Origin of the sequence: Minwuia thermotolerans, from assembly GCF_002924445.1 — a bacterium.
In the GTDB taxonomy this organism is placed as follows: domain Bacteria; phylum Pseudomonadota; class Alphaproteobacteria; order Minwuiales; family Minwuiaceae; genus Minwuia; species Minwuia thermotolerans.
On the sequence record NZ_PIGG01000053.1, the window covers coordinates 1 to 56,400 of the forward strand.

At 66.8% G+C, this 56,400-nt stretch carries 53 protein-coding genes, 1 tRNA gene and 1 pseudogene (1 of these 55 only partly in view); 21 read left to right on the plus strand and 34 right to left on the minus strand.

Features of this window, described 5'->3' with window-relative positions:
* Window positions 1-665 (plus strand): annotated as a pseudogene (locus tag CWC60_RS23690) (hypothetical protein); the annotation flags it as partial.
* Window positions 666-861: 196 nt separating this feature from the next.
* Here CWC60_RS23690 and CWC60_RS16065 read toward each other — a convergent pair.
* Window positions 862-937, minus strand: a tRNA-Val gene (locus CWC60_RS16065).
* A gap of 176 nt (window positions 938-1,113) precedes the next feature.
* On the opposite strand from CWC60_RS16065, the gene fabD reads away from it, so the two are divergent.
* The 8 genes from fabD (at window position 1,114) to gmk (ending at window position 9,903) form a co-directional block, all read left to right on the plus strand.
* On the plus strand, window positions 1,114-2,055 hold the full coding sequence (gene fabD, locus CWC60_RS16070) for an ACP S-malonyltransferase (RefSeq protein ID WP_109794950.1): 942 nt from the start codon (window positions 1,114-1,116) through the stop codon (window positions 2,053-2,055).
* A 25-nt stretch (window positions 2,056-2,080) separates the two neighbouring features.
* Window positions 2,081-2,818 (plus strand): 3-oxoacyl-[acyl-carrier-protein] reductase, encoded by a 738-nt coding sequence (fabG, locus tag CWC60_RS16075; protein ID WP_109794951.1) that lies wholly within the window; start codon window positions 2,081-2,083, stop codon window positions 2,816-2,818.
* Window positions 2,819-3,001: 183 nt separating this feature from the next.
* Window positions 3,002-3,235: an acyl carrier protein gene (locus CWC60_RS16080; RefSeq protein ID WP_109794952.1), complete on the plus strand. Its 234-nt coding sequence runs from the start codon at window positions 3,002-3,004 to the stop codon at window positions 3,233-3,235.
* 25 nt (window positions 3,236-3,260) lie between these two features.
* Window positions 3,261-4,529, plus strand: a complete 1,269-nt coding sequence (fabF, locus tag CWC60_RS16085) for a beta-ketoacyl-ACP synthase II (protein ID WP_109794953.1) — start codon at window positions 3,261-3,263, stop codon at window positions 4,527-4,529.
* Between the two features lie 10 nt (window positions 4,530-4,539).
* Entirely contained in the window at window positions 4,540-5,517 is a 978-nt protein-coding gene (mltG, locus tag CWC60_RS16090) for an endolytic transglycosylase MltG (RefSeq protein WP_206419969.1), read from the plus strand.
* A gap of 38 nt (window positions 5,518-5,555) precedes the next feature.
* Window positions 5,556-8,318: a PAS domain S-box protein gene (locus CWC60_RS16095; RefSeq protein WP_164516590.1), complete on the plus strand. Its 2,763-nt coding sequence runs from the start codon at window positions 5,556-5,558 to the stop codon at window positions 8,316-8,318.
* Between the two features lie 63 nt (window positions 8,319-8,381).
* On the plus strand, window positions 8,382-9,260 hold the full coding sequence (locus CWC60_RS16100; protein ID WP_109794955.1) for a YicC/YloC family endoribonuclease: 879 nt from the start codon (window positions 8,382-8,384) through the stop codon (window positions 9,258-9,260).
* On the plus strand, window positions 9,250-9,903 hold the full coding sequence (gmk, locus tag CWC60_RS16105) for a guanylate kinase (RefSeq protein WP_109794956.1): 654 nt from the start codon (window positions 9,250-9,252) through the stop codon (window positions 9,901-9,903). The genes CWC60_RS16100 and gmk overlap by 11 nt, the downstream gene beginning before the upstream one ends.
* Here the strand turns inward: gmk and rsmA are convergent.
* The 6 genes from rsmA to CWC60_RS16135 form a co-directional block, all read right to left on the minus strand.
* Window positions 9,888-10,721, minus strand: a complete 834-nt coding sequence (gene rsmA, locus CWC60_RS16110) for a 16S rRNA (adenine(1518)-N(6)/adenine(1519)-N(6))-dimethyltransferase RsmA (protein WP_109794957.1) — start codon at window positions 10,719-10,721, stop codon at window positions 9,888-9,890. The two genes, gmk and rsmA, sit on opposite strands and share 16 nt — an antisense overlap.
* Entirely contained in the window at window positions 10,718-11,710 is a 993-nt protein-coding gene (pdxA, locus tag CWC60_RS16115) for a 4-hydroxythreonine-4-phosphate dehydrogenase PdxA (protein ID WP_109794958.1), read from the minus strand. Before pdxA ends, rsmA begins: the two co-directional genes overlap by 4 nt.
* Before the next feature lie 3 nt (window positions 11,711-11,713).
* Window positions 11,714-12,976: a peptidylprolyl isomerase gene (locus tag CWC60_RS16120; RefSeq protein ID WP_109794959.1), complete on the minus strand. Its 1,263-nt coding sequence runs from the start codon at window positions 12,974-12,976 to the stop codon at window positions 11,714-11,716.
* 103 nt (window positions 12,977-13,079) lie between these two features.
* On the minus strand, window positions 13,080-15,215 hold the full coding sequence (locus tag CWC60_RS16125; protein WP_109794960.1) for an LPS-assembly protein LptD: 2,136 nt from the start codon (window positions 15,213-15,215) through the stop codon (window positions 13,080-13,082).
* Window positions 15,216-15,217: 2 nt separating this feature from the next.
* The gene (gene lptG / locus CWC60_RS16130; protein WP_109796379.1) at window positions 15,218-16,321 is read right to left on the minus strand and encodes an LPS export ABC transporter permease LptG; all 1,104 of its coding nucleotides are present in this window, start codon (window positions 16,319-16,321) and stop codon (window positions 15,218-15,220) included.
* Window positions 16,322-16,323: 2 nt separating this feature from the next.
* Window positions 16,324-17,439 (minus strand): LptF/LptG family permease, encoded by a 1,116-nt coding sequence (locus CWC60_RS16135; RefSeq protein ID WP_164516591.1) that lies wholly within the window; start codon window positions 17,437-17,439, stop codon window positions 16,324-16,326.
* A 175-nt stretch (window positions 17,440-17,614) separates the two neighbouring features.
* Here CWC60_RS16135 and CWC60_RS16140 point away from each other — a divergent pair, with 175 nt between their 5' ends.
* The 5 genes from CWC60_RS16140 (at window position 17,615) to CWC60_RS16160 (ending at window position 22,600) form a co-directional block, all read left to right on the plus strand.
* Entirely contained in the window at window positions 17,615-19,120 is a 1,506-nt protein-coding gene (locus tag CWC60_RS16140; RefSeq protein ID WP_109794962.1) for a leucyl aminopeptidase, read from the plus strand.
* Window positions 19,117-19,563: a DNA polymerase III subunit chi gene (locus CWC60_RS16145; RefSeq protein ID WP_109794963.1), complete on the plus strand. Its 447-nt coding sequence runs from the start codon at window positions 19,117-19,119 to the stop codon at window positions 19,561-19,563. The genes CWC60_RS16140 and CWC60_RS16145 overlap by 4 nt, the downstream gene beginning before the upstream one ends.
* Before the next feature lie 113 nt (window positions 19,564-19,676).
* Entirely contained in the window at window positions 19,677-20,702 is a 1,026-nt protein-coding gene (locus CWC60_RS16150; protein WP_109794964.1) for a ParA family protein, read from the plus strand.
* A 63-nt stretch (window positions 20,703-20,765) separates the two neighbouring features.
* The gene (locus CWC60_RS16155; protein ID WP_164516592.1) at window positions 20,766-21,557 is read left to right on the plus strand and encodes an SIR2 family protein; all 792 of its coding nucleotides are present in this window, start codon (window positions 20,766-20,768) and stop codon (window positions 21,555-21,557) included.
* Between the two features lie 119 nt (window positions 21,558-21,676).
* Entirely contained in the window at window positions 21,677-22,600 is a 924-nt protein-coding gene (locus CWC60_RS16160) for a TauD/TfdA dioxygenase family protein (protein WP_109794966.1), read from the plus strand.
* Window positions 22,601-22,681: 81 nt separating this feature from the next.
* On the opposite strand, the gene CWC60_RS16165 is transcribed toward CWC60_RS16160, so the two are convergent.
* The 6 genes from CWC60_RS16165 to CWC60_RS16190 all read right to left on the minus strand — a co-directional run bounded on the left by CWC60_RS16165 (window position 22,682) and on the right by CWC60_RS16190 (window position 25,824).
* Entirely contained in the window at window positions 22,682-23,272 is a 591-nt protein-coding gene (locus tag CWC60_RS16165; protein WP_109794967.1) for a biotin transporter BioY, read from the minus strand.
* A gap of 128 nt (window positions 23,273-23,400) precedes the next feature.
* Complete coding sequence (gene atpF, locus CWC60_RS16170) at window positions 23,401-23,886, minus strand: F0F1 ATP synthase subunit B (protein ID WP_109794968.1); 486 nt, start codon at window positions 23,884-23,886, stop codon at window positions 23,401-23,403.
* Window positions 23,886-24,377, minus strand: coding sequence for a F0F1 ATP synthase subunit B family protein (locus CWC60_RS16175; protein WP_109794969.1), 492 nt, complete (start codon window positions 24,375-24,377; stop codon window positions 23,886-23,888). Before CWC60_RS16175 ends, atpF begins: the two co-directional genes overlap by 1 nt.
* 71 nt (window positions 24,378-24,448) lie before the next feature.
* Window positions 24,449-24,676: a F0F1 ATP synthase subunit C gene (locus tag CWC60_RS16180; protein WP_109794970.1), complete on the minus strand. Its 228-nt coding sequence runs from the start codon at window positions 24,674-24,676 to the stop codon at window positions 24,449-24,451.
* Between the two features lie 70 nt (window positions 24,677-24,746).
* Window positions 24,747-25,484 (minus strand): F0F1 ATP synthase subunit A, encoded by a 738-nt coding sequence (locus CWC60_RS16185; RefSeq protein WP_109794971.1) that lies wholly within the window; start codon window positions 25,482-25,484, stop codon window positions 24,747-24,749.
* A 1-nt stretch (window position 25,485) separates the two neighbouring features.
* Window positions 25,486-25,824 (minus strand): AtpZ/AtpI family protein, encoded by a 339-nt coding sequence (locus CWC60_RS16190; RefSeq protein ID WP_109794972.1) that lies wholly within the window; start codon window positions 25,822-25,824, stop codon window positions 25,486-25,488.
* 238 nt (window positions 25,825-26,062) lie between these two features.
* Here CWC60_RS16190 and CWC60_RS16195 point away from each other — a divergent pair, with 238 nt between their 5' ends.
* Window positions 26,063-26,473, plus strand: a complete 411-nt coding sequence (locus CWC60_RS16195; RefSeq protein ID WP_109794973.1) for a carboxymuconolactone decarboxylase family protein — start codon at window positions 26,063-26,065, stop codon at window positions 26,471-26,473.
* Window positions 26,474-26,481: 8 nt separating this feature from the next.
* On the opposite strand, the gene CWC60_RS16200 is transcribed toward CWC60_RS16195, so the two are convergent.
* The 12 genes from CWC60_RS16200 to CWC60_RS16255 all read right to left on the minus strand — a co-directional run bounded on the left by CWC60_RS16200 (window position 26,482) and on the right by CWC60_RS16255 (window position 36,302).
* Window positions 26,482-26,997, minus strand: coding sequence for a DUF1254 domain-containing protein (locus CWC60_RS16200; protein ID WP_164516593.1), 516 nt, complete (start codon window positions 26,995-26,997; stop codon window positions 26,482-26,484).
* Entirely contained in the window at window positions 26,994-27,584 is a 591-nt protein-coding gene (locus CWC60_RS16205) for a DUF1214 domain-containing protein (RefSeq protein ID WP_164516594.1), read from the minus strand. Before CWC60_RS16205 ends, CWC60_RS16200 begins: the two co-directional genes overlap by 4 nt.
* A gap of 10 nt (window positions 27,585-27,594) precedes the next feature.
* A complete protein-coding gene (locus CWC60_RS16210; RefSeq protein WP_109794976.1) occupies window positions 27,595-28,503 on the minus strand; it encodes an alpha/beta hydrolase in 909 nt (302 codons plus the stop codon).
* 49 nt (window positions 28,504-28,552) lie between these two features.
* Entirely contained in the window at window positions 28,553-29,908 is a 1,356-nt protein-coding gene (locus CWC60_RS16215; protein ID WP_109794977.1) for a peptidoglycan -binding protein, read from the minus strand.
* Between the two features lie 2 nt (window positions 29,909-29,910).
* Window positions 29,911-31,041, minus strand: a complete 1,131-nt coding sequence (locus CWC60_RS16220) for a MotA/TolQ/ExbB proton channel family protein (protein ID WP_109794978.1) — start codon at window positions 31,039-31,041, stop codon at window positions 29,911-29,913.
* Between the two features lie 33 nt (window positions 31,042-31,074).
* On the minus strand, window positions 31,075-32,082 hold the full coding sequence (locus tag CWC60_RS16225) for an OmpA family protein (protein ID WP_125182810.1): 1,008 nt from the start codon (window positions 32,080-32,082) through the stop codon (window positions 31,075-31,077).
* Between the two features lie 62 nt (window positions 32,083-32,144).
* Window positions 32,145-32,945, minus strand: a complete 801-nt coding sequence (locus tag CWC60_RS16230; RefSeq protein ID WP_206419971.1) for an inositol monophosphatase family protein — start codon at window positions 32,943-32,945, stop codon at window positions 32,145-32,147.
* A gap of 11 nt (window positions 32,946-32,956) precedes the next feature.
* Entirely contained in the window at window positions 32,957-33,520 is a 564-nt protein-coding gene (gene efp, locus CWC60_RS16235; RefSeq protein ID WP_109794981.1) for an elongation factor P, read from the minus strand.
* Window positions 33,521-33,599: 79 nt separating this feature from the next.
* A complete protein-coding gene (thiE, locus tag CWC60_RS16240; RefSeq protein ID WP_109794982.1) occupies window positions 33,600-34,244 on the minus strand; it encodes a thiamine phosphate synthase in 645 nt (214 codons plus the stop codon).
* Window positions 34,245-34,293: 49 nt separating this feature from the next.
* On the minus strand, window positions 34,294-35,058 hold the full coding sequence (locus tag CWC60_RS16245; protein WP_109794983.1) for a class II aldolase/adducin family protein: 765 nt from the start codon (window positions 35,056-35,058) through the stop codon (window positions 34,294-34,296).
* 33 nt (window positions 35,059-35,091) lie between these two features.
* Window positions 35,092-35,904 (minus strand): family 1 encapsulin nanocompartment shell protein, encoded by an 813-nt coding sequence (locus CWC60_RS16250; RefSeq protein ID WP_109794984.1) that lies wholly within the window; start codon window positions 35,902-35,904, stop codon window positions 35,092-35,094.
* A gap of 11 nt (window positions 35,905-35,915) precedes the next feature.
* A complete protein-coding gene (locus CWC60_RS16255) occupies window positions 35,916-36,302 on the minus strand; it encodes an encapsulin-associated ferritin-like protein (protein WP_420891164.1) in 387 nt (128 codons plus the stop codon).
* Between the two features lie 131 nt (window positions 36,303-36,433).
* Here CWC60_RS16255 and CWC60_RS16260 point away from each other — a divergent pair, with 131 nt between their 5' ends.
* Complete coding sequence (locus CWC60_RS16260) at window positions 36,434-37,423, plus strand: zinc-dependent alcohol dehydrogenase family protein (protein WP_109794986.1); 990 nt, start codon at window positions 36,434-36,436, stop codon at window positions 37,421-37,423.
* A gap of 5 nt (window positions 37,424-37,428) precedes the next feature.
* Window positions 37,429-38,136: a glutamine amidotransferase-related protein gene (locus tag CWC60_RS16265; RefSeq protein ID WP_109794987.1), complete on the plus strand. Its 708-nt coding sequence runs from the start codon at window positions 37,429-37,431 to the stop codon at window positions 38,134-38,136.
* A 121-nt stretch (window positions 38,137-38,257) separates the two neighbouring features.
* Here the strand turns inward: CWC60_RS16265 and CWC60_RS16270 are convergent, their stop codons facing one another.
* The 4 genes from CWC60_RS16270 to CWC60_RS16285 are packed head-to-tail and all read right to left on the minus strand — an operon-like array spanning window position 38,258 to window position 41,771.
* On the minus strand, window positions 38,258-39,589 hold the full coding sequence (locus CWC60_RS16270; protein WP_206419972.1) for a cobyrinic acid a,c-diamide synthase CobB: 1,332 nt from the start codon (window positions 39,587-39,589) through the stop codon (window positions 38,258-38,260).
* A gap of 3 nt (window positions 39,590-39,592) precedes the next feature.
* On the minus strand, window positions 39,593-40,450 hold the full coding sequence (gene cobA, locus CWC60_RS16275) for a uroporphyrinogen-III C-methyltransferase (RefSeq protein ID WP_109795035.1): 858 nt from the start codon (window positions 40,448-40,450) through the stop codon (window positions 39,593-39,595).
* A 5-nt stretch (window positions 40,451-40,455) separates the two neighbouring features.
* Complete coding sequence (locus tag CWC60_RS16280; RefSeq protein WP_109794988.1) at window positions 40,456-41,007, minus strand: prolyl-tRNA synthetase associated domain-containing protein; 552 nt, start codon at window positions 41,005-41,007, stop codon at window positions 40,456-40,458.
* A gap of 2 nt (window positions 41,008-41,009) precedes the next feature.
* Window positions 41,010-41,771: an enoyl-CoA hydratase/isomerase family protein gene (locus CWC60_RS16285; RefSeq protein ID WP_109796380.1), complete on the minus strand. Its 762-nt coding sequence runs from the start codon at window positions 41,769-41,771 to the stop codon at window positions 41,010-41,012.
* 151 nt (window positions 41,772-41,922) lie between these two features.
* Here CWC60_RS16285 and CWC60_RS16290 point away from each other — a divergent pair, with 151 nt between their 5' ends.
* Together CWC60_RS16290 and CWC60_RS16295 are read left to right on the plus strand one after the other, a co-directional pair.
* Entirely contained in the window at window positions 41,923-42,756 is an 834-nt protein-coding gene (locus CWC60_RS16290) for an MBL fold metallo-hydrolase (RefSeq protein WP_109794990.1), read from the plus strand.
* Between the two features lie 4 nt (window positions 42,757-42,760).
* Window positions 42,761-43,606: a class I SAM-dependent methyltransferase gene (locus CWC60_RS16295; protein ID WP_206419973.1), complete on the plus strand. Its 846-nt coding sequence runs from the start codon at window positions 42,761-42,763 to the stop codon at window positions 43,604-43,606.
* A 78-nt stretch (window positions 43,607-43,684) separates the two neighbouring features.
* Here CWC60_RS16295 and CWC60_RS16300 read toward each other — a convergent pair whose 3' ends face one another.
* The 5 genes from CWC60_RS16300 to CWC60_RS16320 all read right to left on the minus strand — a co-directional run bounded on the left by CWC60_RS16300 (window position 43,685) and on the right by CWC60_RS16320 (window position 53,795).
* Complete coding sequence (locus CWC60_RS16300; protein WP_109794991.1) at window positions 43,685-44,713, minus strand: TAXI family TRAP transporter solute-binding subunit; 1,029 nt, start codon at window positions 44,711-44,713, stop codon at window positions 43,685-43,687.
* 186 nt (window positions 44,714-44,899) lie between these two features.
* A complete protein-coding gene (locus tag CWC60_RS16305) occupies window positions 44,900-48,757 on the minus strand; it encodes a calcium-binding protein (RefSeq protein WP_109794992.1) in 3,858 nt (1,285 codons plus the stop codon).
* Window positions 48,758-48,953: 196 nt separating this feature from the next.
* On the minus strand, window positions 48,954-52,310 hold the full coding sequence (locus tag CWC60_RS16310) for a calcium-binding protein (RefSeq protein WP_164516595.1): 3,357 nt from the start codon (window positions 52,308-52,310) through the stop codon (window positions 48,954-48,956).
* A gap of 151 nt (window positions 52,311-52,461) precedes the next feature.
* Complete coding sequence (locus CWC60_RS16315; RefSeq protein ID WP_109794994.1) at window positions 52,462-53,001, minus strand: carboxymuconolactone decarboxylase family protein; 540 nt, start codon at window positions 52,999-53,001, stop codon at window positions 52,462-52,464.
* A 2-nt stretch (window positions 53,002-53,003) separates the two neighbouring features.
* Complete coding sequence (locus CWC60_RS16320; protein ID WP_164516601.1) at window positions 53,004-53,795, minus strand: enoyl-CoA hydratase/isomerase family protein; 792 nt, start codon at window positions 53,793-53,795, stop codon at window positions 53,004-53,006.
* A 73-nt stretch (window positions 53,796-53,868) separates the two neighbouring features.
* On the opposite strand from CWC60_RS16320, the gene CWC60_RS16325 reads away from it, so the two are divergent.
* Both CWC60_RS16325 and cysG read left to right on the plus strand, forming a co-directional pair.
* Entirely contained in the window at window positions 53,869-54,663 is a 795-nt protein-coding gene (locus tag CWC60_RS16325) for a methyltransferase domain-containing protein (protein WP_109794996.1), read from the plus strand.
* A gap of 476 nt (window positions 54,664-55,139) precedes the next feature.
* Window positions 55,140-56,400, plus strand: the 5' portion of a protein-coding gene (cysG, locus tag CWC60_RS16330; RefSeq protein WP_109794997.1) for a siroheme synthase CysG. 140 nt of this gene lie beyond the right edge of the window; the window shows 1,261 of its 1,401 coding nt (coding positions 1-1,261); it begins with the start codon at window positions 55,140-55,142; the stop codon falls past the right edge of the window.

Genomic DNA, 56,400 nt, shown 5'->3' on the forward strand with positions numbered 1-56,400 from the left:
TCGTCGACCAGCTGGTGGCGTTGCTGCGCGACCCGCTGCGGGTGATGGGCCTGCTGGTGCATGAAGATGACGACAGCAACGAAGTGACCCGAACACTCGATGCGGCCAACGCCACCGCCGATGTCCTGACCGGCGCCGACCGCGATACGCGATTGAGGATGCTCGCCGCCCTCCTCCAACGCGCCGAACTCAGAGAGAACTCCATCATGGTACACCTCCGGCCCTCCGCGATTGACACCGGGGAGGTAACCCGCGGCCAACAGATTCTCGCCGAGGAGGAGAATGACGATGCAACTCTGGCCGTGGAACTGCCGGTGAAGCTTTCACGCAGAGGGACAGGCAGCCGCATCATCCTGACAGGCGGCGAACAGGAAGTCGGTGGGCCCGACGCAAACCTCATCCGCCTCATCGCTGACGCGCATCGCTGGAACCGGATGCTGGCGGAAGGCGAGGTCGCTTCACTTCGGGAGCTTGCCAGGCGCGAACGGCTCGATAGCAGTGACGTCAGCAGGGCGCTCAACCTCGCCTGTCTCGCACCCGACATCATTGAGGCTATCCTCGATGGGCGTCAGCCAGTGGGTCTGACGGCGAAGCAACTCAAGCGGATGAACGAACTGCCGCTCGAATGGCAGGCGCAACGCAAGGTGCTTGGCTTCCCGGCCTGACCGCCTTATCGCTCAACCCTATCTGATGGTTTGGACCCCGAAATCGGCCCGAAGAGACGCGGGCGCATTTGGCGGGGAATCGTCTCTCGTTTGACGTCTCCCGGGACGCTCTTCAGCGCCGCGAGCCCAGCAAAGCCGGGCAAACCGCGGGTCTCCGCCGGGTCGCGGTGTGGTGGTGGGTTCGCGGAAGACGGGGTGGTGGGCGATACTGGACTTGAACCAGTGACCCCTGCGATGTGAACACAGTGCTCTACCAGCTGAGCTAATCGCCCCTACCGAGGCGCGGGATATAGGTTCGTCCGGCCGCGCCTGTCAAGCGCGAACGCCGCCGCCGCGCGCCCGTCACGGCCCATTATACGGTTGCGCGCGCGCGATCCCCTGTCATATGTGGGAACAGCCTCCGCAAGGGGGCCGGAACAACAAGACGCGAACGATACTGGGGATGGAAATGGCGCGGGCGTTTGTCTTTCCGGGACAGGGCTCTCAGGCGGTGGGCATGGGCGGCGAACTCGCGAACGCGTTCCGGCCCGCGCGTGAGGTCTTCGAGGAAGTCGACGAGGCCCTGGGCCAACATCTCTTCCGCCTGATGCAGGAAGGTCCCGAGCAGGAACTGGTCCTGACCGAGAACGCCCAGCCGGCGCTGATGGCCGTGTCGATGGCGGTCATGCGGGTGCTGGAGGCGGAAGCCGGACTGGACATCGCGAAGGCGGCGAAGTTCGTCGCCGGACATTCGCTGGGCGAGTATTCGGCGCTGGCCGCGGCCGGCGCGCTGGAACTGCCCGACGCCGCGCGGCTGCTGAAGCGCCGCGGCCTGGCCATGCAGCGCGCCGTTCCCGTCGGCGAGGGCGCCATGGCGGCGCTGCTGGGGCTCAGCCTGGAGGACGCCGCCGCGGTCGCCGAGGAAGCCGCGCAGGGCGAGGTCTGCAGCCCCGCCAACGACAATGCCAGCGGCCAGGTGGTGATATCCGGCTCGACCTCGGCGATCGACCGCGCGGTCGAGATCGCCAGAGGCCGGGGTGCGAAGAAATCCATGCGCCTGAACGTCTCCGCGCCATTCCACTGCGCCATGATGCGGCCCGCGGCCGAGGAGATGGAGACGGCGCTGGCCGAGGTCGCGATCGCCGCGCCGGCCGTACCGCTGGTGGCGAACGTCACCGCCGGGCCGGTCAGCGAGCCCGAACGCATCCGCGCCCTGCTGGTACAGCAGGTCACTGCCATGGTGCGCTGGCGCGAATCGGTGCTCTACATGAAGGAACAGGGCGTGGACGAACTGCTGGAAATCGGCGCGGGCAAGGTGCTGGCCACCATGACCCGGCGCATCGACCGCGACGTCCAGGCCAGCGCCGTCAACACGCCCGAGGATATCGAGCGGCTCGTCGGCTCGCTCTGACCCACGGCAAGGCAAGGGGACCCGCATGTTCGATCTGACTGGCAAGACCGCCCTGGTTACCGGCGCCTCCGGCGGCATCGGCCGCGCGGTCGCCGAGGCGCTGCACGGGGCCGGCGCCACCGTGGGCCTGCACGGCACCCGCGAAGCGGTGCTGAAGGAAGTCGCCGACGCGCTGGGCGGCCGGGCGCACGTGCTGCCCGCCAATCTGGGCGAGGCCGGTGCGCCCGCGGAGCTGGCCAAGGCTGCCGAGGCGGCGATGGGCCAGGTCGACATCCTGGTCAACAACGCCGGCATCACCCGTGACAACCTGGCGATGCGCCTCAAGGACGAGGACTGGGACGCGGTGATCCGGGTCAATCTCAACGCCGGCTTCCAGCTCGCCAGGGCACTGCTCCGGGGCATGATGAAGCGCCGCCACGGCCGTATCGTCTCCATCACCTCGATTGTCGGCCAGACCGGCAATCCGGGCCAGGCCAACTACGCCGCCGCCAAGGCAGGCACCGTCGGCTGGTCCAAGTCCCTGGCCCAGGAAGTGGCCAGCCGCGGCATCACCGTGAACTGCCTGGCGCCGGGCTTCATCGAGACGGCGATGACCGCCGACCTGCCCGACGAACAGAAGGCGAAGCTGAACGAAGCCATTCCGGCCGGCCGCATGGGTACGGGCGCCGACATCGCCGCGGGCGTGATCTATCTGGCCTCCGACGAGGCCGCCTACGTCACCGGTCAGACGCTGCACATCAATGGCGGAATGGCGATGATATGATGGGAATTACCGGTGATTCGACGGCCTGCGGTGCGCTTCCCCTGTTCTGGAAAGTGTGTTAAGAGCCGCCGGATTTCGGCACGGAACAGCCTTCAGTACGTGCGCAGGACGGGCTCGAACGCCCGGCGTACCGGGGACCTTCAACAGAGACAAACCGAACCGTAAGAGCAAAGGGAACGGACCATGAGCGACATCGCGGACCGCGTGAAGAAGATCGTTGTCGAGCACCTCGGCGTGGAAGAAGACAAGGTCAAGGAACAGGCCCACTTCATCGACGACCTCGGCGCCGACAGCCTGGACACCGTCGAGCTGGTGATGGCGTTCGAGGAAGAATTCGGCATCGAGATCCCGGACGACGCCGCCGAGAACATCCAGACCGTCAAGGACGCGATCGACTACATCTCCGCGAACACCTGAGCGAGAAGAGGTTTCGGAACCCGATATGCGTCGAGTAGTCGTTACGGGGCTGGGGGCGGTCACGCCTCTGGCCTGCGGAGTGGAGGAAACGTGGTCCCGCCTGCTGAAGGGTGAATCGGGCTCCGCCACGATCGCCAAGTTCGAGACATCCGACCTGGCGACCAACTATGGCTGCGAGGTCAAGCCGAAGAGCGACGACCGTCCGGACGGCTTCGATCCCGACGAATGGGTCGAGCCGAAGGAACAGCGGCGCGTCGACGAGTTCATCGTCTACGGCCTGGCGGCCGCCAAGCAGGCGCTGCGTGACGCGGGCTACACGGCGGATACCGAGGAACAGCAGTTCCGCACCGGCGTCCTGGTGGGCTCGGGCATCGGCGGGCTCTCCGGCATCGCCGAGGGCGCGATGACGATGGAGACTCGCGGGCCGCGGCGGCTCTCGCCGTTCTTCATTCCCGGGCGGCTGATCAACCTGCTGTCGGGCTACATCTCCATCGAGCACCAGTTCAAGGGTCCGAACCACGCTGTGGTGACGGCCTGCTCGACGGGCGCGCACGCCATCGGCGACGCCGCCCGCATCATCGCCCTCGACGACGCCGACGTGATGGTCGCCGGCGGCGCCGAAGCCGCGCTGAGCCGCCTGGGCATCGCCGGCTTCGCGGCCGCCAAGGCGCTCTCGACCGGCTACAAGGATACGCCGGAGCGGGCCAGCCGCCCCTGGGACCGGGGCCGCGACGGCTTCGTCATGGGCGAAGGCTCCGGCATCGTCGTGCTCGAGGAACTGGAGCACGCGAAAGCCCGCGGCGCGAAGATCTACGGCGAGGTCATCGGCTATGGCATGTCGGGCGACGCCTATCACATCACGGCGCCGTCCGAGGACGGCTCGGGCGCCTATCGCTGCATGCAGGCGGCGGTGAAGCGCGCCGGCATCTCGGCCGCCGACATCGACTACGTCAACGCCCACGGCACGTCGACGCCGCGCGGCGACGAGATCGAGATCAGAGCCATCCGGCGCCTCATGGGCGATGGCGCCCAGACCAGCACCATGTCGTCGACCAAGTCGTCAATCGGTCATCTGCTTGGCGCCGCGGGCAGCGTCGAGGCCATCTTCTGCCTGCTCGCCCTGCGCGACCAGGTGGCCCCGCCGACCCTCAATCTCGACGATCCGGACGAAGCCACCCAGGGGCTCGACCTCGCCCCGTTCCAGCCGCGCGAGCGGAAGATCGACGTGGCGCTGTCCAATTCCTTCGGCTTCGGCGGCACCAACGCCAGTCTGATCTTCAGACGCCTGAACTAGGCCGCGGTCCGTGAGGACGGCGCTGCGTCTGGCCCTGCTTCTCGCCGTGATCGCCGTTTTCGGCGCGGCGGTCGCAGGCTGGCTGGGCTGGGAACGCTACAACGAACCGGGACCGTTGGCGGAAGCCGCCACCGTCATCATCGAACCCGGCGACGGGCCGCGTCGGATCGCGTCGAAACTGGACGCCGCCGGGGTCATTGGGGATCCGATGCTGTTTCTCGCCGCGGTCCGCCTCACCGAACGGGGCGGCCGCCTGAAGGCCGGCGAATTCCGCTTCGAAGCCGGAACCAGCATGCGCACGGTGATCGGCGACATCGTCGCCGGCCGCACGGTCGTCCGCCGCATCACGGTGCCGGAGGGCCTGACCTCCTGGCAGATTGCAGCCCTGCTCGACGACGCGCCGGCCCTGGACGGCGAGACGCCCGTGGCCGAGGAAGGGGCGTTGCTGCCGGAAACCTACCATTACAATCATGGCGACAGCCGGGCGGCGATCGTGGAACGCATGCGCGCCGCGCGCGACGCGGCCCTGGCCGACCTGTGGGCCGGGCGCGCCGAAGGACTGCCGCTGCGGACACCCGGGGAGGCCGTCATCCTCGCCTCCATCGTCGAGAAGGAAACCGGCGTCGCCGGGGAGCGCCCGCGGGTCGCGGCGGTGTTCGTCAATCGCCTGCGCAAGGGCATGCGGCTGCAGTCCGACCCGACCGTGATCTACGCGCTGACGGAAGGGAAGGCCGATCTCGGCCGGCCGCTCAGCCGCGCGGACCTGAAGACCGATTCCCCCTACAATACCTACGCCGTGAAGGGTCTGCCGCCGACAGCCATTGCGAACCCGGGACGAGCGGCGTTGGAGGCGGTTCTTAATCCTTCGCAAACGAACGAACTCTACTTTGTGGCCGATGGATCCGGGGGGCACGCGTTCGCGAAAACCCTGGCTGAGCACAATCGAAACGTGAGACGTTGGCGCCGGCTGCAGCGAGAGAACGAGTAGGCTTCGGACGGAACGGCGGCGCTTCCGGCAAGGCAATGGTGACCGACCGTCAGATCGACCGAAACGACGTATCCGTGATCCACGCGCTGGACGCCCTGGGTCATGCGGCCGCGCTGTTCGACGCCGAGGACCGGTTGGTCGCCTGCAACCAGGCCTATCAACAACTCTGGCAGGAAATGGCCGACGGCATCCGGCCGGGCATGTCCTATCGCGAACTCTGCGAAATCGCCTGGGACAGCGGCGTGGTGCCCCGACGCTCGCTTCAGCGCGCCGAATGGCTGGATCTGGTCCACAGCCAGCACCTCACGATGGACACCCCCGTCGACCGGCTGAGTTCGGATGGCCGCTATCTGCGTTTCATCAACCGCGAGCTGCCGGAAGGCGGTATCCTGGCGCTGGTTTCCGACGTCAGCGACGAGCGGGCCGCCGAGAGCCGGGCCCGTCACGAAGCCAGGGTGCTGCGCGAGTTTTCCCGCGCCACTGCCGACTGGGTCTGGGAGACCGATGCCGAGCACCGCTTCGTCCGGCCCGCGCACGCCGACGCGGAGAGCGGCCGCCTGACGGAAGCCCTGCTGGGCAGGACCCGCTGGGAAGCCGCCGGCGATCCGGACACCCGCACAGAGTTCTGGCGGACCCACCGCGCGGTGCTGGATCGTCACGAACCGTTCCGCGAATTCCGCTACGAGCTCGACCGCGGCGATGGCGACCGGCGGCGAGTGCGCGTCGGCGGTGTGCCGGTCTTCGATGTGCATGGCGTCTTCACCGGCTATCGCGGCACGGGCATCGACGAGAGCGCCCTGGCAGACGCCGACGCCCGCGCCAACCTGGCGGAGGCGGAACTGCGCGATGCGATGGAGGGCCTCGACCAGGGCGTCATTCTCTTTGATGCCGACGGCCGCGTCGAACTGTGGAACCGGTCCTTCGAGGAGGTGTTCGAGAAACGCCTCGAGCTGTTCCGCGGCATGCCCTTCGCCGAGCTGCTGGCTGGTATGGCATCCACGGGGCTGGTCGCCGGCGCGCGCGATACCGGAGAATGGGTGCGCGAGCGCCTGTCGGTGCCGCGCCCGGTACCCGAACTGCGGGAGCGTCAGATCGGCAGTCGCTGGTTTCAGCTCCGCGAGAGCGGCACGGGCGCCGGCGGCATGGTCCATGTCTACTCGGAGATTTCCGCGCTGAAGCGACAGCAGACCGAACTGCTGGCGGCGCGGACGCAACTGGAGGAGCGGGTCCAGCAACGCACGCGTTCTCTCGCCGCCGCCTTCGATCGCGTGCGCGCCGAAATCCGTGAGCGCACCGACACGGCCGAACGCCTTCGCGAGAGCGAGCAGAAGTTCCGCGCCATCACGGAAGGCTCGATTCAGGGCATCTTCGTCCACAAGAACCTGCGGCCGCTCTACGCCAACGCCACCATGGCGCGGATGCTGGGTTTCGACGACGCCGACCAGCTGACCGCCCTGGACAGCGTCACGGAATTCTTCTCGGCGGAAGACCGCGAGCTTCTGGTCCGCCGAACGCACGAACGCTCTGCCGGCCTGGCGCCACCGGCGCGCTACGACGTGCGCTACCGCCGCCGGAACGGCGAGACCTTCTGGGTCGAGCTGTTCGTGTCGGAACTGATGTGGGACGGCCAGCCGGCCATCCTGGTCACGGCCGTCGACATCGACGAGCGCCGCCGGGCGGAGGATGCCCTGCGGAACGCGGAGCGCGACTACCGCAACATCTTCGTCAACGCCACCGAAGGAATCTACCGCACGAGCCTGGATGGCCGGGCGCTCAGGGCCAATCCCGCGCTGGTGGAACTGAACGGCTACGAGAGCGAGGAAGCCCTGCTGGCCGACGTCAACGATCTGGAAAGCCGCTGGTACGTGGAGCCGGGACGCCGCACGGAGTTCAAGGGCGAGATCGAGGCCCATGGCCAGGTCACCGAGTTCGTCTCGGAGGTCTACCGCTACCGGACCCGCGAACGGCTATGGGTGTCGGAAAACGCGCGGCTGGTGCGCGACGAGGACGGCAATCCGCTCTACTACGAGGGCAGCGTCCGCGACATCACCGAACAGCGTACGGCCCAGGCGGACCTGCTTGAAGCCAAGAACGAGGCCGAACGGGCAAACCAGGCCAAGACCCAGTTCCTCGCCAAGATGAGCCACGAACTGCGCACCCCGCTCAACGCCATCATCGGCTTCTCGGAGATCCTGCAGCAGCAGATCTTCGGCGAGATCGGCAATGCGCGCTATCTGACCTACGCCGCCGACATCGCCGAGAGCGGCCGGCATCTGCTGGATCTGATCAACGATCTGCTCGACCTCTCCAAGATCGAGGCCGGCGCATTCGCCATCCGCCGGGAACCCGTCGATCTCGACGCCCTGGTGGCGGAATGCCTGGATATCGTGCAGCCCATGGCGGATCGCTCCCGCATCGCCCTCGCGCCCCCTGCCCTTCCGGCGCCACCCGGCCTGCGCGCCGACCGCCGGGCCATGAAGCAGATTCTGCTGAACATCCTTTCCAATGCCGTGAAGTTCAACCGCGAGGGCGGCCGGGTCAGCGTGACCTGTTCTCTCGAAGGCGGCGAGTACGCGATCGTGGTGGGCGACGAGGGGGTCGGCATCGCCCGCGAGGACATGCGGCGCATCTTCGAGCCGTTCGGCCAGATCGAGAACCAGATGGTGGCCGGCCACAAGGGCACGGGCCTCGGCCTGCCCATCGTCCAGGCGCTGGTGGACCTGCATGGCGGACGTGTCGCCGTCGACAGCCGCCCCGGCTCCGGCACACGGGTGACACTCACCTTCCCCGCCGACGCTTGATCGATCGCGGGCGCAGGTTAACTTGACCCGGCATTTCGACGCCGATTCTGAGGTTGCCCGCCCATGACGCTCGCCAGCATGACAGGATTCGCCCGCACCGAAGGGACCGCCGAGGGCTGGATCTGGACCTGGGAGCTGCGCTCGGTCAACGGCCGCGGCCTGGATGTGCGGCTGCGCCTGCCCGCCGAGGTGGGTGGGCTGGAATCGGCCGCGCGGCAGGCCGCCCAGTCGGCATTCGCGCGCGGCAATGTCACCGTCAACCTGCAGATGGAACAGGCCGGCGGAGCCGAAGGCTACCGCGTCAACACGGCGTGGCTGAATACCCTGCTGGACACCGCGCGTGCGCTGGCGCCGGAGGCCGAAGTTCGCCCCGATCAACTGCTCTCGGCGCGCGGCGTCATCGAAACCGCCACGGCGGCCCAGGACGCCGGACAGGCTGAGCGGCGCGACGCCGAGGTCCTGGCATCGCTGGAACAGGCCGTGACGGCGCTGGACCGGTCCCGGCGCACCGAGGGTGCGCGCCTTGCCGAAATCCTCGGCGCGCTGATCGTCGACATCGAGACCCTGATCGCCCGTGCGGCGGCAACCGAAGGCGCCCGCGGCGGGCAGCGCGCGGCGCGGCTCCGGACCGTCCTGGCCGAACTGCTGGAAGCGGACCCGCCGGTCAGCGAGGAGCGGCTGGCGCAGGAACTGGCTCTGCAGGCCGCACGCGCCGACGTACGCGAGGAACTGGACCGCTTGAAGGCCCATGTCGCCCAGGCGCATGAACTGCTCGCCGCAGACGAGCCGGTCGGACGCCGGCTCGACTTCCTGGCCCAGGAGTTCAACCGCGAGGCCAATACCCTCTGTTCGAAGTCCTCGGACATCGAACTGACCCGCATCGGCATGGACCTGAAGGTCGCCATCGACCGCATGCGCGAGCAGGTGCAGAATGTTGAGTGAGGCCGGAAGAATGACGCGCCGGGGGCTGATGCTCGTCCTGTCCTCCCCTTCGGGCGCCGGCAAGACCACGATCTCGAGGCGGCTTCTGGAGGACGAGCGCGACCTCAGCATGTCGGTCTCCGTCACGACCAGACCGAAGCGGCAGGGCGAAGTCGAGGGCCGGGACTACTACTTCGTCGACCGAGGAACCTTCGACAACATGGTCAGGGACAACGCGCTGCTGGAGCACGCCACGGTCTTCGACAACAGCTACGGCACCCCGGCGGGACCCGTCGAGGACGCTCTCAAGGCCGGCAGGGACGTCCTCTTCGACGTCGACTGGCAGGGCGCGCAGCAGATGAAGCAGCGCCGCGAGACCGATATCGTCAGCGTGTTCATCCTGCCCCCCAGCACCGCGGAACTCGAGCGGCGGCTGCGCACCCGGGGCCGCGACCCCGATGACGTCGTGAAGCGGCGCATGGCCAAGGCGGCCGACGAGATCAGCCATTATGACGGCTACGACTACGTGGTCGTGAACGACGACCTGGAACGCTGCCTGACGCAGATCCGCGCGATCCTGGTCGCCGAAAGGGTGCGGCGTCAGCGGCAGCCGGGACTGGCGGATTTCGTCGAGAAGCTCACCAGGCCCTATCGCGGCGACTGAAGCGTCCGGGCGAGGGCGCAGAACTCCTCGACAGTCAGCGTCTCTGCACGGCGGCGCGGATCGATGCCGGCCTCGCCGAGCCAGGCTTCCGCGTCCGGCCTCAGCCCCTTCAGGCTCTGACGCAGCATCTTGCGGCGCTGGTTGAAGGCCGCCGCGACCACCCGCGACAGCGTGCCGGCGTCGGCCGGGGCCAGCGCCTCGGTCCGGGGCGTCAGGCCGACAACCGCCGAGGTGACCTTGGGCGGCGGCGTGAAGGCGCGCGGCGGCAGATCGAACAGCACACGCGTACTCCAGCGCCAGTTGGCCATCACCGCGAGCCGGCCATAGTGCTTCGTACCCGGACGGGCGGCGATGCGCTCGGCGACCTCGCGCTGGAACATCAGGGTCATGGAGCCGAAATGATCCGGCCGCGCCAGCCAGCGGAACAGCAGCGGCGTACCGACATTGTAGGGCAGATTGGCGATGATCGCCGCGCCCGGCCGCACGAGTTCGGCGGCTTCCGTCTCCAGGGCGTCGGCGCGGATGACCTCCAGCCGTCCCGGATAGACCGCCGCCAGCTCCGCCAGGGCAGCGATGCAACGCTCGTCCTTCTCCACGGCCACCACCCGTGCCGCGTCCGTCTCCAGCAGCGCGCGGGTCAGCCCGCCGGGACCGGGCCCGACCTCAAGCACTTCCCGGCCCGTCAGAACGCCTGCGGCGCGGGCGATCTTGTCGGTGATGTTGAGGTCGAGCAGGAAATGCTGGCCCAGTCCCTTGCGCGCGTCCAGACCGTGGCGGCGGATCACCTCGCGCAGTGGCGGCAGGCCCGGAACGCTCATCCCCGTCTGTGGCCGGCGATCTCGCCCGCCAGACGGATCGCCGAGATGAGGCTGTGGGGACGGGCGACGCCGCGCCCGGCAATGTCGAAGGCGGTGCCGTGATCGGGCGAGGTCCGCACGATGGGCAGGCCCAGCGTGACGTTGACCGCGCTGTCGAAATCCAGCGCCTTGACCGGGATCAGAGCCTGATCGTGATACATGCAGATGGCGGCATCGTACTCGGCCCGCGCCGGCGCATGGAACATGGTGTCGGCCGGCAGAGGACCGACCACGCTGTCGCCGTCGCGCGCCAGTTCGGCCACCGCCGGCGCGATGATGTCGATGTCTTCGCGACCCAGGGCGCCGTTCTCCCCGGCATGGGGATTGAGTCCCGAGTACGCCAGTCGCGGTCGATCGATGCCGAAGTCGCGCCTGAGGGCGTGGAGCACGATACGGCCGATGGCGACGAGATCGGCGCCGTTCAGCGCCCGCACGGCCTCGGCCAGTGGCAGGTGGATCGTCGCCGGCACGACGCGCAGGCTGGGTCCGGCGAGCATCATCACCGCGCGCGCGCCGCCGCAGAGATGGCCGATGAACTCGGTGTGGCCCGGATGGGTGAATCCCGCTCTATAGAGTTCGGCCTTGTTGATGGGATTCGTCACCACGCCCGCCGCCCTGCCTTCGAGACACAGAGCCACCGCGCGCTCGATGGCCGCAATCACCAGCGGCGCGTCGGCTGGATCGGGACGGCCCGGCTCGGCCGAAACGCGGCCCCCGACCGCCAGAACCGGCAGCGCCTCGGCGAAGACCCCGACCGCCTCGGAGGGATCGCCGATCGGGGCCACCGGCGCGTCGATCTCCAGACGCCGCGCCAGTCGTTCGAGCCGCGCGGGGTCGTCAATGACGAAAAACGGCGGCAGATCCATCCGCCCGCGGTCCCGCCAGGCGGACAGGGTGATGTCCCCGCCGATGCCCGCCGGCTCGCCCATCGTGACCGCCAGCGGCTTCATGGCCTATCTGTAGTCCACGATCGAATCCCGGCGCAGGTCACGCAACTGGGCCTGGGCGCGAAGGTTCAGCTTGCGGTTCAGGATCGCGTTGCGGATCCGCTCCCGGTCGACGGTCGCCTCCACCGGCTCCGAGCGGTCGCAGACGATCAGCAGATGGATGCCGGCCGCGGTGCGCAGCGGCGGGCTGACGTCACCCACATCAAGGTCCGCGATGGCCGAACGGAAATCGACGGGCAGGTCGCCGATGCGCAGTCGCCCGAGATCGGCCGCCTGCGCCCCCTGCACCTCCCCGGCAAGCCGCGCAGCGTCGGCGCAGCCTGCAATCTCGGGTCGGAGCGCAGCCGCCCGGGCCCGCGCCTCGTCCACTGCCTGCTGCGGCGCGTTCCGCCCCAGCGGAATGAGGATCTGGCTGAGTTCGACCTGGACCTTCTCCGGCTGGCGCTGGCCTTCGATCCGCGTTTCGCGCAGCGCCACGATGGCGTAGCCGGTGTCGGTCCGGATCGGATCGGAAACCGAGCCCGGCGTCATGGTCGGCAGCACCTCGCCGATCTCCGGGCCGAGCTGTTCGGCGCGGATCCAGCCGACATCCCCGCCGCTCTGGGCAGTAGCGCCGGACGAGAACTGCCGCGCCAGAGCGGCAAAACTCGCGCCGGCCCGAATCTGGCGCACCAGGCGTTCTGCCGAGCCGCGCACCTCGTCCTCCTGGGACGGCTGTTCGACCGTCAGACGGATCTCGTTGACCAGATAGGATGTCTCGCCCTCGGCGGCCTCAAGCCGGGCGATCTCCTCGTCGATCTCCTCATCGGAGACATCGACGGTCCGCAGCAACCGGGCGCCGATGAAGCGCTGCCACGCGATCCCGGCCAGGACCTGCTGGCGGATGGCATGTTCGTCGACGCCGGCGCGATCGAGATTCTGCACCAGCGCCGGGCCGCTCATGTTGTTGCGTTCGGCGATGGCCTCGATCTCGGCGTCGATATCGCCGTTGGTGACCGTGATGCCGAGATTGCGCGCCGCCTTCTTCTGCAGTTCCTCGTCGACCAGAGTGCGCAGCACCTGTGGGCGCAGCCGCTGCCGCGTCTCCTCCGTACGCGGCAGATCGGCGGTGACGATGATCAGGTCGATCCGCTCCTCCAGGTCGTAGGCAGAAATCACCTCGTCGTCGACCACGGCGACGATGTCCAGCACCTGCTGGGAATGCGCCGGCGCGGCGAACGCCATCCAGAGCGCGGCGGCGATGGCCGGCAGTATCAGCTTCACGTTCATCGGGGCGGAACGCTGCCTCCTGTTCCATCGAATTCGCGCCTGCTCTAGCGCAGCGCGGTGGTTCTTCCAACCGGCAAGTTGCAGCCAGGACACCGGGGTTGAGCTAGTTCAGCCCGGTGAGACTGATCCGCACGAAGACGGAGGTGGACGCCTCCAGATCGCGGTCGCTGGTGAAATCGCGGACGACGCCGAGCTGGAAGTCGAAACACTCGTCCTCGTAGCGCAGACCGCCTTCGAAGCGGATCGGCACGCCGCGGTCGAGGTCGCCGCGATAGGCGCCGAGGACCTGCCAGTTCTCGGCGAAGTTTAACGTGCCTTCCGTGGTCAGCTCCTGGGTGTTGCCGACCGCCACGGCGCCGCCCACACGCGGTACGGAGATGTAGCCGAGGCTGAAACTGTACCAGTCGTCGCGAAGGCTCAGGCGATGCTCGTGCCGATCCAGGTCCGGTCCCTTCATATCGACCCGGAAACGGAATGTGTAGTCGATCGAGTCGGTCGGCGCGATGAGCAGCCGCCCGACCACGTCGGAGAGACGGTCGTCGAGTCCGGTGCCGGGCCCGAAGGCACTGGTTTCGTTGAACCGGAAGGACTGCCCGATCAGGAACTCGCTCTCGCCCCCGCCGTCGCCATAGACGCCCATCCGCACCCCGTAATTGACGCGGGAGCCGCTCTCCACGCGGTCGAAGCCGACGAAGCGGTTGCGGTCGAACAGGTTGGCGTCGGAAAACTCGAAACTGAGCGAATCCTCGTTGGGAATATCGTTCGGGTTGGCGCCGGCCGGAGATCCGATGAGCTGCACCACCGGCTCGATCTTCTGGAAGTGCCCGTTGGCCGGTCGTACCAGCGGCAGACGCCAGTCGAGCGTCGCCTGCGGCCAGATGCGGCCCTCGTAGTAGTCGTTCTCGCTGGCGGTAGGGTCGGTGTCCTGCGCTTCGGAAACCATGTAGCCGTCGGCGCGGAAATGCATGCCGAAGGTCGTCAGACCGCCGAAGGGGTCGACGGCCTGGCGTTCCCAGGATCCGTCGAAGGACAGCCGGCGGGTGTCGCGACCGCTGGTGCGTTGCAGGGCCACGCCGCCGAAGGTGTAGTCGACCCGTCCGCCCAGCACGCCGGGGCTGAAGGTGTCCTGCCACGTCGCCAGCGGCATCACCAGTGGCGTCGCGCCGTCGTCATCGTTCTCCTGCAGGCCCTGGAAGGAGAAGAACTCCAGCCCGCGGAATCGCCGGCCATCGTAATCGGTGACATAGGCCGTCGAGGTGAGTGTGTTGCCGCCGCCGATATCGTAGATGCGCAGATAGGTGTCGTCGCTGGCCCGGAACAGGTTGAAGCCCCAGTCGGCGCCTTCGTCGATACGAAAGTCGCCCTTGGAGCGGAAATGACCGCGGAACTCCTTGTCGCCGGTCTGCGTGCGGCCCACCACCTCATCGACATAGGTCAGCGAGACGTCTGTATCCCAGCGCCCCGCGTCGAACTGCTGGCGGTACTCCGCCCCCAGAACCGGAAGTTCCTTGGTCAGGAAGCGTGGCGTCAGGGTCATGTCCTTGTCCTCGTCGAGGACCAGGTAGACCGGCTGTGAGTACTGGAAGCCCAGTTCGGTGGACGAGCCGACGATGGGCGCGAGCAAGCCGGACTTCCGCTCGACCGTAGGGTCGGGATGATAGAAGTAGGGCGCGTAGAAGACCGGTACGCCGAACATTTCCAGGCGCGCGTTCTGGTATTCGACGATTTCCTTGTCCAGATCGCGCGTGACCCGGTTGGCCTTGATCTGCCAGATCGGCGGCCGGTCCGGATGTTCGGGACATTCCTCGCAGCGCGTGTAGACCACGCGCTCCAGGATCGTGCGGTTCTCGCCTTCACGGCGGGCGCGCCGCGCCGCCATGCGCGCCCGGTTGGCGAGGCGGATCTTGAGCTCCTCGACGACGCCCTGCTTGAAGTTGTCGGTCAGTTCAACGTAGTCGGCGAACAGCACGTCGCCCGAAGGTTCCCGCAACACGACATTGCCGCTGGCGGTGACGACCTCGTCGCGTTCGTTGTAGGTGACGGTGTCGGCGAACAGCACCCGCTCGCCCTGCAGGATCTCGACGTCGCCCCGGGCCGTCACCACGCCCAGTTCCTGTTCATAGATCATTTCCCGGGCCGAAAGCTCGACCGGCAGGTCGTTCACCTGCGCCGCCGCGGCGAGCGGCATCCACAGAAAGGCGAACAGCAGCAGAATCGGGAGCGGCCTGCGCGGCGCCATTCCTAGCCGTCCTCCAGATGGAACATGGCCGCGATGGCCGTCATGGTGGTGACCGCCGCCGGCGTCCAGGCGGCAAGCACCACGGGCAATTTGCCTGCGGAGCCGAACGCCTCGACCACGTCGGTGACGAAGAATATCGCAAACCCCGCCATCGTGCCGGCGAAGAACACAAGCCCGACGACGCCGCGGCGCACGCTGAGACGGATGCAGAAGGTTGCGGCCAGCAGGACCATCGAGGCCAGCATCAGTGGCAGGGAAAGCAGCGAATTCCAGTGCAGCCGGTGCGCGAGCGCATTGAAACCCGACTTCTCCAGCAGCTCGATGAAGGCCGGCAGTTCCCAGAACGAGAGCGATTGCGGCGGCGCGAGGCTGTCAATGATCTGCGCCACCGTCAGCCGGGTCGGCACCAGCATGGTCTCTCGCTCCTGACGCGGACGGTCCAGTTCCGTCACCACCGCGTTCTTCAACCTCCATTGCCGGTCGAACAGTTCCGCACTCTCGGCGTCGATCCTGCGCACGAAGCTGTTGTTCCGGGTAAAGGTGAAGAAGGTCGGGTTGTCCAGCGAAGTGCCCTGCGCCGAAGCGGACCAGGCATGGATCACCTGATGGCCTTCGGCGTTCACCTCCCGGAGCCAGAGGCCGGTCTTGTCGGAGACCGTGATGCGACTCGTCTCGCCCTGGAACTTGGCGCTCGCGAGCTGCTCGTACTGCCCCGTCAGGGCGGCGGCCAGAGGGTTCAGCACCGTGATCAGAATGGCGCCGATGACAGCCGCAGACAGCACCAGGGGCGTCAGGATCTGCCAGATCGAGACGCCGGCGGCACGCGCCACGACCAGTTCGTTGGAGCGCGACAGCCGGGTCAGCGCCAGCATGCCTCCGAACAGCACAACGAATGGCCAGAGCTTCTCGATCACGGATGGCATCTTGAGCAGGGCGAATTGCACGATCAGCCCCAGCCCGATCTCGTCGACGCCGCTGGCGCGGCGCACATGATCGATCACTTCGGCCGTGAACATGACCAGCGACAGCAGCGCGAAGACCAGGCCGGCACCGAGCAGGAATTGACGGATCAGATAGCGGGTCAGGGTGGGAAGCGTCCGCAGCATGATCACGCCGCCATCGGCGCCGGTCCCGGCGTCGGCATGCCCGCGCCGGCCCGCATCAGGAACAGGCTGCCGGCGATCGCGGCCAACAGCAGCACATAGACCAGCGTATTGAAGAAAGGCTCCGTCGCCGCCGCCTGGGTCAGCCCCAGTACGGCCGCCTGCAACAGGCCTGCGCTGAGGCAACCGACCCAGATACGCGCGCCGACGCCGCGCCGGTCGAACTCGCCATAGAGCACCGTCGCGATCGCCATCAGGGCGAAGGCGATGGTCAACAGCGGCAACGCCACGCGCTTGTGCCCTTCCGCCTGGATCCTGTGATAGGTCGCCCGGTCGAAGTCGCCCGGATCGATGAGGAACAGATCCTCGATCGTACGTTCCTCAATCTTGGCCACGCGCACCGGCGCATTGCTGCCTACCAGATCGATCTCGACGTTGTAGCGGTCGAAGTAGAGGACGTTGATGTTGCCGCTCTCATGATCCTTCTCCTGGCGATTGCCGTTGAGCAGCAGAATCTTCGGGCCTTCCTCGGCGCGGATCAGCGTTCCCTGCTCCGCCATCATGGTCACCGACTTGCCCGGCTCGCGCTCGTCGTGAATCAGCAGGCCGTGGAGCTCGCCGCCGGACCGCCGTTCGGCGACATAGACCGTCAGACGGGTCTTGAGCGGCGTGAACGCGCCCTCGCGCAGCACCACGGTGGAGTAGATGTACTTCCACGCGAACCGGGTGTCGCGCATGGTCGAGTTCGCCATCGGCATGAAGTAGAACGTCATCGAGGCGACGAAAACCGCGCAGAATCCGGCCAGCAGCAGGCCGGGCCCGGCCAGCGCCATGCGGCTGAGACCGGCGGCGCGCATCACCACGAGTTCGCTGTCCGACGACATCCGCCAGTAGGCGTAGAGCATCCCGCAGAACAGGCCGATCGGGAGCGTCACAGGCAGAAGCTGCGGCAGCAGCAAGAACGAGATGTAGAAGAACGCGCCCATCGACATGTCATAGTTGATGATCTCGTCGACGAAACGCAGCGCCTGAAGGATCCAGATGATCCCGGTCAGCACCATCGTCACGAAGGCCGTAGGGCCCGCGGCGGCGCGAATCATGTAGCCGGTCAGATGACGCATGGCGGCGGAGTATAGCGACCTCAGCGGCCTGTGAAACCCGCTTGGGATGCCTTGCCGCGTGCATCCGGGCCACCTGCGCCGTCGCAGGCCCTGGCGGACGCAAAGCGCCCCATTTACACGGCCCGGCAAAGCTTGCGATATATCTGTCCGACAGTTTTTCAATGGGATGAGACAGATGGATATCTCGATTTCCGGCGCAAGCATTCCGGGCCGCGGCGTCGTCGTCGTCGGCGTCGCGAAGGACGGCAAACTGACGCCTGCCGCCAAGGCCCTGGACGAGAAGACCGAAGGCGCCATCCGACAGGTGCTGCGCGCCAGCCGCTTCACCGGCGCAAGCGGGCAGAGCCAGACCATCGCCGCGCCGCGTGGCACCAGGCTGGACCTGATCGTCCTGCTGGGCCTCGGCGAGACCAAGTCCCTGTCTTCCCATGATCTGGAACTGATCGGCGGCCGCGCCTTCAAGGCGGTCGCCAACTGCGGCGCGAAGCAGGCCAAGGTGATCATTGACGCCGAGGATCTGGCCGCGAAGTCGAAACTCACCAAGGGTGCGGCCCAGGCGCATATCGCGATGGGCGCGCGGCTGGCCAGCTACCGCTTCGACCACTACCACACGAAGCTGAAGGACGAGGACAAGCCCTCCCTGGAGCAGCTCGCCATCGGCGCCCGCGGCGCAGCCGCAGCGCGCGACGCTTTCGCCGCACTGGACAAGGTCGTCGACGGCGTCTTCCTGACCCGCGATCTGGTCAGCGAGCCTGCCAACATCCTCTATCCCGCCACCCTTGCCGACCGCTGCCAGGAACTCACCAAGCTGGGCGTCAAGGTTGAGGTGCTGGGCGAGGCGCAGATGAAGAAGCTCGGCATGGGCGCGCTGGTCGGCGTCGGCCAGGGCTCCGAGAAGGAAAGCCGGCTGGTCGTCATGCAGTGGAACGGCGGGGCGAAGAACGACAAGCCGATCGCCTTCGTCGGCAAGGGCGTCACCTTCGACACCGGCGGCATCTCCATCAAGCCGGCCGCCGGCATGGAGGACATGAAGTGGGACATGGGCGGCTCCGCCGCCGTCATCGGCGCCATGGCGGCGCTCGCCGGACGTCAGGCCAAGGCCAACGTCATCGGCGTGGTCGGCCTGGTCGAGAACATGCCGGACGGCAACGCGCAGCGCCCCGGCGACGTGGTCACCTCCATGTCGGGCCAGACGATCGAGGTGCTGAACACCGACGCCGAAGGCCGCCTCGTGCTCTGTGACGCCCTCTGGTACACGCAGGACCGCTTCAAGCCCGAGTTCATGATCAACCTCGCCACGCTGACCGGGGCCGTCATCATCTCGCTCGGCGACGAGTACGCCGGCCTGTTCTCCAACAACGACCGGCTGGCCACGCGGCTGATGGAAGCCGGCGAGGCCGTCGACGAGAAGCTCTGGCGCTTCCCGTTGCACAAGAACTACGACAAGAAGCTGAAGTCCGACATTGCCGACATGCGCAATATCGGAAACGCCCGCGGCGCGGGTTCCATCACCGCCGCGCAGTTCCTGCAGCGCTTCGTCAACGATGTGCCCTGGGCGCATCTCGACATCGCCGGCGTTACCTGGTCCAGCAGCGCCAGGCCGACGACGCCCAAGGGCGGCACAGGCTTCGGCGTCCGTGTCCTCGACGAACTGGTCCGCCGCCACTACGAGAGCAAATGACGGAAGTCGCGTTCTATCACCTGACCCGCAAGCCGCTGGAACGGGCCCTGCCCGAGCTGCTGGAAAAGGTGCTGGAGCGCGGCATGCGCGCGGTGGTGCTGGCGGGCTCCGAGGAGCGCGTGCGCGGCCTGGACGCGCATCTGTGGAGCTATGACAAGGCCTCGTTCCTGCCCCACGGCGCGGCCGGCGATGGCGATGCCGGGCGGCAGCCGATCTGGCTCACCGCCGAGCCGGAGAACCCCAATGCCGCCGAGGTGCTGATCCTGGTCGACGGCCGCGACGTGGCGGACAAGTCGGATTTTGCCCGCTGTCTGGACATGTTCAACGGCCTGGACGAGGACGCCGTGGCCGCCGCCCGCGCGCGCTGGCAGGCGGCCCGTGCGGCGGGCCACGTCTGCACCTACTGGAAACAGGGCGAGCGCGGCTGGGAACGGGGCACATAAGAACATCCCCGCCGCTCACTCTGGAACGTCACCCATGAGCATTGCAGACAGGGTTTCTTCGCGGACAAAGATATTATAGAATATTGCGCATTCGCCAATGTGTGGGAAACACTATGAAATCAATATCATTTTTTAATAACAAGGGTGGCGTTGGAAAAACGACACTCACTGAAAATATCGCTGCATATTTTGCCCTAGAGAAAAAACAGAGGGTTCTTATTATTGACTGCGATCCGCAATGCAATATTACTCAACTTGTTCTAGGTGATATCAAGACTATTGATTTATATTGGCCAGAAAAAAATAACAAAGAAGAAACTAAATCAAAAACAATACTGGACGTTGTGGATCCAATTCTAAGTGGAGATGCCGACATAAATTCTCGAATAAGACCTCTGAGATCAAGCAGCAATCGTTTCGGTGTCGATCTGCTACCCGGCCATCCCCGTTTCTCAACATTCGAGGACGAATTATCAGGATCTTGGGCCGAATTGCCTACCGGAAAGGCCGGCGGCTTCCGTGTGACAAACTGGCTACGGTCTTATTTACGCGGTTTAGAAGAAGATTACGATATTGTTTTTATTGACGTCAGCCCATCATTAGGGGCATTAAATAGATCTGTTCTTCTTTGCTCTGACTACTTTGTTGTCCCACTTGGCGCCGATGCATTTAGTGTCCTGGGTATTCGTAATATTTCCCGCTGGATGAGCAGTTGGATTGATTATTATGAAGTAGGTCTTGAACAGTCCGACAGATTGAATCCTGGAGGTTTAGAAAAATATAGTATTATGACAGATATTTCAATAAAGAGGGGTTTCATAGGCTTCACACTACAACAATACATTGCCAAAGCAAAAGCTGGAGTTCGGCGACCCACTAAAGCATATGAGAGAATATTGAATGATATACCCAGAGAGATAGACACTTATCTTAGCAGCTTTGTCGCGAACAATATGGCAACTCCACACCTGGGTGATGTTCCAAATCTATATAGCCTGATTCCGATGGCGCAGAGCGCGAACGCTCCAATTATTGCGCTCGAATCTAAGGATGGGCTAGTTGGAAGTCAATTTGGACAGGCTGCACGCTACCGCAACATTATCGGCGAATTGGCCGAAACTATCGGAGAGAGGGTATAAGTGCCCGTTTCTTGGCCAAATACACTTGTCCGTGAAATAGCGGAACGAAGAGCAATTCTATTCGTGGGCTCCGGCGTCACAAAATCGGCATTGCCCACACTTCCTAACTGGCCCGACCTATTAAGTGAACTGGCAGAGCGCGTAGATAAAAAGAAAGATGTGGCCCTTGTCAAAAGTCTGATCCGTAGAGACCGGCTTCTTGATGCCGCTGAATTGATAAATTCACTATTGTCGCCGGTTGAAAGACGGGCTATTTTTGAGAATAAATTTCTATTTACACCGCCACCTCAAGCAGAGATTTATAGATACCTACTGGATTTAGATTTTAAGGTATGCATAACCACAAATTACGATCAATTTCTTGAAAAGAATTTTGAATACCATAGCGGCGGCGCCATAGCCTACCAAGTTCGAACTTATAAATATGACAATTTTTTAGCTGATCTCAGATCTCCATCTCGGACTATTCTAAAACTACATGGGTGCATCACCGATCCGAGCAGTATCATACTGGACCGGCAGCCCTATTTTAAAGCAAAGGCCAATAATCCAGGTATATATGATATTGTTGAAGCCCTTTCGACGGTAAATACTGTATTATTTTTTGGATACTCTATAAATGATCCCGATATTCAGTTGATTTTAGAAAGAATTCATGCCAGATCTCGAACCGATCATCCACACTATGCGCTTGTGTCTAAATTCGAGCACCCGTCTCTTCGAAAAGCCCTGAATGAAACATTTAATGTATCGTTCGTCGAATACCCCAAAGGTATACACCAGGAATTTCCGGAGGCCGTAAAAGAATTGAGAGACGCAGTAAAGGCCGAACGGGCGCGGTTCGGTATTCCGTGATAGAATTGGGCACGATAATTTTTAGGATCGAACTTGTTTCAATCGCGCTTCTGAGTACGGATGGCATAAGTTTAGGTTGGTGGCTGTCACAAACCCACAAAGGGGAGGATTAGAATACGATGAATAGCATCTACCACCATATCCGGGTCATGCCGCTGACCGGCGTGCTGGGCGCGGAGATCGAGGGCGCGGATCTCACAATGCCGCTGCCCGACCCGGTGTTCGAGGAGATCGAGCAGGCCTTCACCGATCATTCGGTGCTGGTCTTCCGGGACCAGGACATGTCCATCGAGGATCAGAAACGCTTTACGCGCCGCTTCGGCGAGTTCGGCTTCGAGCCCTATGTCGACACCATGAAGGAGCATCCGGAAGTCATCGAGGTCCTCAAGGAGGCCAGCGAGTCCGGCATGCTGAATTTCGGCGGCAACTGGCACTCCGACTGGAGCTTCCAGGAGGCGCCGCCCCGGGCCACCATCCTGCACGCCAAGGAGATCCCGCCCTTCGGCGGCGACACCTGTTTCGCCAGCATGTACCTCGCCTACGACACGCTTTCCGACGGCATGAAGGCCATGCTGGAAGGACTGAACGTGATGCATTCGGCCCGGCGTCCCTATGGCGTCGGCAACAAGCTGTTCGGCAAGTTCAACCGCGCCATGAAGATCCACAACACCGAGGAGGCGCATGCGGAGCTGGCCCATCCGGCGGTCCGCACGGTGCCGGAGTCGGGCCGCAAGGCGCTGTTCGTCAATCCCGTCTATTCGATCCGTTTCGAGAACATGAGCGAACGCGAGAGCCGGCCGCTGCTCGAGTTCCTGCACGCGCACGCGACCCGCATCGAGCTGACCTGCCGCGTCCGCTGGGCGCCGGGCACACTGACCATGTGGGACAACCGCTGCGTCCAGCACAACGCCATGAACGACTATGACGGCTACCGCCGCCTGCTCCACCGCACCACGGTCAGGGGCGAACGGCCCTGGCTGGAAGGCAGGGCGCCGGGGGGCTCGGGAGAGCGCGAACCGGCGCTGGCCCAGTCCGCCGGGTAATGGCGGCGGCGGCCGCACTGAAAGGAAAAGGGCTCCGGATCAACTCCGGAGCCCTTTTTCGTGGCCGCAAGAGCGCTCAACTCAGCGGCGCGACAGGCGGGCGATGAAACCGCCGAGAACCGTCGCGAGGCCCGCCGCGAGAGCCAGCTTCACGAGATCGGTGACGATGAACGGGCCGATACCGTAGGCGATCGCCATATCCACGCCCAGCAGATAGGCCAGCCAGAGCGCGCCAAGGGCCAGGATCGCGACTTCGCCGAGGAGCATGGCCGCGCCGATCTTGAGCGGGTTGCGCCACCAGCCCCGATCCGAGGCCCAGCCGACAATGGCGGTCGCGGCGACGAAACCCGCCAGGTAGCCCCCCGTCGGACCTGCCATGTAGGCGACGCCAAGGCCCTTCTCCGGGGTACCCTGGAACACCGGCATGCCGAGCGCACCCTCCATCAGATAGAGCAGGACCGTAGCCATTCCGAGGCGCAGGCCGAACGTGGCCGCGATGGTGAATACGGCAAGGGTCTGCAGGGACATCTCGACGGGCCACATGGGCACCTTCGCCTTCGCCGACATGGTCAGGATGATCGTGCCCATCACCATGAACGCAAGGAACCAGGCCGAACGCGTGAACCGATGGCTCGTTCCGATGCCGTCAAGCGGCGCTGCCGTTGATCTCATGTGTTCGTACCCCCGGGATTCTTGGACAGAACGCTGCGTCGGCGGAATGGACCTCCCCGTTCCCGCCGGCGCAAAAAAGGGGCTCCGGCAACGCCGGAGCCCCTGATTGTTGCTTCCTTGCGGAATGCTCAGTGCAGGTGGCGTCCCACGCTGCCGATGGCGTCGTCGATCAGCCGGTTGCCGGCGTCGCCCTTCAGCTCTTCGCGCAGGATGCGCGCGGCCGCGGCGGTGGCGATGTCGACGGCGCGGTTGCGCACCTCGTCGATCGCCTGCTGCTCGGCCTGGGCGATCTTGGATTCCGCCTGGGCCTTCCGGCGTTCCAGCGCGGCCTCCATGTCCGACCGCATCTTCTCGGCCGTGCGCTCGGCTTCCTCGCGGGCGTGCTCGACGATGCGGTCCGCTTCCTGGACCGCCTCCTCGGCCTTGCGCTGGTAGTCGGCGTAGAGGGACTGCGCCTCCTCCCGGAGCCGCTTGGCCTCCTCCAGCTCGCCGCGGATGCGGTCCGCGCGGGCGTCGAGCTGCGCCACGATCTTCCCCGGCAGCTTCAGATAGATCATCAGCGCGAAGAAGAGGACGAAGGCGACGGCGACCCAGAATGTCGGATCTGCGAACATCAGCGGCCTCCCTCGCGCGCGGCCGAAACCGCCTGGCTGACCCGGTCGTCCGACGGCGCCGCGCCCGACAGCTTCTGAACCAGGGCCGCGGTGACGCTGCAGGCGACGTCGTCCAGCGAGGCCAGAGCCGCGTCACGCTGCTGCGCGATCTGCTTCTCCGCCTCGGTCTGACGCTGGTCCAGTTCGGCCTCGATCTCCTGGCGGCGCTTGTCGATCTCGGCGTTCATCTCCGCCTTCATGCCGGCGACGATATTCGCCGCGCTGGAGCGCGCTTCGGCCAACCGGGCCTCGTAGTCCCGGATCGCCTTGTCGGTCTCCGACTTCAGCTCCTCGGCCTTGTCGAGGTCCGACCGGATTCGCTGCTCGCGGTCTTCCAGGATCCCGCCGATCCGCGGGATGACCACCCGCGCCATGATCAGGTAAAGGATCACGAAAGTGATCGCGAGCCAGACGATCTGGGATGCAAAGGTTTCTGCAGCAAGCTGCGGCATGAGCCCGTGGCCTCGCTGTTGACGTTACGTGTTCGCGTTCGCGGAAAGGGACGCGCCCGAAGGCGCGCCGATCAGAATGCGAACAGGATCAGGAACGCGATGACCAGCGCGAACAGCGCAACGGCCTCGGTGAGCGCGAAGCCCAGCAGCACGTTGCCGAACACACGGCCGGCAGCGCCCGGATTGCGCAGCGCGCCCGCGACGAAGTTGCCGAAGATGTTACCGATACCCACGCCCACACCGGCGAGCGCGATGGTGGCCAGACCGGCGCCAATCAGCTTTGCGGCTTCAGCTTCCATTTTCCTAAGTCCCTCTTCAATTCAGGTTGAGGATGATGATCGAAGTTCGAAGTTTCCGGCTCTCTCCGGCTCAGTGCCCGGGATGCAGGGCGTCGTGGAGATAGAGACAGCTCAGAATGGTGAACACATAGGCCTGGAGCAGCGCGATGCCGATCTCCAGACCGGTCAGCGCGACGATGAAGAGCAGCGGCGCCCAGCCGGCGATGATGCCCAGCGAGACGACGAAGCTGCCGAAGACCTTCAGCATGGTGTGACCGGCCATCATGTTCGCGAACAGTCGCAGGCTCAGGCTGATCGGCCGCACGAAATAGGAGATGATCTCGATCGGCACCAGGATGAACATCAGCGGCAGGGGCACGCCGGAGGGCACGAACAGTTTCAGGAAGCCGACACCGTGCTTGAAGATGCCGATCAGGGTCACACCGATGAAGACCACCAGCGCCATCGCGAAGGTGACGATGATGTGGCTCGTCGGCGTGAAGCTGTAGGGCACCATCCCCAGCAGATTGCAGAACAGGATGAAGAAGAACAGGGTGAACAGGAACGGGAAATAGGGCCGGCCTTCGGATCCCGCATTGTCCCGCACCATGTTGGCGATGAATTCGTAACTCATCTCGGCCACCGACTGCAGCCGCCCCGGCACCATGGCCCGGCCGCGCATGCCGACGGTCAGCAGCACCGTGGTGACGATCACCGCGATGACCATCCACAGCGCGGAATTCGTGAAGGATACGTCGACGCCGCCGATCTCCAGCGGGACGATCGGGGTGATCTCGAACTGATGCAGAGGGCTTTCGCCTGCGGCCACGCTATCCGTCCTCTCGTTCCTCGGCGGCCTTCTGGAACTTCATGGCCACCCTGTACACGTTCCTGATACCCACCGCGCCGCCAATCAGCAACCCGGCAAGGAAGACCCAGGGTCGCGTTCCGATCCACTCGTCGATCCACCAGCCGACGAAGCCGCAGACCAGGAACGCCGCCACCAGCTCGGCGGAGATCCGCCAGGCGATGCCGTCCGCCCTCGACCTATCCCGCGCCTCGGCCCGCTCCGGGTCCCGGCCTATGTGGCCGGACTCGCGCGCCGCCTTGATGCGGGCTTCCAGCGTCCCTACACGATCGCGCCACTTTCCGCGCTCATCGTCGCTCATCGACCGGTCCCGCCGGCCGACGCCGCGCTCCGCTCAAGGCGATGATTGATGATCACGGTACCCATGGCCCGAACGTGATCCGGTTCGGAAGCGGGCGCAACCTATGACGCCCCCGGGGGGTGGTCAACGCGGCCCCAGCGGACCAAATGACGCACCGATCCGCACTTTGGCCGCGCCGCTCCCGGGGTCCACGATGGCCCGCAGTAGAAGCCCGCAAGCCAGCGAGGAGCGCCCAGCCATGGCCACCGTCCGACCGCCCCGAGACGCCGAGACCGACCCCCGCGTGAAGGCTGTCTTCGACGACATCCGAACGACGCGCGGCACGGACTTCATCAACAACTTCTGGCGTTACCTGGCGTTCGATCCGGGCCTGCTGGAGCAGGTCTGGACCGACGTCCGCGACGTCATGGCGAAGGACAGCGCGCTGGACGGCAAGACCAAGGAAATGATCTACATCGCCGTCTCCATCGCCAATTCGTGCGACTATTGCATCCATTCCCACACCGCGTCCGCACGCGCCCGGGGCATGACCAGCGCGGAGTATGCGGACCTCCTGCGGGTGGTCTCCACCGCGGCGCGGACCAATCACCTGGTCAACGGCATGAAGGTGCCGGTCGACCCGGAATTCGACGCCGACCACGCCGGGTAGCGCGGGACCTACGCCGGTCCGCAGGCGATGTCGTCGCGCTCACGCTCGACACTGTCCCAGTCGGCCGGACGCCGGACCAGACGGCGGATCAGGACCACGCCCTTCTCGCCCGGGGCCACGACCGCCCGGCCGCCGAGGTCCGCCGCCTGCGCCTCCGTGGCGAGCGTCACCTCGCCGGCTGCGAGGTCCGCGCCGGTCAGGGTGAGGAAATTCTCCGTGTCACCGCCATAGGCGGTGACCGAAGCGCGGTCGCCGGTCTCGCCGAAGACGATCCGCACCGGACCCGCGGCAAGGTCGAAGGGGCAGATCGAGTAGGCCAGATCGGGCGCCGGGCGCGGCAGCATGCGGGCCGCCGCGTCGACGGGCGCGGCGTGGATCATGCGGTTGTAGCCGAAGCGGTCGCCGGTCTCGGCAAAGACGCGCTTCATCGCCATCCACGGCATCACGGCAACGACGACGACATGGATCAGCGCCGAGGCCAGGGCCGTGAAGACGGCCCAGCGGAAGATGGTCCGCGCGTTCAACGGCATGCCCCCCGGTCGATGGCAAAGAGCGGCGCTTCATCGAGCCGGCGCCAGACCGTCTCGTCGGGGCCGTGGATTCTGAGGGTGAGGCTGAAGAACCCGCCCGCCCCCTCGACGGCGAGGCGGTTGGCGGCGCCCGGCGGCCCGCCGACCGTGATCTCGATCCGTCCGTCGCCCCGGAGTTGCACCGTCCCCGCGTCTACCGCGCCGCCCCGTCCCGGATCGGCAACCAGGAACTGGTCGCGGCCGTAGAGCGCCAGCGACCACCACTCGCCCGCCGGCGGCCGTCCGGTCAGATGATACAGGCATTCCTCCACCAGCGGCTGGCCCCGGCTGTCGGTGTCGGCGGTGAAGTACAGCGCCTGCGCCCGCGGCAGGGCGAACAGACCGGTCATGGCCTGGGCCGTCCGCAGCCAGGGCGTCGGGCTTTCCTCGCCATAGGTGGCGTGCGTCCGCCAGGGCCCGTTGTGGAAGGATTCGACTTCGGCGACCGTGCGCACGGCATAGAGCGCGGATCCGACGCCGAGCACGCTCGAAACCATGAGAACCGACAGCACGAAGACCACACGGCTCCAGTCGAAGTTCATCCCCGCCCCCTCATGGCATTTTCCGCGCCACGAACTGCGCCAGCTCGCCGATGGCCCGGCGGCCCTCGGGCACGAAGGCCGCACCCAGATGCCAGACATGATACATGCCCGGCCAGACCCTGAGTTCGGAGACCACGCCGGCGGCGGCCAGCCTGGCGTGCAACCGCTCACTGTCGGAAAGCAGCACCTCGTCGCCGCCCACCTGAATCAAGGTCGGCGGCAGACCGTGATGGTCGCCCAGAAGCGGCGAGGCGCGCCAGTCGTCGAACGGAACCTCGTCGGCGCAATAGAGCGTGGCCGCCGCCTGCAACCCGGCCGGGCTCAGCATGGGATCGGCGCGATAACGGGTGCGAAGCGATGCGCCGGCGCCGGTCATGTCCGTCCAGGGCGAGATCAGGCAGGCCAATGCCGGCAGGGGTTCGCCCGCGTCCCTCAGCGCCATCAGGGTCGCCAGCGCGAGACCGCCGCCGGCCGAATCGCCCGCCATCACCGTGCGGGCCGGATCGAGGCCATCGGCGACAAGCGCCCGCCAGGCGGATAGCGAATCATCCAGGGCCGCGGGGCAGCGATGCGCCGGCGCCAGGCGGTAGTCCAGCAGGAAGACCTCGGCCTCCAGCGCCTGCGCCAGCCGCCAGCCGAAGTCCCTGTAGTCCAGCGGCGAGCCCCAGAAATAGCCGCCGCCATGGCAGTAGAAGACCGAGCGGACCGCCTTGCTGCCGTCCAGCCGCAGCCATTCGCCGCGCGGCGTCGCCTCGACGACCAGATCCCGCGGGGGACTGGGCAGCCAGCGCCGGGAACTGCTGGCCATGCGGGAGAACTCGGCGGCAATGGCCTCGGGCGTCGCGGCCTCCATCTCGCGGCTGCGGCGGCGAAAGCGCAGCCACAGCAACCAGTGCGCCAGCCTCGCCTGCCAGCTCATGGCCCAGCGCCGCCGGGCCACCGGCGTGGGCGGACAAAGGCGGCGCGGATCACCGCTGCGTCAGCTTCAGTTCGATGCGGCGGTTGCGGCGCATGGAGAGTTCGCTGTCGCCCGGCTCGATCGGATGGAACGCGGCGAAGCCGGTCGGCGCCAGCCGGTCCGGCGGAATGCCCTGTTCGGTCAGGAACTTGGCCACGGCGATGGCGCGCGCCGCCGACAGCTCCCAGTTCGACGGGAAACGCGGCGTGCTGATCGGCCGGGCGTCGGTATGGCCGTCGATGCGCAGCACCCAGTTGATGTCGTCGGGAATCCTGTCCATCACGTTCTTCAGGGTGTCGGCCAGCTTGGTGAGCTGGATCTGACCGGCCACGCCCAGATCGGCGCTGCCGGTCTCGAACAGAACCTCGGACTGGAAGACGAAGCGGTCGCCGACGATGCGGATGCCCTGCTGGTTGGACAGCACCTCGCGCAGGCGGCCGAAGAACTCGGAGCGGTAGCGCGCCAGCTTCTCCACCTGGCTGGCCAGCGCCTTGTTGAGCCGCCGCCCCAGATCGGCGATCTGCGCCTGGCTCGCCTCATCGCGGGCCTCGTACTCGTCCAGCAGCGCCTGGATGTCGTTCAGCTGCTTGCGCAAATCCGCGATCTGCAGGTTCAGCAGATGCACCTGCCGGCGCGCAGCCTCGGAAATGCGCTGTTCTTCCGTCAGTTCCGAAGCCGTGCGCTCCCGCGCCTCCCGGGCCGTGTCGAGTTCTTCCTCGCGGCCTTCCAGTTCGTCGAGCGTCGCCTGCAGCCGGGCCGTCGTGTCCTCCAGGTCCCCTTGCAGATTTGCGATGCGGGTCTCCGCTTCGACCTGCTGCTCTTCCAGTTCCGCGACCCTGTCCTGGGACTGGAAGTAGAGTGTCTGCAGTTCCTGCAGGGACTGCTCCGCCTCGGCCCGGCTGGTCTCCGATTCGTCGCGCAGGCGAGCCAGGGCGGCCTCCCGCGCGCGCAGCTCGGCGAGTTGCGCCTCGAGCTCGGCCCGGTCGGCTTCGGTGAAGTTCTGCAGCCGCTCCAGTTCGCCCTCGGCCTGTTCGGCGCGTTCGCGCAGGGTGGCGATCTGCAGCGCCAGTTCGTCCCGCTCCGCGGTCGACGAACTCAGCGCCGCCGAAAGCTGGGAGACGTTGCGGCGCAGATCCTCGTTGGCGCGCCGCTCGCTCGACAGGATACTCTGCAGCGTCGCGATCTCCTCGGAGAGCCGCATCAATTCCTCGTCGCGGCCCGAGATGGCCTGGCTGAGGAAGAACTGCGCCAGCACGAAAACCGACAGCAGAAAGATCATGGCCAGCAGGACCGTGGCCAGCGCGTCGACGAATCCCGGCCAGATATTGGCCTCGTTGCGGGAACGGCCGCCGCGCAACAGCGCCATGATCAGCGCCCTTCGTCAGCGATGGCCGCGATGGTCCGCGTCAGCACCTTGATTTCGGCGCGGATCTCGTCGACCGAGTGCTGGCGGCCGGAGGTTGTCTCCTCCAGCAGCCGCGCGACATAGACGTCGAGATTGCGCAGGTGGGTTTCCATCGAGCTGTCGCCGCCCTGCTCGGTCGCGACGGCGATACGCTGCAGGATCGGCTTCATCTCCATCTGACCCTCGGCAAGCTTCACCATCAGGTCGCGCTCGGCGCGCATCTGGTCGGTCAGGCTGGCGAGCCGTTCGGCGAGCTGGAGCAGCGTCTGGTTGCCAGTGCCACGAGATTCCTCGGACCGCGCCATGATCCGCTGCAGGTTGTCCAGGCTGTCCGCGGTCTGCTCCAGCAGGGCCTGGACGTAGACAGGAACCGAGGCCTCGGACTCGGCCAGCCCGCCCCCGCTGGACAGCCGCGTGAAGCTGGAAAGCCACTCCTCCAGGTCATTGTAGAAGCGGTTCTGCGCCTGAGAGGCCTGAAGGTCGAGAAAACCCAGCACGAGCGAACCGGCAAGGCCGAAGAGCGAGGACGAAAAGGCGGTGCCCATGCCCTCCAGGGGCTGTTCCAGCCCGCGCTTGAGATCGTCGAAGACGGCGCCGAACTCGACGCCCTCCACGGACAGCGAACTGATCGTGTCGCCGATCGATGCGATCGTTTCAAGCAGGCCCCAGAAGGTGCCCAGCAGACCGAGGAACACCAGCAGGCCGATCAGGTAACGCGACATGTCGCGGCTTTCGTCCAGCCGCGCCGCGATCGAATCGAGGAGCGAGCGCATGGAAAGCGTCGACAGGCTGACCCGCCCCTTCTTGTCCTGCAGCATGGTAGCCAACGGCGACATCATGGCCGGCGGCGACTGCGTCGACAGGCCGGGTTCCTTGCGCCGGAAGGTCTCCACCCAGCGCACCGCCGGCCGCAGCTGGAAGACCTGGCGCAGGACGTAGACCACGCCGATCAGCAACACGCCGACGATCAGGCCGTTCAGCGCCGGATTGGTCATGAAGGCACGGATGATGGGTTCGTGCAGTACGGCGATGACGCCGACAACGATCACCAGGAAGACGAGTATCCGCGTGAGATAGGCTGAGGGCTGGGTCATGCGTCTCGGGGTTCCTGAATCTGGTCCGCCACGTCAGCGCGACGCGATTTCGACATCCACCCGGTTGCCCGGTCCTTCATCGGCGGGCTCGCCGAGCGCGCGCACCAGGATGCGGAAGCTCTCGACCCCGTTGTCCAGCAGGATCCGGCGCACGGTTTGCGCGCGTCTGAGCGACACGCGCCGCTTCCAGTCACTGGTTTCGGTCTCCGAATCGGCATAGGCGCGAACCTGGATACGGTCGTTGCCGTCCTGCACCGCGCGGGCGATCTCGGTGAGTTTGTCGCGTTCGGCGGCCGGTACATCCACCTCCGCGCCCTCGAACAGGATTCGCGTGACACCCGGTGCGGCGGCCTGGGCCGGAACGGCGGCCACCCGGGGCTCGGGTTCAGGCGCCGGTTCGGGGGCGGGGGCAGGCTCGGGGCGCGGCGCAGGCGCCGGCGCCGCTGCCTGGCGCGCAGGCCGCTCGACGGTCTCGGGCGCGGCGGGGGCGGCCACGCGGACCCTTTCGGATTCGGGCTTCGGCTCCGGCACCGCCTCAGGACGCGGTTGCGGGGCCGGCTCCGGCGTGGGAGTCGGCTGCGGCCTGGATTGGGGCGCCGGGGCGGCGCGGACCTGTTCACGGGCGGGTTCGGCGGCCCTCTTCGGGGCGGGCTGCGGCGCGGCCGGTTCGGCGCGGACGCTGGCGCGCGGAGCCGGGACCGGCCGGCTGCCATCCTGACCAGGTGGCCGAAGAGTGATGCGGCGGTCGCCGCGGTTGGCCTGGTGCGGCGGAAGGGACGTATCCGTGGGCGCCATTACCGGGCCGCGCGAGGTGTTGAAGGGCTTCGTTGCCCTGTCGGGAACGCTGGAGCCCAGGACCGATCCCGGGCGCACGGCCATGGTCGGGTCGACCGAGACGGAAGGCGGCGCGTAGTCGTCCGCGGTGCGCACGCCGCCGCCGTCGATGATGATGGTGGCGCCGTCGTACTGGGCCATCGCAGGCGCCGCCGCCAAGGCAGCGAGGATCACGGCGCCGGCGCCGATCCCTGGCAGTCTGCTCACCCGGTTGCTCTCATCCCGCATGCCGGGGAGGATATCGCAACCGGTCAGGATTGCCAGCCCTCTCAGGTACTTGCCGATGCCTTCTTGAGCGCGTTGAGAAGCAGCGGGTGGATCGACGTGTTGCCGGCGACGACGTCGCCGGTCTCCAGCATCTTCCGCCCGCCCCCGATGTCGGTCACCAGACCCCCGGCCTCCCTGATCAGGATGAGGCCGGCGGCCATGTCCCACTGCTGCAGACCGCGCTCCCAGAAGCCCTCGAAACGGCCGGCGGCGACATAGGCCAGGTCCAGCGAGGCGACGCCGAGGCGGCGGATGCCGGAAACGCTGTCGGTCAGCGCCCTGAGTTCGGCCAGCAGCGTGTCGTGGCCCGGCTTGCCCATATAGGGAATGCCCGTCGCCAGCAGGGCGTCCGCCATCTTCGTGCGGCCGGACACGCGCAGGCGGCGGTCGTTCATGAACGCGCCCTTGCCCTTCTCGGCGTAGAACAACTCGTCGCGCACGGGTTCCAGGATGACGCCGGCCTGAATCTCCCCACGCTGCATCAGCGCGATTGAGATGGCGAAATGCGGAATGCCGTGCAGGAAGTTCGTGGTGCCGTCCAGCGGATCGATGATCCAGTAGCTGTCGCCGTCCGGCGCCTCGACGCGGCCAGCCTCCTCCAGGATGAAACCGAAATCGGGACGGGCCTTGGACAGTTCCTCGCGGAGGGTCTTCTCGGCCTGCAGATCCGCGGTGCTGACGAAATCGGCCGGACCCTTGCGGGACACCTGCAGCTGCTCGACCTCGCCCAGATCGTGCAGCAGGTTGCGCGCCGCCTTGCGGGCCGCGCGCTCCATGACGTTTATGTTGGCTGTCTTGCGCAAGGTACTGGCGATCAGTCGGCGCGCTTGACGTAGGCGCCTTCGGCGGTGGCGACCACGATCCGTTCGCCGACGTCGACGAAAGGCGGCACCATGCAGCGCATGCCGTTGTTCAGGATCGCCGGCTTGTAGCTGGAGGCCGCGGTCTGACCCTTCACGGTCGGCTCGGTCTCCGTGACTTCCAGCGTGACGTGCTCAGGCAGGATAACGCCCAGCGGCTCCTCCTCGTGGAACTCCACCTGAACCATCATGCCGTCCTGCAGGTAGACCGCGTCGTCGCCGACAAGTTCCCTGTTGATGTTGATCTGTTCGTAGCTCTCGGTGTCCATGAAGGTGATCATGTTCTCGTCCATGAACAGGTACTGATAGTCCCGCTGCTCGAGGCGCGCGCGCTCCACCGTCTCAGAGGACCGGAAGCGCTCGTTGAGCTTGCTGCCGTCGCGCAGGTTGCGCAGCTCCACCTGCAGATAGGCGCCGCCCTTGCCCGGCTGGGTGTGCTGGATGCGCATCGCGCGCCAGAGGCCGCCCTTGTGCTCGATGACGTTGCCGGGACGGATGGCGTTTCCGTTGATCTTCATGGCTCGATGGGTCCGGTGATCTGAATGGATGGCGGCGCGCCGGGCCGGGGCCGGGCCGCCGCGAGGCTGCGGTTGTCTATCAGCTTGGCCGGTTGGCCGCAATCGCCCGCTCGAAGGCGGCGACCGCGGCTCCGGGGCCGCCCTCGCGGCCCCAGACGCCGTTGACCACGGCCAGGAAATCCGCGCCGGCGCGGACCAGCGGACCGCAGTTCTCCACGGTGATCCCGCCGATGGCCACGCAGGGGACAGTGGTCATCGAAGACCAGATTTCAATGACATCCGGCGTCACGGACGTCTTCGGCGTTTTGGTGGCGGTGGGAAAGAAGGCGCCGAAGGCGACATAGTCCGCGCCCGCGTCGCCCAGTTCCATGGCCCGCTGGCGCGAGTCGTAGCAGGAGACGCCGACTATCGCGTCGTCGCCCACGATGGCGCGCGCTTCCGGATAGGGCGTGTCATCCGCGCCCACATGGACACCGTCCGCCCCCATCTCGAAGGCGATGTCGGGCCGGTCGTTGATCAGAAAGGCGACGTCCCGGGCGTGCGCGAGCGGCATCAGCCGTTCGACCGCGCGGCGCACGTCGTCATCGCCAGCGCCCTTCAGGCGAAGCTGCAGGCAGGCGACGTCGCCGCCGTCCAGCGCGGCGACCAGATCCTCGGCGAAGGCGCCGAGGTCGATCGCCGGCGGGGTGATCAGATAGAGACGGCAGGAGGATTCATCGGTCATGCCGTCCTGTTAGACCCGCCCCGCGGACGATGCAACATGGACCGTACGGCTATGCCCGGAAACCCGGATCGATGCGGTCGAGCTTGCGCAGCAGGCCCGGCCAGTCGCGCTTGCCCAGCGGCGAGAACTTGTCGAACTGCTGGGCGGTGAACTCGCAGGTTTCCTCGTCCGGCAGGTGCAGTTCGCGGCCGCTGCCCAGACAATCGACCTGAAGCTGGCAGGACTTCTCCAGATAGAACAGCAAGTTGAAGGTCTCTGAAACCGACTCGCCGCAGGTCAGCAGGCCGTGGTTGCGCAGGATCATCGCCTTGTTCTTGCCCAGGTGGCCGATCAGGCGCTCGCGCTCGGAGTGGTCGAGCGCGACGCCTTCGTAGTCGTGATAGGAAAGGCGGTTGTGGAACCGGAGCGCGGTCTGGGCCAGCGGCAGCAGCCCGTCCTTCATGGCGGAGACGGCCATGCCCGCGCGGGTATGGGTGTGCGCCGCGCAGGTCACGTCCGGCCGGCCGCTCAGCACCGCCGAATGGATGGTGAAGCCCGCCTGATTGATCGGATAGCCGCCGTCCAGCAGCACGTTGTTGTCGTAGTCCACCTTCACCAGGCTGGACGCCGTGATCTCGTCGAAGAACAGCCCGTGCGGATTGAGCAGGAAGGCGTCCTCGCCCGGCACGCGGGCCGAGATATGGGTCGCGGTCAGATCGTCCCAGCCATAGTGGGCGACGAGACGGTAGAAGGCCGCGAGATCGACGCGGACCTCCCATTCGGCGTCCGAGACCTTGTCGCGGACGGATTTCACGATCGGTGCGGTATCAGGCATGTTTCACGTTTCCTCCCGGCAGTGCTTCCCGCTTCAGCCGGCCGCGACGGGCAGCGACAGTGCGGCCTCGTCACCGATCACGCGGAAAGTGAGCGTCTCCTGAATATACAGGCGCACGCGCTCGGCGTCATGAGACGAATATCCGATGGCGAAGTCCCGCCCGACGAATAGCTCGAAGTCGCCGCCTCGGGTGGACAGCAGCACGCCGCCGTCCAGGGAGCGGCAGGGAATGACCGGGCCCTCCAGCAGCCGCTGGACATGGTCGAGCACGCGCCGGCCTTCGGTGGTCACGGCGCTCTGGAGACCGGTATAGAGGTCCGAATCGACCACCAGCGCATAGGGACCGTGCGCCCCTACTGCGGTCAGCCGGTCGAGTCCCTCGGCGATGACGCGCGGCCAGGCGGTGGCGTCTTCGGGCGCGGGCCCCACGGAATCGCCGGCGCGTTCCATGATTCCTTCGACGCCGGCGGCGCCATAACCGTGAAACACCATGCGGTCCTCGGCCATGGCGATACTGCGCGCGGCCTCGATGACGCTGTCGATGTCGGCGTCCGGCGCACCTCGGGCGAGGTCGTCCAGTTCCCGCATGGCGATGTCGAAATCGACGCGCAGTTCCACCATCGGCAGCACTTCCCGGCTGCGCGCCTCGACGCCCTCGAAAACCGGCTCGGACAGCCGCGTCACACGACCGGTGGCGACGGCGTCATGCCGGTAACCGAGAGGACCATTGAAGTCCACCACCCGCCGGGCCGCGAGCACGGACTTCAGCGTGTCGGCGGCCGTCTCGTCGATTTCCGCCCAGCCTTCCGCCGTGATGGGGGCCAGGTTCCGCTTCAGATCATCCATCGTCCTCTCCCTCACGCCTTCAGGCTGCGAATGCCCAGATCGCCGTTCCCGCCGGCCGGTCCACCATGCGTTTCGTGCGCTTCGCCCGCGTCGCCGTCTTCACCGTGATGACCGGTGATCGGGCCCTCGGTGAACAGGTTGGCGCGCAGCTCCTCATCCAGCTTGGGCATGTTCCGGCGCAGCCATTCCAGGTTCATCGCCGCGTGCTCGATTTCCTCGTCGCGGTTGTGGGCCAGCACCGCCTTGAGCTCGGCATCGCCGGTTGCGTCGACGCGCTGCTGGTACCAGTCCACAGCCTCGAACTCTTCCATCAGGCTGACGATCGCCCGATGGAGATCCAGGGTCTCTTCCGACAGGCGTTCGATCGGCTCATGCAGACCTTCACTGGACATTCCAATCCTCCTCGACTTGGCAGAACCGACTAGATGGTGGCAAGTTTGGCCTATCGAAAGGGGGCGGGACAATCCAAGGCAAAGGCCGCAGGCAGACCCGCGTACCACGCACCCGACCATCACGGAGACGACGATCCATGAAGCAGATGCAGTTCAGCCGCTTCGGCAAGCCCTGGGAAGTCGCGGAGATCGTCGAGGTGGACGAGCCTGGCGCGCCCGGCCCCGGCCGCGTCAACGTCCGGGTGCTGGCGAGCCCGATCAACCCGGCCGACCTGCTGAACATGGAAGGGCGATACGGCGCCGAGCCCCCGAAACTGCCGATGACCCAGGGCGCGGAAGGCGTCGGCCGCGTCACCGCCGTGGGCGAGGGCGTGGACAATGTGAAGGTCGGCGACCTGGTGACCCCGCCGGCACGGGGCATGTGGCGCGAGATGGCCCAGGGCCCCGCACGCGGACTGGTCGCCCTGCCGGAGAATGCCGATCTGCTGCAGCTCGCCATGCTGCGTGCCAACCCGGCGACGGCGTGGCTGATGCTGAAGGACTACGTGACGCTCGAGGCCGGCGACTGCGTAATCCAGAACGCCGCCAACTCGGCGGTCGGCCGGCACCTCATCCGGTTGGCGAAATCCCAGGGCTGGCGCACGGTGAACGTGGTTCGCCGCCCTGAGCTGGTGGCCGAACTGACCGAACTCGGCGCCGATCATGTGCTGGTCGACGGCGACGACCTGGACGCCCGCGTCGCGGAAGCCACAGGCGGCCGCGTGCCGAAGCTCGGCATCGACGCCATCGGCGGCAGCGCCGTCCAGCGCCTCGCCCGCTGCGTCGCCGACGGCGGCACGGTGGTGAACTATGGTCTGCTGTCGGGCGAGCCGCTGATGATCGACGCCCGGGAGACTGTCTTCCGCGACATCACGCTGCGCGGGTTCTGGCTCGCCGCCTGGTTCGGGACGACGGACCCGAAGGAAATCGGCGCCACCTACGCTTTCCTGGGCGAGAAGATCGCGTCGGGTGAACTGCACGCGCCGGTGGAGGCCACTTATCCGCTGGAGCGCGTGGCCGAAGCGCTGAAGCATGCGGCCCGCGAGGGCCGGTCGGGCAAGATCATCCTGACCATGGGTGACGCCTGATCGACATGAAGCGGCCGGTCCTCCTCGTCGTCCATCAGAAACACTCGGATCCCGGCCGGGTGGGGATGCGTCTGCGCACGCTGGGAAATCAGGTGGAGATCTGCCGCCATGCCTGCGGCGATCCCCTGCCCGAAGATTTCGACGCCTATCGCGGCGTCGTGGTCTTCGGCGGCCCGATGAGCGCGAACGACGACCACGAGCCCTTCATCCGCAGCGAACTGGACTGGATCCCCCGCGCGGTGGAAAGCGGCGCGCCGTTCCTCGGCATCTGCCTGGGTGCGCAGCTGCTGGCGCGCGCGGGCGGCGCGGCGGTGCGCGCCCACCCCGAGGGCCTGGTGGAGATCGGCTATTACCCCGTACGCGCCACCGAGGCCGGGCAGGATCTGTTCCCCAACGAGATGCACATCTTCCAGTGGCACCGGGAGGGCTTCGAGCTGCCCGCCGAAGCGGCCCTGCTGGCGACGGGCGACGTCTATCGGAACCAGGCCTTCTCGCTGGGCGATCACGCCATCGGCATCCAGTTCCATCCGGAAGTCACCGAGCAGATGAACCGGCGCTGGCTGATCGGCGGCGCCGAGCGGCTCGGCCTGCCCAACGCCCAGCAGCCCGAAGCGCACATCGCCGGACGCCGCCAGCACGACATCTTCGTCGACGAGTGGGTGGACGACTTCCTGAGCCAGTGGCTGGCGCGCGATGCCCGCGAGGCGGGCTGACCCGATTCGCCCGCCGATCAGGAACGAAACGCGGACGCGGCAGGGAGACCGACGGGCGCGGGGAGAACGGAATTCGAGTCTGTTTTCCGGAACATTCGCGAACATAAAGGGAAGTTGGCTTTCAGATCGTACCACCCGATTCGGCGGACGATTCGCGCCTGGCGATCACGTGGGCGAATGAGCCCATGACGCTGCCCGCGCGGCGTCCCATGGGGGGAAGCGGCGTCCCGTCGGCTTCGGCGGCATCGAAAAGGGGCTCGCCGGCGCCCTCCGACAGCACCGTCGCGTAGTGGAACTCATGGGCCGCCAGCGGCCCGTCCCAGGGCCCCGGCCCGCGCGGCCTCAGTTCCCGGTAGCCGAGATGGAGCCTCCGTTCCGCGAACGAGGTTTCCAGCGGCAGGAGCCCCGCCATCCGATGACGTACGCCCTCGGCGTCGGCGAGCCCCTCGCCCAGCACCATGTAGCCGCCGCATTCGCCATAGACCGGCAATCCCTGACCGGCCGCACGGCGCAAGCCATCCAGGAATGTCCGGGCCATCGCCAGCCGGCCCGCATGCAGTTCCGGATAGCCGCCCGGCAGGAATACCGCGTCGGCCTCCGGCGCGGGCGGTTCATCGGCCAGCGGCGAGAAGGGCAGGATCTCGGCGCCCGCGCGCCGCCAGCCGTCCAGCAGATGCGGATAGGCGAAGCAGAAGGCGATATCCCGCGCGACCGCAACGCGCTGGCCGAGCGGCGGCAACGGCGGCAGCGCCTGCGGCGCAGATGCTTCGGCCAGGGGCCGGGCCAGGCGTTCCAGGCTGTCGAGGTCGACACATTCGGCGATCAGGTCGCCCAGCGCATCGATCGCCCTTCTCACTCCTTCGACCTCGGCTGCCGGCACCAGGCCGAGATGCCGCGAAGGCATGGCAAGATCGGCGCGCCGCGGGACGGCGCCAACGACGGGGATATCCAGCGGCGCCAGCGCGCCGCGGATCAGGCCGGCGTGGCGGGCGCTGCCGACCCGGTTGAGAATGACCCCGGAGATACGGATGTCGTCGCGATGGGTGTCGAAGCCCCTGACCAGCGCCGCCGCCGACTGCGCCTGGTGGGCGGCATCGAGCACCAGAACCACTGGCAGGCCGAGCGTTGCGGCGAGGTCGGCGGTGGAGCCGCCGCCCCCGGCGGCGCCGTCGAACAGACCCATAACGCCTTCGATCAGCAACAGGTCCGCCTCGGCCGACTGCGCCGCAGCGAGGCCGCGCAGCATGGCCGGCGGCATGGCCCACGGGTCCAGGTTCACCGACGGCGCGCCACTGGCCAGAGCATGGAACATGGGATCGATGTAGTCGGGACCACACTTGGCCGCCCTGACCGCGCCGCAGCGGGCGAAAGCCGCCAGCAGACCGATCGTCAGCGTCGACTTGCCGGCTGCCGATGACGGCGCAGCGAGGATCAGGCCCCCGGCGACGGCCACGGATCAGCCGGCGTCTCGGGAGCCGCGTCCCAGCGCCCGAAAGACATCCTGAGGCGCGGGCGCGCCGGCCTGCCAGTCGAGGACGCGGCGCAGCGGCACCACGCCGCCGACGCAGATCAGGGCGGGCGGTGTGATGCCCTCGGTCTCGACATCGTCGGCCGCTTCGCCAAGCGTCGTCTCCAGCACCCGCTGGGTTGGCAGGCTGGCGTCGCAGACCACAGCCACCGGTTCGTCCGGCGAACGGCCGGCGGCCATCAGACGGCGCGCGATATGGTCGAGATGTTTCACCGCCATGTACATGACGATGACCGGGGAGCCTTTGGCGATGGCGTCCCAGTCGATCCGCGAGGGCGCCAGACCGTTCTGGTCGTGGCCGGTCAGAAAGGTCACCGCCTGGTTGACGTCGCGGTGGGTCACCGGGATGCCGGCATAGGCGAGGCCGCCGACGCCGGCGGTGACGCCGGGAATGATGCGGAACGGCACGCCGGCCTCCGCCAGGCTCAGCGCCTCCTCGCCGCCGCGCCCGAAGACGAAGGGATCGCCGCCCTTGAGCCGCAGCACGCGCTTGCCCTCGCGCGCCAGCTCGATCAGGCGGAGCGAGATGTCGCGCTGTTTCGGCGACGGCTTGCCGCCGCGCTTGCCGGCATATTCCGTCGGCACGCCCGTCCGCACCCAGCCCAGAATACGGCTGTCGACCAGGGCGTCGTAGACCACGACATCGGCCTGCTTCAGCGCCGAGAGCGCGTGCAGGGTAACGAGGCCCGGGTCGCCCGGCCCCGCGCCGGCCAGCCAGACCCAGCCCGGCAGGAACTCGGGCCAGACCATGTCGGTGCCGGTGTCGATGTCATGGATAGTGCGCATCGCCCTCAGCATAGCGCGGCGGGGCCGCCGCGTCCTTCCATTCGCGGCGTCTGCTCGTCGCGCGTCTCGTCGATTTCGCTGATCAGCGGTTCGTGGCCGGTGGCGCGGGCGAAGGCCACCAGGTCGGCCGGCGCGATCTGCGTCGTGGCGTCGTTGCGCAGCGGATGGAAATTGAGCGGATCGATGTCCAGCATCTCCCGGTCCAGCACCAGTGTGACCGCGCCGCCGTGATCGTTGATCACCGAGAACGGCGTCACCGATCCCGGTTCGATGCCCAGCTTCTCGCGCAGCAGATCCGGCTTGCCGAAGCTGAGCTGCGCCGCGCCAAGGCGCTTGCGCAGCGCCTTGAGATCGACGCGGCGGTCCTCCAGGCAGACCACCAGCCAGAGCGCGCCCTTCTTGTCCTTAAGGAACAGGTTCTTGGTATGACCGCCCGGCAGATCGCCGCGCAGGTCCTTCGCCTCCTCGACGGTGAAGACCGGCGGATGCTCCACGGTACGGGTTTCGATGCCCAGTTCGTCCAGCCGCGCCATCAGGCTCTCCCGCGTCGCCGTCATGCTCACCTCCCCTGAAAGACCGGCTTGCGCCGTTCCGCGATGGCGCGCTGCCCCTCCTTGAAGTCTTCCGAATCGATGCACGCATGGACGCCCAGCAGGGCCTTCTCCTCGTCCAGGTCGCCGCGAGCCACGGCGTTCAGCACCGATTTCATGCCGCGGACGGCCAGCGGCGCCATGCCGGCGATCTCGGCGACATAACCGGCGACGAACGCATCGAATTCCGCCGGCTCCACCAGGTGGTCCAGAAACCCGACCCGCTTCATCTCGCTGGCGTCGAAGGTCTCGCCGGCGAGATAGAGCCGCTTTGCCGGTCCCAGGCCGATGCGCCCCACGGCCCGGCGCAGGCCGCTGATCTGGTAGTGAATGCCGAAGCGCGCGGGCGGAATGAACATGCGCTGGCCCGTCTGGCCGATGCGGAAGTCGCAGGCCATGGCAACGTCTGTTCCGCCCCCATAGACGGAGCCGTTGAGCGCGCAGACGGTGGCCCCGGGGAAATGCTCCAGGGCATTGGAAAGCCGGCTCAGCGGATCGTCGTCCCATGGCCACTGGTCGCCGACCCCGCTCAGGTCGGCGCCGGAGCAGAAGCTCCGCCCGCCCGCGCCGGTCAAGACCAGCACGCGGATGGCGCGATCCTCGGCGAGGCGCTCGATCACCTCGGCGACGTCGCACATGGTCGGCACGTCGAGGGCGTTGTGCTTTTCGGGCCGGTTCAGCGTCAGCTTGACGACGGAGGCGGCGCGATCGACCAGTAGGGCTTCGGACATGTCGTTTTCCAGCTTGCTTCGGCCCACGAGGGGCAGGAATCTGCGTCAAGACCGTGCGATTCTTCACTTTATCCGGTCTGGTTGGCGGTATAGGTAGATCATTGGCTGCCGCACTGTCCATCGGCAGGCGGCGCGAACAGAGGGGGGAAGTTTGAGCGGAAACGACGACTTTTCCGTCCGCTTCTGGGGGGTCCGCGGCTCCATCGCCTGTTCGGCGCCGGACGTGATCCGTTATGGCGGCAACACCTCCTCTCTGGAAGTCCGCGCCGGCGAGCGGCTTCTCCTCTTCGACGGCGGCTCGGGCCTCCGCTATCTCGGCAAGCAACTCGCCGCCCAGCCGCCCGGCGACGCCGACCTGTTCCTGACCCACACCCATTTCGACCATGTCTGCGGCCTGCCCTTCTTCGTGCCCTTCTTCATTCCGGGGTGGAAGTTCCGGGTCTGGGCGGGCCACCTGCTGCCGGCGCTGACGCTGGAGCGGGTGCTGCACGACATGATGATCGCGCCGCTGTTCCCGGTACCGCCGACGATCTTCAATGCCGACATCGATTATCGCGATTTCCGCGCCGGTGAGGAACTCGCACCGGCCGACGACGTCGTGGTGAAGACCTGTCCGCTGGAGCACCCGAACGACGCCACGGGCTACCGCGTCGAGTTCGACGGCCGCTCGATCTGCTACATCACGGACACCGAGCATCCGGCCGAGGGCAACGATCCGCGGCTTGTCGAGTTCCTCAAGGACGCCGACATCGTCATCTACGACGCCAGCTACACCGACGAGGAATACAAGCAGCGCGTCGGCTGGGGTCATTCGACCTGGGAGGCCGGGATGCGCCTCTGCGACGCGGCGAACGCAAAGACCTATGTCGTCTTCCATCACGATCCCGAACATGACGACGACTTCATGGACGGCATCGCCCGAGACGTCGAGACGGCCCGGCCCGGCTCCGTCGTCGCCCGCGAAGGCATGGTGCTGAGGCCTTAGGACAATGACGGAGAAAGCCTCCTTCGAGGCGCGGCGCCAGGAGATGGCGCGGCGGACGCTCTCCGGCGAGGCGCGCGAAGGCTGGTTCATTCCCTATCGGCACGCGGCCGACGCCAGACCCGAGGCCGTCGCTCCCGCGGTGGAACGGATCTTCGCGGGCGCGGCGGACCGCTTCGAGGCGACGCTGGGGCTGATCGCCGGATACCGCGAGGCGCTGCTGGCCATCGGCGCCGACGACCCCGCGCCCGGCCCCCGCTGGGACCAGGACTGGTTCGCCGGACTGGACGCGGCAGCGGCCTACGCACTGGTCCGCGACCGCCGGCCGGCACGCATCGTGGAGATCGGCTCGGGACATTCCACACGCTTCATGATCCGCGCCGTGCGCGACGGCGATGTCGATTGCGCGGTCACCGCCATCGATCCCGCGCCGCGCGCGGATATCGCCGCCCTGCCGCTGACGCTGATGCAGGACATCGTCCAGAACGCGGACCGTTCGGTATTCGCGGCGCTGAGGCCGGGCGACGTGCTGTCGATCGATTCCAGCCACATCCTGATGCCGGGGACAGATGTCGATCTGCTGTTCGGCGAGATCATTCCGGCTTTGCCCGCCGGCGTGCTGGTGCACGTCCACGACATCTTCCTGCCCTGGCCCTATCCGGAAGACTGGGAGGCGCGTGGCTACAACGAACAGAACGCGCTGAGGCCGCTGATCGCCGCCGGCGCACTGGAGCCCCTGTTCGCCAGTCAGTACGCCGCGCGGGCGATGACGGAGGTCTGCGGCCGGCTGACCGGTTTCATCCCCCGTCCCCGACCTAATCACGACGCCAGTTTCTGGGCCGTCCGCGCCTGACCGGCCACAAAGGAAAAGGCCCGCCGGACGCCTTCGCATCCTGCGGGCCCCGTTCCCGGATGGCCGGATGAACCGGCATTACTTCGCTTCGGGCGGAACCAGCGCGTCCGGAATGTCGACGCCCTGCTCCTTGTAGTAGCGGTAGGCGCCGATATGCAGCGGCACGTTCATCTCGCTCAGCGCCGTGTCCAGGGTGATGGTCTTCATCCAGGGCGCTGTCTGGTGCACCTCGTCCAGATTCTCGAAGAAGGTCCGGACCATGTCGTAGACGATATCCTCGCCCAGCCACTGCTGGGTCTGGATGCCAACCCAGGAGCCGATGGTCTGAACGGACTCCTCGTTGACCTGGTTGTCATAGGAACCGGGCGGAATCTCCCAGATGGTGCGGCCGGGGTATTTCAGCGAAGCCTGGATCAGTTCGTGATCCATCTTGTCCGCCGGAATGCCCAGGAAGCGGATATCGCGGATCAGGCCGAACTGCTGGATCTGCGGGCTGGGCATGCTGGTCGGCACGACATAGACGTCCATCTGACCGTCGAGGAAGGCGGTCTCCGCCGAAGACCAGTCATAGCGCATGATCTCGAAGTCCTCGCCGGGCTCGTAGCCGGTGACGGCCTTGACCACGTCGATCATGACCTTGGTCGCTGCGCCGGCGGGCGGGCCCAGGAAGACCTTCCGGCCCTTGATGTCGTCCAGCGACTCGATGCCGGAATCGGCGTAGGTGACGATCTGATACGGGCCGAGGGGATAGTTGATCATGCCCCTGAGCGTGGCGTTCATTTCCGGCGCGTCGTCCACCTTCGCGAACATCGCCGCCTTGTTCTGCATGTACCAGTTGATGGTCGGCGCGCCGGTATAGAGATCGACCTGCTGGCGCGCCGCATCGACGGCCGACTTGGTCGCCGGCTTGCCGGTGGAGATCTGGATCTCGATCGGCAGGTATTTCTGTACGACCTGGCTGAACGCGATCATGAACTGCCCGACGGTGGTGCCGGCGGGATTGCTGTCCATGGTGAGAAAGGTCTTGTCCTGCGCCAGCACGGGCGCGCCCGCCAGGCTCAGGCCGACACCGATGGCGGCGGCCATCAATAGATTGCGACGTTGCATGACTTCGGATTCCTCCCCTTCCTTGTCAGGCGGCAGGCGCAGGCGCGACCGCCACCCCGTCCCGGGTAATGTAACCGAATTAATTCATCTGTCGCAATCTTCCTGCGCGCCATCTCCAGCGGCTGGAAAAAAGAAAGGGCGGCCCGCTACGGGACCGCCCCTCGCGTCTCGCGGTTGGCCGTTCCGTCAGACCAGGCCGATGAAGTCGTCCTCGCCGATGGAGCTGGCGTAGGTGTCCTCGATCCGGATCGCGCCGTAATCGCCGACCTTCACCAGGACGTCGCGGCCGACGTCGATGATCCGGATGTCACCAAAGGAGAGGCCGAGCTGGCTGACATCCATCCTGTCGCCATCGCTCTCGCACCAGTCGCTGATCCGGTCATGGCCGAAATCGCCGCCGGAGAAGGTGAAGACGTCCGCGCCCCGGCCGCCCTTCAGCACATCGTCGCCGGCGCCGCCATCGAGGATGTCGTCGCCATCCTCGCCCTTGAGGTAGTCATCGCCGCCGCCACCGAGAATCTCGTCGTCGCCGTCATCGCCCTTCAGCGTGTCATTGCCGCCGAGGCCGCTGATGAGATCGTCGCCGTCCGTACCGTCGAACCGGTCGCGCCAGTTCGAGCCGAGGATCTCGTTGCGGGCCGGCGCCTCCAGGCCGATGAAGTCGTCCGCGTCCAGATAGCGCTGGTCGAAGTCCTTGAGCCGGATCTGACTGCCGTCGGCGAAGTCGATAAGGGTATCCCGGCTCCACCACCAGCCGCTGGAGCTGATCGAGAGATCGTCGAACGCCAGACCGAGGCCGGTCAGGTCGATCCGGTCGCCGCTGCCGAAGTCGCAGATGACGTCCCGGCCGAAGCCGCCCTCCCCGAAGACGAAAGTGTCGTCGCCGCCACCGCCGGTAAGGAAGTCGTCGCCGAGGCCGCCATGGATCACGTCGTCGCCGCGCTCGCCGTCGATGGTGTCGCTGCCGGCGCCGCCGTGCAGCGTGTCGTCGCCGGCGCCCGACCAGATGCGGTCGTCGCCCGCCCCGGCATCGACCAGGTCGGCGGCGCGGTCGCCATAGTCGGTGTCGAAGACGTCGTCGCCGGCCCCCAGTTCATAGGCCATTTCGGTCTCGGCACCGTAGATCGTGTCGTCGAAGGCCGTGCCGCGGAAGGCCTCGATCTCGATGAACACGTCGCCCAGGGCCTCGCCCGCCAGGCCGCCTTCGCCGGCATAGCGGAAGGCGCCGCCGATGCCGTAGCAGTCGACGTCGGAGAACGCGATGGCAATCGCATCGCAGGCCTCGGAGTAGTCGGCGAGGTCATAGCCGGCCTGGCCATGCAGGGTGTCTGCGCCCTTGCCGCCCACCAGCGTGTCATCGCCGTCGGCGCCACAGACGAGATCATCGCCCGCGCCGCCGCTGACGAAATCGTCATCCAGGCCGCCGTCGATGAAGTCATCGCCGGCGTCGCCATAGATGGTGTCATTGCCGTCGCTGCCGAACAGCGTTTCCTTGGCGATCTGCTGCAGCGAGATGTTGTCGACCAGCGCGCCGTAGGTGTCGTCCGACCCGCGGCCGATCAGTTCAAGGTCGGTCGCGCCGTACTGGAGCTGCACCTCGAATTCGTAGGTTTCCCAGCCGACGCAGTCGGAGGAGAGCACCGCCACCGTCTGGCCGCCGATGCGGATCTCCATCTGGCTGGTCTCCGAGGTGTCAGTCCACCAGCTCTTGTAGCGCGGCGAGTAGTCGAGCTTCAGCAGATAGGTGCCGTCGACAGGGACGTCGACGTTCTGGACCACCGTGGCGTTGGTCGACCAGTCGCACCAGTGTTCGGGATGGGAATCGAGCTCGATGAAGGAGTTGTCGTCCGGCGTCCAGGGCGTGCCCCAGTGGCTGCCTTCCTGGACCTCGATGGTGCTGCGCGTCGCAGCCCAGCCGTCGATCTGGTCGAACGTGCCCCAGTCGCCGCGGTTCAGCGCGCCGTGGCTTTCGAAGTCGCCGTTCTCGATCAGATTCTCGCCCAGCAGGACCTCGTTGTCACCGCCGTAGATCAGGTCGTTGCCGAAGCTGCCGGTGATGAAGTCGATGCCGTCGCCGCCATAGACGATGTCGTCGCCCTCGCCGGCCTGGACGAGGTCGGACCCGTCGCCGCCGCGGATGGTGTCGTTGCCGAGGCCGCCCACGATGTCGTCGTCGCCCGCGCCGCCGTCGATTTCGTCGGCGCCGTCGCCTCCATCGAGAGTGTCGTGGTCGGCGCCGCCGTCCAGCGTATCGTCGCCCCCGCCGCCCTGGATCGAATCCCGTCCGGCATCGCCGTTCAGCAGGTCGTTCTCCTCGGCGCCGACCAGGGTGTCGTTGCCGTCACCGCCGTTGAGCTGGTCATCGCCGCCGCCGCCGCGCAGCAGATCGTCGCCCGCATCGCCGAACAGCGTGTCATCGGCGATGTCGCCGTTCAGCAGATCATCTCCGTCGCCGCCGGAGAGGACGTCGCTGCCCGATTCGCCCAGGATCGTGTCGTCGCCTGAGCCGCCGTCCAGGGTATCGTCGCCGGCGCCGCCCCGGATTTCATCGTCGCCCGCGCCGCCGTCGGCAAAGTCGTCGCCGTCCTCACCCAGAATCAGGTCGTTGCCCAGGCCGCCTTCCATGGAATCGTTGCCGTCGCCGCCGGTGACGAAGTCGTCGCCGTCGTCGCCATGAACGCAATCGTCGCCCTCGTCGCCGCGCACGGTGTCGTCGCCGTCACCGCCATAGATGACGTCGCTTTCCGCGCCGCCACGGATCGTGTCGTTGCCCTCGTTGCCCTCGGCATAATCGTCGCCATCGAGAAGCTGGATAACGTCGGCGCCGGCGCCGCCGATGACCACGTCGTTGCCGTTGCCGCCGCGGATATCGTCATTGCCCGCACCGCCGTTCAGTTCGTCATCGCCGTCCTCGCCGAAGATCACGTCGTCGCCGTCCTCGCCGTCGACCGTGTCATTGCCGCCGCCGCCGAACAGCAGATCGTCCAGCAGTCCGCCCACGATGTCGTCGGCGCCGTCCTGCCCGAAGACCGTGTCCGCGCCATCGCCGCCGGAAAGAATGTCGTCGCCCTGTTCGCCGACAATGCGATCGTCGCCTGCCTGGCCCTGGATGTCGTCGTTGCCATCGCCGCCGCGCAGGTCGTCGTCGCCGTCGCCGCCTTCGATGTCGTCATTGCCGCCATTGCCGTTGATGACGTCGTCGCCCGCGCCGCCGAACAGGAAGTCGTCGTCGTCCTCGCCGCTCAGTGTGTCGTCGCCCTCGTTGCCGTTGAGGTCGTCGCTGCCTGCGCCGCCGAAGATGTTGTCGTTGTCCGCGCCGCCCTCGGCATAGTCGTCGCCGCCGTCGCCGCGGAGCGTGTCCTCGCCATCGCCGCCGAAAAGCTCGTCGCCATCGTCGCCGCCTTCCAGCAGATCGTCGCCGTCATTGCCGACCAGGATGTCCTCGCCCGCGCCGGTCTCGATTTCCTCGTTCGCGGAATCGCCGGCCACTAAGTCGTCGCCGTCGCCGGTCTTGACGATCTCGATGGAGTCCAGCGTGTCCTCGCCGAAGTCGTCGCTGTTGGCCAGGCCTTTGTCGTCGCCCGCCGCACCCAGGTCCACGTGGACGTCGCCGTCGGTATCGCGGTAGTCGACCTCGTCGCGGCCGCCGCCGCCGAAGAGTTCGTCGTTGCCGGCGTCGCCCTTGATGGTGTCGTCGCCGTCATTGCCGCGCACCGTGTCGTCGCCGTCATTGCCGACCAGGCTGTCATTGCCGTTGTCGCCGGTCAGACTGTCGTCACCGGCGCCGCCGAAGACCCGGTCGTCGCCCTCGTCGCCGCGCACCACGTCATTGCCGCCGCCGCCCAACACGTTATCGTCGCCGTCGCCGCCGCGCACCGTGTCGTCGCCGGCGAGGCCATTCATGGTGTCGTCGCCGCCGCCGCCGAAGATGCGGTCGCCCTCGGAAGTCCCCTGCAGATTCTCGGAGGTGTCGTCGCCATTGATGGTCGCGAAGGCGATGCCGCGCTGTACGCCCAGATCTGCGATTTCGGCAAGAAGCGACATGTCGGTCTCCTGTGTGTCCCGATCCGGAACAGTTTTTCTAATTCTGCTCTACGATGTCCGGTCGGGGCCGGCCCATCGCTGTTCCGTTACCAAATCCTGAAGAACGCCATGCCAGCGCCATGCCAGACGCGGGCGGCGAGGCGGGAATCGTTCCGGAACAGGGGAGCAGGCGCCGGGGAACCGGCCCGCGCGGCGGTCAGAGCAGGATCAGGAGATCACGGTCGCCGTCGATGACCTCGTAGGTCTCGCCGCGGCTGTCATAGCGGAGCGAGCTGCCGACCTCGCCAAGGCCGTCCATCAGGTTGATCTCTGCGACGACGCTCGGATCGAAGGTGATGGTGCCGCCGCCGTCGGCGAAGGCGGCCGTCCAGGTGCCGTCGCCATTGTCGCGGAAGGCGACCTCGTCGAGATCCAGATCGCCCTCGCTGTCGTGCAGCTCCAGGGTGTTGTTGTTCCACTTCCGGTCGCTGATGACGTCGTCGTTCGATCCGCTCTCCTCGCGGCGGAAGATGTAGAGGTCGTCGCCGTCGCCGCCGTCGAGGAAGTCGTTGCCGGCGCCGCCGATCAGCGTGTCGTTGCCGCCGCCGGCCGACAGGGTGTCGTTACCCTCGCCGCCATCGAAATAGTCGTTGCCGTGATCGGCGGTCAGGCTGTCATTGCCGGCTCCGCCGACGACCGTGTCGTTGCCGTTGCCGGCGATGAGCGTGTCGTCGCCGGCGCCGCCGTCCAGGCTGTCGTTGCCGTTGCGGGTCTCGAGGAAATCGCCGCCCGCGCCGCCCAGCAGGGTATTCTGGCCCTCGCCGCCGATCAGGCGGTCGTCGCCGTCCCCGCCGTCCATGAAATCGGCTGCGTTGCGGCCCTCCAGCGTGTCCGCGCCGTCGCCGCCGAAGAGCTGGTTCAGGCCCTCGCTGCCATTGATCTCGTCGTCGCCCGCGCCGCCGCGGATGGTGTCCGCTGCGTTACCGCCGTAGAGCTTGTCGTTGCCGTCGCCGCCTTCGAGGGTATTGAGCCCTTCCGAGCCATAGACCTTGTCATCGCCGGCGCCGCCGAAGATCTCGTCTTCCCTGTTGCCGCCGCGCAGTTCGTCGTCGTCGTCGCCGCCATGGATGGTGTTGACGCCCTCGCCGCCATAGACCTTGTCCCGACCGGCCCCGCCGACCAGCAGATCGGCGTTGTTGCCGCCATAGAGCTTGTCGTCGCCGTCGCCGCCGAACAGCGCGTTCTCGCCGCCATTGCCGTAGAGCTGATCGTCGCCGCCCAGGCCCACCAGCGTGTCGTTGTCGTTCCAGCCGCCGTAGAGCCTGTCCTTGCCGTCACCGCCGTGCTGCGCGCCTTCGGCGTTCTCGATCTCGCTGAAGTCGGGCGCCTCGCCGTCACCGGGGAAGAACATCGCCTCCCCCGCCAGCATGGCCGGCAGCACACCCAGCAGTGTGACCGAGTTCGCGCCTGCGGTGATCACCGTATTGCCGTTCGATTCGGCGATCTGGACGTCGCGCCGCGTGAAGCTGGTGCCCGAGAAGTCGAGCAGGTCGCCGGCCTGGAAGTCGGTGATGACCTCGTGGCCGAAGTCGTCGCCGTTCAGATAGAACCAGTCATCGCCGCCGCCGCCGGTCATGGTGTCGTTGCCGGTGCCGCCGATCAGCAGGTCCATGCCGTCGCCGCCGTCGATGCTGTCATTGCCGGCGCCGGCGTTGATCATGTCGATGCCGTCACCGCCGAAGATTGTATCGGCGTTGGCCCCGCCCAGAATGGTGTCGTCGCCTTCATCGCCGTGAATCAGGTCGAAGCCGACGCCGCCGTTCATGTCGTCGCCGTCCGCGCCGCCGAACAGCTCGTCGTCGCCCGTGCCGCCGCCGACGAAATCCGCGCCAGCGCCGCCATGGACGGTGTCGTCATTGGCGCCGCCGGCGACCGTGTCCCCGTCGTCGCCGCCGTCGATCAGATCGTCGCCCGAGCCGCCGAAGATGCGGTCGATCCCGGCCTGACCGCTGAGCGTGTCGCCGCCGCCCTCGCCGTGGATGGTGTCGTCGCCCTCGCCGCCGTCGGCGATGTCATCGCCCACGCCGGCCAGGATCTGGTCGTCGCCTGCGCCGGCGTTCAGGGTGTCGTTGTCGCTGCCGCCGCGCAGGTCGTCATGGCCGTCGCCGCCTTCCAGGCTGTCCTCGCCGGAATTGCCGACCAGCTTGTCGTCGTCCGCCTGACCCAGCAGGGTGTCGTTGCCGGCGTCGCCGGTGAGGAAATCCTCGCCATCGCCGCCCTCGACATGGTCGTCATTCTCGCCGCCGCGCACCACGTCGTGGCCGGCGCCGCCATAGACGGTGTCGTTGTCCAGGCCGCCGCGCAGGGTGTCGTCGTCGGCACCGCCGGTCAGGACGTCGGTACCCTCGTGGCCGAACAGCCAGTCGGTGCCGTCGCCGCCCTCGATACTGTCGTTGCCGCCGTCGCCGCGCAGCTTGTCGAAGCCCGCGCCGCCGAACACCAGGTCGTCGCCGTCCTCGCCGCGCACCAGATCGTCGCCATCGCCGCCCCAGAGGCTGTCCGTGCCGGCGCCGCCGCGCACGTCGTCGTTCGCCTCGCCGCCTTCGATGGAATCGTCGCCGTCCTTGCCGATCAGCTTGTCGGCGCCCAGACCGCCGATGATGACGTCGTGGCCGTTCTCGCCGACCAGGATGTCGTCGCCATCACCGCCCCAGAGCGTATCGTCGCCGTCGCCGCCGCGGCCGTAATCGTTGCCGCCGCCGAAATCGAAGGTCTCCGAGCCCTCGCCGCCGATCAGCTTGTCGCGCGTCTCGCCGCCGACGAAGCCCTTCGGCTCCGCCTTGGCCACGTTCAGCAGCGCCGGCTTCTCTTCGCCCTGAAGTTCGCCCTGGCCGGCCTGCCCGTCGTCCGCAGGCCTGTCGTCTCCCGCGCCGCCCTCGAGCTTGTCCGCGCCGCGATCGGCGAACAGGGTGTCGTCGCCGACATTGTCGCCGCCCCGGAAGAGATCGTTGCCGCCCAGCGTGTCGCCGCCGTCGTCCGCGACCTTCTCCTTCTTCGGGTCCTTGTCCTGCTCGGCCTTCTTCGGCTGTTCGGCCGGCTTGTTCGCCGCCCCGGCCTTCGCATCCTTGCCGGCGTCGACGCCGTCGTCGGCCTGTTCGATCTTCCGGGCCTTCTCTTCGGCCCGGGCATTCTTCTCGGCAGCTTGCGCGTCGCGGTCCTCGCCGTCCTTCTCCTCGGCGCGCTTGCGCGCCTCATCCTTGTCACGGCCCTTGCCGCGCGCCTTGGGCGCGTCGTCCTCGTCGCGCTCGCTCTTGCGCACCTGCTCGTCGTCCTTGTCGGCTACGCGCTCGCGGCCGTCGCGTTCCTTCCGATCCTCGCGGCCATCATCATCGCCTTTATCGTCGCCGCGGCCCGGTTTTCCGCCGCGGTCGTCGCCATCGCCATCATCCCGGTCGTCCTCGGCCCGTTCCCGCCCGACGCCCTTGTCACGGCCGCGGACGATCTCGCCGCGCTCGTCTTCGCGCCGATCATCGTCACGGCCGCCGCCGCTCTTGCCGGATGAGTTGCTGGCCATGATGTCCTGTACCAATTCGAAACAGTCGAAGCCCGAATCCGGACCGGTTGCGCCACCCTGAGGCGTCCCGGGGCCACACTGCGGCCCGAACATGAATATACTGGCAAGATATGGGCCGGTCTGCTGTCCGTCAGCCCGCGGACATCACGTCTCAGCGTTCGAGGTTGATCCTGCTCTTGCCATCGGCCTCGATCTCGACATCGAAGGTGTTCAGCAGCCGCGAGACCATCATGTAGAAGCCGATCGCCATGGTGAGTTCCACCAGGCCCTGGTGACTCAGTTTCGCTCTGAGCGGTTCGAAGGTCGCATCGGAAGCGCGGACATTGTTCACAACGTCGTCGGTGTAGGCGAGGATCAGTTCCTCGTCCGCATCGAAGGCGTCGGTTTCCGGCCATCGGCCCACGGCGGCGATCTTCTCCTCGGGGCCGCCGACGGCGCGGGCCAGCGCCTCGTGCTGGAAGATCTCGTAGGGCGCGCTCGACAGGTGACCGACCCTGAGGATCGCGAGTTCCAGCCACCACTTGTCGATGTCGGATTTCCTGAGCAACGCGTCCGAAAAGGACACGAAACGCCGGAACTCGGGCGCCGCGTGCGCCAGCATGCGCATGACGTTGATGGGCGGCACCTTGGCGAGCAGGGCGGCGACGTCCTCCGGCGCCTCGGCCGGGTCGACATAGGGAATACGGGCCATCTCTATTTGCCCGTGAAGTTGGGACGCCGCTTCTCCCTGAAGGCGTTGACCGCTTCCTGATGGTCTTCGGTCAGGTTGCTCATCAGCTCATAGGAGATCGAGGTGTCCATGATGGAATGGGCGAGTTGCTTGAGCCCTATATTGACCGAGACCTTGGTCCATCGGATCGCCTTGGAGGCGCCGCCGGCCAGCCGCTTCGCCATCTTGTCGACCTCGGCGTCCAGCGCATCCGCGGCGACGGCGTGGTTGACCAGACCCATGCCGGCGGCTTCGGCCGCGCCCACCAGCTTGCCGGTCATGAGATATTCCTTGGCCCGGGCATAGCCGATGAGCTGCGGCCAGATCACCGCGCCGCCGTCGCCGGCCACCAGGCCCACCGAGACGTGCGGATCGCCGATCCGCGCCGTGTCGGCGGCAATGATGATGTCGCAGAACAGGGCGATCGTGGCGCCGAGACCGACGGCGTCGCCATTCAGGCGGCAGATGATCGGCTTCTCCAGGTCCAGCAGGCCGAAGACGATCTGCTTGGCTTCGTAGGCGGTGGTCTCGAAGCCGGCGGGCTCGTCGATCCCCTCCTGCATCCAGTCGATGTCGCCGCCGGCGCAGAACGCCTTGCCGGCGCCCGTGAGCACGACGATCTCCGCCTCGTCTCGCTGCAGATCGTAGAACAGCGTGCTCAGTTCCGTGTGCAGCCGGGCGTTGACGGCGTTGAGCACGTCGGGACGGTTGAGCGTCACCGTCAGGATCTTGCCGTCACGGCTGAACGAAATGCATTCATAGTCGTCATAGGTCATCATGCGGCCCCTCCCCCGAGCCATGCCGGATTATCGGGACCGCCCGCGACAGCGTCAATCGAAGGAGCCCATAATGGCCGCAAACGCCTGGAACCCGGACCGCTACTTGAAGGGCGCCATGGGCGACCTGCGCACGCGGCCGGCGCTCGACCTGCTGGCGCGGATTCCGCTTGAGGACGCACAGCTGGTCTACGACCTCGGCTGCGGCCCGGGCAATTCGACCGCACCGCTGAAGGCCCGCTGGCCCGAAGCCCGCGTCATCGGCGTCGACAACAGCGAAGCCATGCTGGAGAAGGCGCGGGCCAACCATCCCGGTCTGGCCTTCGAGCCTGGCGACATCGCGGAATGGACGCCAGATGAACCGGCGGACGTGATCTTCGCCAACGCCTCGATCCACTGGGTGGCCGACCATGAGGGCCTGTTCCGGCGGCTGCTGGCGGCGCTCCGGCCCGGCGGCGTCGTGGCGGTTCAACAGCCCAACAACTTCGAGGCCCCCTCCCACAGGCTGATCGGAGAGATCGCGGCCCAGGAGCCCTACCGGGAGCGGTTGCTCAAGAGGCTGGTCGGCGACTTCGTGCAGGCGCCGGCCTTCTATCACGGCCTGCTCAGGTCGGAGTGCGATCATGTCGATATCTGGGAGACGGTCTACCAGCAGGCGCTGACCGGCGAGGATCCGGTGTTCGAATGGGTGCGCGGCACGGCGTTGCTGCCCGTGGAGCGCCACCTCGACCCGCTCGACTTCGACGACTTCGTCAAGCGTTACAGGAAGCGCCTGCGCGAGGCCTATCCGATGGCGGCGGACGGGATCACGCTGTTCCCGTTCCGCCGCATGTTCATCGTCGGCCGGCTGGACGAAGCAGACGCCTGAGGCTTGTTTCGGTTCCGGGCCAGCGCACGCCGGCGGTGGCGTCGGCGGGCCCGCGCCCGATGCCGTGACGCATCACTATTTCACACTTTCTAATTGTGATGAAAAATATATATCCCATCCGATTGAATAATTTTATTGACTTACAGTTCGAGATAACGAATTTTCGTCCATGTCGAACACGGCGCGATATCCGGGCGACGAGCTCCGCAGCAACCGAAGGGCAGAGCCCGGAACAGCGCGAAGAACGACGGACTGGTCCGACCGGAATCCGGACCCGCGGCATTTGATTGGGCAGCTTGCACCGCGTCACCAACAGCTAAAGCGCCACGGAGCTTTCTCCGTGGGCCCGGGACAGAGCCACGGAGGTCACGCCATGACGGCGCAGCCCATCGCAGAACCGCATCCCGCCGGCCACAGGCCCGCGCATTTCCTTCGTTTTTCCGGCCACTTGAGCCTTTCCCGATAGGAGCGGCGTCATGCAGGCATTTCCGATCTTCCTGAAACTCACGGGCCGCAAGGTCCTCGTCGTCGGCGGCGGCGAGGCCGCGGTGGCCAAGACGCGGCTGCTGCTGGACGCCGGCGCCGCGGTCACGGTGGTAACGCCGAAGCCGGACGCGACCCTCTCGGCCTGGGCTGCCGAGGACGTGATCTCGGTGCACCGCCGGGAATTCCACAGTCAGGATCTGGAAGAGGCGGTATTCGTCATTTCCGCCACGGATGACGAGGCCGCCGACCGGATCGTTTCCGACGCGGCCCGCATCGCAGGCGTGACCGTGAACGTGGTCGACCGGCCCGCCCTGTCGGACTTCACCATGCCCGCGATCGTCGACCGCGCGCCCATTACCGTGGCCATCTCGACCGGCGGCGCGGCGCCCGCGCTGGCCCGCCAGGTGCGCGGCGTCATCGAGACCGCGCTGCCGCGAAATCTCGGCAGCCTCGCCGGCTTCGTGGACCGCTTCAGGGGCGCCGTGAAGGCCGTACTGCCCACGGCCCGCCAGCGCCGCAAGTTCTGGGACCGGTTCCTGGACGGCCCGGTGGCGCGTCAGGTGCTGCGCGGCGAGGAACACAGGGCCAGCCAGGACATGCTGGCGCTGATCAACCGCGCCGCAGCGGGCGAGATCATCGGCCGCGTAGCCATCGTCGGCGGCGGCCCGGGCGACCCGGAACTGCTGACCCGCAAGGCCCATCGCCTGCTGCAGCAGGCCGACGTCATCGTCCACGACCGGCTGGTCAGCGACGAGGTCCTGGACCTCGCCCGCCGCGACGCCCGACGGGTCTATGTGGGCAAGGCGCGCGACGCGCATTTCCGCAGCCAGGACGAGATCAACCGCATCCTGCTGGACGAGGCGCGCGCCGGGCATCTCGTGGTCCGGCTGAAGGGCGGCGATCCGTTCGTCTTCGGCCGCGGCGGCGAGGAAGCCGACTTCCTGAGGCGTCAGGGCGTCGAGGTGGAGGTGGTGCCGGGCATCACCGCGGCCACGGGCTGCGCCGCCGCCGCCGGGTTTCCGCTGACCCATCGCGACAAGGCAAGCGCCGTCACCTTCCTGTCCGGCCAGGGCAAGGCGGGCGGCGAACCGGACCTGGACTGGCGCCTGCTGGCCAGCGCCCGCCACACGCTGGCGGTCTATATGGGGGTCGAGACGGCCCGCGCCTCCAGTGAAGCCCTGATCGAGCATGGCCGCGACCCGGCGACCCCGGTCGCGGTGATCGAGAACGGCACCCTGCCCGGCCAGCGCG

Bases quoted from the DNA above. Each gene is read 5' to 3' on its own strand.
- CWC60_RS16295 (WP_206419973.1), top strand. From the start codon at position 42,761: ATGACGGAGAAAGCCTCCTTCGAGGCGCGGCGCCAGGAGATGGCGCGG.
- CWC60_RS16300 (WP_109794991.1), bottom strand. From the start codon at position 44,713: ATGCAACGTCGCAATCTATTGATGGCCGCCGCCATCGGTGTCGGCCTG.
- CWC60_RS16305 (WP_109794992.1), bottom strand. From the start codon at position 48,757: ATGTCGCTTCTTGCCGAAATCGCAGATCTGGGCGTACAGCGCGGCATC.
- CWC60_RS16210 (WP_109794976.1), bottom strand. From the start codon at position 28,503: ATGAGCTGGCAGGCGAGGCTGGCGCACTGGTTGCTGTGGCTGCGCTTT.
- CWC60_RS16135 (WP_164516591.1), bottom strand. From the start codon at position 17,439: ATGCGTCATCTGACCGGCTACATGATTCGCGCCGCCGCGGGCCCTACG.
- lptG (WP_109796379.1), bottom strand. From the start codon at position 16,321: ATGCTGCGGACGCTTCCCACCCTGACCCGCTATCTGATCCGTCAATTC.
- thiE (WP_109794982.1), bottom strand. From the start codon at position 34,244: ATGACCGATGAATCCTCCTGCCGTCTCTATCTGATCACCCCGCCGGCG.
- gmk (WP_109794956.1), top strand. From the start codon at position 9,250: ATGTTGAGTGAGGCCGGAAGAATGACGCGCCGGGGGCTGATGCTCGTC.
- CWC60_RS16140 (WP_109794962.1), top strand. From the start codon at position 17,615: ATGGATATCTCGATTTCCGGCGCAAGCATTCCGGGCCGCGGCGTCGTC.
- CWC60_RS16120 (WP_109794959.1), bottom strand. From the start codon at position 12,976: ATGAACGTGAAGCTGATACTGCCGGCCATCGCCGCCGCGCTCTGGATG.
- CWC60_RS16215 (WP_109794977.1), bottom strand. From the start codon at position 29,908: ATGGCGCTGTTGCGCGGCGGCCGTTCCCGCAACGAGGCCAATATCTGG.
- cobA (WP_109795035.1), bottom strand. From the start codon at position 40,450: ATGCGCACTATCCATGACATCGACACCGGCACCGACATGGTCTGGCCC.
- CWC60_RS16250 (WP_109794984.1), bottom strand. From the start codon at position 35,904: ATGGATGATCTGAAGCGGAACCTGGCCCCCATCACGGCGGAAGGCTGG.
- CWC60_RS16320 (WP_164516601.1), bottom strand. From the start codon at position 53,795: ATGACCTATGACGACTATGAATGCATTTCGTTCAGCCGTGACGGCAAG.
- CWC60_RS16180 (WP_109794970.1), bottom strand. From the start codon at position 24,676: ATGGAAGCTGAAGCCGCAAAGCTGATTGGCGCCGGTCTGGCCACCATC.
- CWC60_RS16190 (WP_109794972.1), bottom strand. From the start codon at position 25,824: ATGAGCGACGATGAGCGCGGAAAGTGGCGCGATCGTGTAGGGACGCTG.
- rsmA (WP_109794957.1), bottom strand. From the start codon at position 10,721: ATGAGCGTTCCGGGCCTGCCGCCACTGCGCGAGGTGATCCGCCGCCAC.
- CWC60_RS16245 (WP_109794983.1), bottom strand. From the start codon at position 35,058: ATGCCTGATACCGCACCGATCGTGAAATCCGTCCGCGACAAGGTCTCG.
- atpF (WP_109794968.1), bottom strand. From the start codon at position 23,886: ATGTTCGCAGATCCGACATTCTGGGTCGCCGTCGCCTTCGTCCTCTTC.
- CWC60_RS16265 (WP_109794987.1), top strand. From the start codon at position 37,429: ATGAAGCGGCCGGTCCTCCTCGTCGTCCATCAGAAACACTCGGATCCC.
- efp (WP_109794981.1), bottom strand. From the start codon at position 33,520: ATGAAGATCAACGGAAACGCCATCCGTCCCGGCAACGTCATCGAGCAC.
- CWC60_RS16325 (WP_109794996.1), top strand. From the start codon at position 53,869: ATGGCCGCAAACGCCTGGAACCCGGACCGCTACTTGAAGGGCGCCATG.
- CWC60_RS16195 (WP_109794973.1), top strand. From the start codon at position 26,063: ATGGCCACCGTCCGACCGCCCCGAGACGCCGAGACCGACCCCCGCGTG.
- CWC60_RS16315 (WP_109794994.1), bottom strand. From the start codon at position 53,001: ATGGCCCGTATTCCCTATGTCGACCCGGCCGAGGCGCCGGAGGACGTC.
- CWC60_RS16280 (WP_109794988.1), bottom strand. From the start codon at position 41,007: ATGACGGCGACGCGGGAGAGCCTGATGGCGCGGCTGGACGAACTGGGC.
- fabG (WP_109794951.1), top strand. From the start codon at position 2,081: ATGTTCGATCTGACTGGCAAGACCGCCCTGGTTACCGGCGCCTCCGGC.
- CWC60_RS16205 (WP_164516594.1), bottom strand. From the start codon at position 27,584: ATGAACTTCGACTGGAGCCGTGTGGTCTTCGTGCTGTCGGTTCTCATG.
- CWC60_RS16145 (WP_109794963.1), top strand. From the start codon at position 19,117: ATGACGGAAGTCGCGTTCTATCACCTGACCCGCAAGCCGCTGGAACGG.
- CWC60_RS16150 (WP_109794964.1), top strand. From the start codon at position 19,677: ATGAAATCAATATCATTTTTTAATAACAAGGGTGGCGTTGGAAAAACG.
- pdxA (WP_109794958.1), bottom strand. From the start codon at position 11,710: ATGAAGCCGCTGGCGGTCACGATGGGCGAGCCGGCGGGCATCGGCGGG.
- fabD (WP_109794950.1), top strand. From the start codon at position 1,114: ATGGCGCGGGCGTTTGTCTTTCCGGGACAGGGCTCTCAGGCGGTGGGC.
- CWC60_RS16165 (WP_109794967.1), bottom strand. From the start codon at position 23,272: ATGAGATCAACGGCAGCGCCGCTTGACGGCATCGGAACGAGCCATCGG.
- CWC60_RS16080 (WP_109794952.1), top strand. From the start codon at position 3,002: ATGAGCGACATCGCGGACCGCGTGAAGAAGATCGTTGTCGAGCACCTC.
- CWC60_RS16310 (WP_164516595.1), bottom strand. From the start codon at position 52,310: ATGGCCAGCAACTCATCCGGCAAGAGCGGCGGCGGCCGTGACGATGAT.
- CWC60_RS16100 (WP_109794955.1), top strand. From the start codon at position 8,382: ATGACGCTCGCCAGCATGACAGGATTCGCCCGCACCGAAGGGACCGCC.
- CWC60_RS16285 (WP_109796380.1), bottom strand. From the start codon at position 41,771: ATGTCCGAAGCCCTACTGGTCGATCGCGCCGCCTCCGTCGTCAAGCTG.
- CWC60_RS16160 (WP_109794966.1), top strand. From the start codon at position 21,677: ATGAATAGCATCTACCACCATATCCGGGTCATGCCGCTGACCGGCGTG.
- CWC60_RS16125 (WP_109794960.1), bottom strand. From the start codon at position 15,215: ATGGCGCCGCGCAGGCCGCTCCCGATTCTGCTGCTGTTCGCCTTTCTG.
- CWC60_RS16220 (WP_109794978.1), bottom strand. From the start codon at position 31,041: ATGACCCAGCCCTCAGCCTATCTCACGCGGATACTCGTCTTCCTGGTG.
- CWC60_RS16260 (WP_109794986.1), top strand. From the start codon at position 36,434: ATGAAGCAGATGCAGTTCAGCCGCTTCGGCAAGCCCTGGGAAGTCGCG.
- fabF (WP_109794953.1), top strand. From the start codon at position 3,261: ATGCGTCGAGTAGTCGTTACGGGGCTGGGGGCGGTCACGCCTCTGGCC.
- CWC60_RS16175 (WP_109794969.1), bottom strand. From the start codon at position 24,377: ATGCCGCAGCTTGCTGCAGAAACCTTTGCATCCCAGATCGTCTGGCTC.